The organism is Novosphingobium sp. CF614 (genome assembly GCF_900113255.1).
Lineage (GTDB): Bacteria > Pseudomonadota > Alphaproteobacteria > Sphingomonadales > Sphingomonadaceae > Novosphingobium.
Genome location: NZ_FOOR01000004.1, coordinates 56875 through 112764 on the forward strand (window position 1 = coordinate 56875; position 55890 = coordinate 112764).

At 67.4% G+C, this 55890-nt stretch carries 54 protein-coding genes and 1 pseudogene (2 of these 55 cut by a window edge); 14 read left to right on the forward strand and 41 right to left on the reverse strand.

Annotation, left to right across the window (positions count from 1 at the left end; all coding sequences use genetic code 11):
• On the forward strand, positions 1 to 1010 hold the final stretch of the coding sequence (locus BM052_RS06365; RefSeq protein WP_091144610.1) for an ABC transporter permease. The gene continues 1510 nt to the left of window position 1, outside the view; 1010 of the gene's 2520 nt are visible here — the last part of the coding sequence; its start codon lies beyond the left edge, outside the window; the stop codon is at positions 1008 to 1010.
• Here BM052_RS06365 and BM052_RS06370 read toward each other — a convergent pair.
• Positions 1007 to 1462 carry a DUF805 domain-containing protein gene (locus BM052_RS06370; RefSeq protein ID WP_091144612.1) on the reverse strand — a complete coding sequence of 152 codons (456 nt, stop codon included), beginning with the start codon at positions 1460 to 1462 and terminating at the stop codon, positions 1007 to 1009. The two genes, BM052_RS06365 and BM052_RS06370, sit on opposite strands and share 4 nt — an antisense overlap.
• A 215-nt stretch (positions 1463 to 1677) precedes the next feature.
• On the opposite strand from BM052_RS06370, the gene BM052_RS06375 reads away from it, so the two are divergent.
• From BM052_RS06375 to BM052_RS06385, 3 genes are all read left to right on the forward strand, one after another.
• On the forward strand, positions 1678 to 2427 hold the full coding sequence (locus tag BM052_RS06375; RefSeq protein ID WP_091144613.1) for a DUF72 domain-containing protein: 750 nt from the start codon (positions 1678 to 1680) through the stop codon (positions 2425 to 2427).
• Positions 2428 to 2439: 12 nt separating this feature from the next.
• Entirely contained in the window at positions 2440 to 2841 is a 402-nt protein-coding gene (locus BM052_RS06380) for a DUF4440 domain-containing protein (RefSeq protein ID WP_091144616.1), read from the forward strand.
• Positions 2842 to 2964: 123 nt separating this feature from the next.
• The gene (locus BM052_RS06385; RefSeq protein WP_091144619.1) at positions 2965 to 3366 is read left to right on the forward strand and encodes a hypothetical protein; all 402 of its coding nucleotides are present in this window, start codon (positions 2965 to 2967) and stop codon (positions 3364 to 3366) included.
• Here BM052_RS06385 and BM052_RS06390 read toward each other — a convergent pair.
• From BM052_RS06390 to BM052_RS06430, 9 genes and pseudogenes are all read right to left on the reverse strand, one after another.
• Complete coding sequence (locus BM052_RS06390; protein ID WP_091144622.1) at positions 3360 to 4658, reverse strand: hypothetical protein; 1299 nt, start codon at positions 4656 to 4658, stop codon at positions 3360 to 3362. The genes BM052_RS06385 and BM052_RS06390 overlap by 7 nt on opposite strands.
• The gene (locus BM052_RS06395) at positions 4655 to 5611 is read right to left on the reverse strand and encodes an O-fucosyltransferase family protein (RefSeq protein WP_143084756.1); all 957 of its coding nucleotides are present in this window, start codon (positions 5609 to 5611) and stop codon (positions 4655 to 4657) included. Before BM052_RS06395 ends, BM052_RS06390 begins: the two co-directional genes overlap by 4 nt.
• On the reverse strand, positions 5593 to 6912 hold the full coding sequence (locus tag BM052_RS06400; protein WP_143084757.1) for a hypothetical protein: 1320 nt from the start codon (positions 6910 to 6912) through the stop codon (positions 5593 to 5595). The genes BM052_RS06395 and BM052_RS06400 overlap by 19 nt, the downstream gene beginning before the upstream one ends.
• On the reverse strand, positions 6906 to 7520 hold the full coding sequence (locus BM052_RS06405) for an LbetaH domain-containing protein (RefSeq protein ID WP_091144632.1): 615 nt from the start codon (positions 7518 to 7520) through the stop codon (positions 6906 to 6908). The genes BM052_RS06400 and BM052_RS06405 overlap by 7 nt, the downstream gene beginning before the upstream one ends.
• Positions 7517 to 8131, reverse strand: coding sequence for a DapH/DapD/GlmU-related protein (locus BM052_RS06410; RefSeq protein ID WP_091144634.1), 615 nt, complete (start codon positions 8129 to 8131; stop codon positions 7517 to 7519). Before BM052_RS06410 ends, BM052_RS06405 begins: the two co-directional genes overlap by 4 nt.
• Positions 8124 to 9263 (reverse strand): glycosyltransferase, encoded by a 1140-nt coding sequence (locus BM052_RS06415; protein ID WP_091144637.1) that lies wholly within the window; start codon positions 9261 to 9263, stop codon positions 8124 to 8126. Before BM052_RS06415 ends, BM052_RS06410 begins: the two co-directional genes overlap by 8 nt.
• On the reverse strand, positions 9260 to 10672 hold the full coding sequence (locus BM052_RS06420) for an SGNH/GDSL hydrolase family protein (RefSeq protein ID WP_091144639.1): 1413 nt from the start codon (positions 10670 to 10672) through the stop codon (positions 9260 to 9262). Before BM052_RS06420 ends, BM052_RS06415 begins: the two co-directional genes overlap by 4 nt.
• Before the next feature lie 10 nt (positions 10673 to 10682).
• Positions 10683 to 11021, reverse strand: coding sequence for a hypothetical protein (locus tag BM052_RS06425; protein ID WP_091144642.1), 339 nt, complete (start codon positions 11019 to 11021; stop codon positions 10683 to 10685).
• A gap of 114 nt (positions 11022 to 11135) precedes the next feature.
• Positions 11136 to 11327 (reverse strand): annotated as a pseudogene (locus tag BM052_RS06430) (GDP-mannose 4,6-dehydratase); the annotation flags it as partial.
• Between the two features lie 306 nt (positions 11328 to 11633).
• On the opposite strand from BM052_RS06430, the gene BM052_RS06435 reads away from it, so the two are divergent.
• The 3 genes from BM052_RS06435 (at position 11634) to BM052_RS06445 (ending at position 12981) form a co-directional block, all read left to right on the forward strand.
• The gene (locus BM052_RS06435; RefSeq protein WP_091144668.1) at positions 11634 to 11840 is read left to right on the forward strand and encodes a cold-shock protein; all 207 of its coding nucleotides are present in this window, start codon (positions 11634 to 11636) and stop codon (positions 11838 to 11840) included.
• Positions 11841 to 11924: 84 nt separating this feature from the next.
• Entirely contained in the window at positions 11925 to 12260 is a 336-nt protein-coding gene (locus BM052_RS06440; RefSeq protein WP_091144671.1) for a DUF6481 family protein, read from the forward strand.
• Positions 12261 to 12285: 25 nt separating this feature from the next.
• Positions 12286 to 12981 carry a spermine/spermidine synthase domain-containing protein gene (locus BM052_RS06445; RefSeq protein ID WP_091144674.1) on the forward strand — a complete coding sequence of 232 codons (696 nt, stop codon included), beginning with the start codon at positions 12286 to 12288 and terminating at the stop codon, positions 12979 to 12981.
• A gap of 67 nt (positions 12982 to 13048) precedes the next feature.
• On the opposite strand, the gene BM052_RS06450 is transcribed toward BM052_RS06445, so the two are convergent.
• From BM052_RS06450 to BM052_RS06475, 6 genes are all read right to left on the reverse strand, one after another.
• Positions 13049 to 14248: a glycosyltransferase gene (locus BM052_RS06450; RefSeq protein ID WP_091144676.1), complete on the reverse strand. Its 1200-nt coding sequence runs from the start codon at positions 14246 to 14248 to the stop codon at positions 13049 to 13051.
• A 39-nt stretch (positions 14249 to 14287) separates the two neighbouring features.
• On the reverse strand, positions 14288 to 15331 hold the full coding sequence (gene leuB / locus BM052_RS06455) for a 3-isopropylmalate dehydrogenase (RefSeq protein ID WP_091144678.1): 1044 nt from the start codon (positions 15329 to 15331) through the stop codon (positions 14288 to 14290).
• A gap of 16 nt (positions 15332 to 15347) precedes the next feature.
• Positions 15348 to 15953 (reverse strand): DNA repair protein RecO, encoded by a 606-nt coding sequence (locus tag BM052_RS06460; protein WP_091144680.1) that lies wholly within the window; start codon positions 15951 to 15953, stop codon positions 15348 to 15350.
• Between the two features lie 213 nt (positions 15954 to 16166).
• Entirely contained in the window at positions 16167 to 16421 is a 255-nt protein-coding gene (locus BM052_RS06465) for an accessory factor UbiK family protein (protein ID WP_091144682.1), read from the reverse strand.
• A gap of 80 nt (positions 16422 to 16501) precedes the next feature.
• Complete coding sequence (locus BM052_RS06470; RefSeq protein WP_091144684.1) at positions 16502 to 17056, reverse strand: TspO/MBR family protein; 555 nt, start codon at positions 17054 to 17056, stop codon at positions 16502 to 16504.
• A gap of 84 nt (positions 17057 to 17140) precedes the next feature.
• Positions 17141 to 17923, reverse strand: a complete 783-nt coding sequence (locus BM052_RS06475) for a TlyA family RNA methyltransferase (RefSeq protein WP_091145019.1) — start codon at positions 17921 to 17923, stop codon at positions 17141 to 17143.
• A gap of 28 nt (positions 17924 to 17951) precedes the next feature.
• Between BM052_RS06475 and BM052_RS06480 the strand changes: the two genes are divergently transcribed.
• The gene (locus BM052_RS06480; RefSeq protein ID WP_143084758.1) at positions 17952 to 18524 is read left to right on the forward strand and encodes a hypothetical protein; all 573 of its coding nucleotides are present in this window, start codon (positions 17952 to 17954) and stop codon (positions 18522 to 18524) included.
• Between the two features lie 779 nt (positions 18525 to 19303).
• On the opposite strand, the gene BM052_RS06485 is transcribed toward BM052_RS06480, so the two are convergent.
• The 6 genes from BM052_RS06485 to ykgO form a co-directional block, all read right to left on the reverse strand.
• The gene (locus BM052_RS06485) at positions 19304 to 20065 is read right to left on the reverse strand and encodes a proteasome-type protease (RefSeq protein ID WP_091144688.1); all 762 of its coding nucleotides are present in this window, start codon (positions 20063 to 20065) and stop codon (positions 19304 to 19306) included.
• Positions 20066 to 20143: 78 nt separating this feature from the next.
• Positions 20144 to 21010, reverse strand: coding sequence for a transglutaminase family protein (locus BM052_RS06490; RefSeq protein ID WP_091144689.1), 867 nt, complete (start codon positions 21008 to 21010; stop codon positions 20144 to 20146).
• An 11-nt stretch (positions 21011 to 21021) separates the two neighbouring features.
• Positions 21022 to 21969, reverse strand: coding sequence for an alpha-E domain-containing protein (locus tag BM052_RS06495; RefSeq protein ID WP_091144692.1), 948 nt, complete (start codon positions 21967 to 21969; stop codon positions 21022 to 21024).
• The gene (locus BM052_RS06500) at positions 21969 to 23429 is read right to left on the reverse strand and encodes a circularly permuted type 2 ATP-grasp protein (RefSeq protein ID WP_091144694.1); all 1461 of its coding nucleotides are present in this window, start codon (positions 23427 to 23429) and stop codon (positions 21969 to 21971) included. The genes BM052_RS06495 and BM052_RS06500 overlap by 1 nt, the downstream gene beginning before the upstream one ends.
• Before the next feature lie 129 nt (positions 23430 to 23558).
• A complete protein-coding gene (locus tag BM052_RS06505) occupies positions 23559 to 24194 on the reverse strand; it encodes an HAD-IA family hydrolase (protein ID WP_091144696.1) in 636 nt (211 codons plus the stop codon).
• Positions 24195 to 24268: 74 nt separating this feature from the next.
• Entirely contained in the window at positions 24269 to 24394 is a 126-nt protein-coding gene (ykgO, locus tag BM052_RS06510) for a type B 50S ribosomal protein L36 (RefSeq protein ID WP_004210176.1), read from the reverse strand.
• 195 nt (positions 24395 to 24589) lie between these two features.
• Between ykgO and BM052_RS06515 the strand changes: the two genes are divergently transcribed.
• The 3 genes from BM052_RS06515 (at position 24590) to BM052_RS06525 (ending at position 27230) form a co-directional block, all read left to right on the forward strand.
• The gene (locus tag BM052_RS06515) at positions 24590 to 25354 is read left to right on the forward strand and encodes a DUF4136 domain-containing protein (RefSeq protein ID WP_091144698.1); all 765 of its coding nucleotides are present in this window, start codon (positions 24590 to 24592) and stop codon (positions 25352 to 25354) included.
• A 92-nt stretch (positions 25355 to 25446) separates the two neighbouring features.
• Positions 25447 to 26094: a DUF4136 domain-containing protein gene (locus BM052_RS06520; RefSeq protein ID WP_255405999.1), complete on the forward strand. Its 648-nt coding sequence runs from the start codon at positions 25447 to 25449 to the stop codon at positions 26092 to 26094.
• Positions 26091 to 27230, forward strand: coding sequence for a M14 family metallopeptidase (locus BM052_RS06525; protein WP_091144700.1), 1140 nt, complete (start codon positions 26091 to 26093; stop codon positions 27228 to 27230). Before BM052_RS06520 ends, BM052_RS06525 begins: the two co-directional genes overlap by 4 nt.
• 37 nt (positions 27231 to 27267) lie before the next feature.
• On the opposite strand, the gene BM052_RS06530 is transcribed toward BM052_RS06525, so the two are convergent.
• From BM052_RS06530 to BM052_RS06540, 3 genes are all read right to left on the reverse strand, one after another.
• Positions 27268 to 27717, reverse strand: coding sequence for a cytidine deaminase (locus BM052_RS06530; RefSeq protein WP_091144702.1), 450 nt, complete (start codon positions 27715 to 27717; stop codon positions 27268 to 27270).
• The gene (locus BM052_RS06535) at positions 27714 to 28349 is read right to left on the reverse strand and encodes a glycoside hydrolase family 25 protein (RefSeq protein WP_091145023.1); all 636 of its coding nucleotides are present in this window, start codon (positions 28347 to 28349) and stop codon (positions 27714 to 27716) included. Before BM052_RS06535 ends, BM052_RS06530 begins: the two co-directional genes overlap by 4 nt.
• A 103-nt stretch (positions 28350 to 28452) precedes the next feature.
• A complete protein-coding gene (locus tag BM052_RS06540; RefSeq protein WP_091145026.1) occupies positions 28453 to 28935 on the reverse strand; it encodes a UPF0262 family protein in 483 nt (160 codons plus the stop codon).
• Between the two features lie 190 nt (positions 28936 to 29125).
• On the opposite strand from BM052_RS06540, the gene BM052_RS06545 reads away from it, so the two are divergent.
• Positions 29126 to 30658 carry a replicative DNA helicase gene (locus BM052_RS06545; protein ID WP_091144705.1) on the forward strand — a complete coding sequence of 511 codons (1533 nt, stop codon included), beginning with the start codon at positions 29126 to 29128 and terminating at the stop codon, positions 30656 to 30658.
• A 174-nt stretch (positions 30659 to 30832) separates the two neighbouring features.
• Here the strand turns inward: BM052_RS06545 and BM052_RS06550 are convergent, their stop codons facing one another.
• Positions 30833 to 32008, reverse strand: coding sequence for an aminotransferase (locus BM052_RS06550; RefSeq protein WP_091144706.1), 1176 nt, complete (start codon positions 32006 to 32008; stop codon positions 30833 to 30835).
• A gap of 252 nt (positions 32009 to 32260) precedes the next feature.
• Between BM052_RS06550 and ftsH the strand changes: the two genes are divergently transcribed.
• Both ftsH and BM052_RS06565 read left to right on the forward strand, forming a co-directional pair.
• On the forward strand, positions 32261 to 34192 hold the full coding sequence (ftsH, locus tag BM052_RS06560; protein WP_091144709.1) for an ATP-dependent zinc metalloprotease FtsH: 1932 nt from the start codon (positions 32261 to 32263) through the stop codon (positions 34190 to 34192).
• Between the two features lie 125 nt (positions 34193 to 34317).
• The gene (locus BM052_RS06565) at positions 34318 to 35394 is read left to right on the forward strand and encodes a hypothetical protein (protein WP_091144711.1); all 1077 of its coding nucleotides are present in this window, start codon (positions 34318 to 34320) and stop codon (positions 35392 to 35394) included.
• A 39-nt stretch (positions 35395 to 35433) separates the two neighbouring features.
• On the opposite strand, the gene BM052_RS06570 is transcribed toward BM052_RS06565, so the two are convergent.
• The 15 genes from BM052_RS06570 to tssC (BM052_RS06640) form a co-directional block, all read right to left on the reverse strand.
• Positions 35434 to 36153 (reverse strand): ParA family protein, encoded by a 720-nt coding sequence (locus BM052_RS06570; protein ID WP_091145028.1) that lies wholly within the window; start codon positions 36151 to 36153, stop codon positions 35434 to 35436.
• Positions 36154 to 36360: 207 nt separating this feature from the next.
• Positions 36361 to 36705 carry a DNA-directed RNA polymerase subunit omega gene (rpoZ, locus tag BM052_RS06575; RefSeq protein WP_091144712.1) on the reverse strand — a complete coding sequence of 115 codons (345 nt, stop codon included), beginning with the start codon at positions 36703 to 36705 and terminating at the stop codon, positions 36361 to 36363.
• Between the two features lie 107 nt (positions 36706 to 36812).
• Positions 36813 to 40247, reverse strand: a complete 3435-nt coding sequence (gene tssM / locus BM052_RS06580) for a type VI secretion system membrane subunit TssM (RefSeq protein ID WP_177198358.1) — start codon at positions 40245 to 40247, stop codon at positions 36813 to 36815.
• 16 nt (positions 40248 to 40263) lie between these two features.
• Positions 40264 to 41739, reverse strand: a complete 1476-nt coding sequence (gene icmH / locus BM052_RS06585) for a type IVB secretion system protein IcmH/DotU (RefSeq protein WP_091144715.1) — start codon at positions 41737 to 41739, stop codon at positions 40264 to 40266.
• Positions 41736 to 43079 carry a type VI secretion system baseplate subunit TssK gene (tssK, locus tag BM052_RS06590; RefSeq protein WP_143084759.1) on the reverse strand — a complete coding sequence of 448 codons (1344 nt, stop codon included), beginning with the start codon at positions 43077 to 43079 and terminating at the stop codon, positions 41736 to 41738. Before tssK ends, icmH begins: the two co-directional genes overlap by 4 nt.
• A gap of 88 nt (positions 43080 to 43167) precedes the next feature.
• A complete protein-coding gene (gene tagH / locus BM052_RS06595) occupies positions 43168 to 44586 on the reverse strand; it encodes a type VI secretion system-associated FHA domain protein TagH (protein ID WP_091144718.1) in 1419 nt (472 codons plus the stop codon).
• A gap of 3 nt (positions 44587 to 44589) precedes the next feature.
• On the reverse strand, positions 44590 to 45216 hold the full coding sequence (locus BM052_RS06600; RefSeq protein ID WP_091144720.1) for a DUF6931 family protein: 627 nt from the start codon (positions 45214 to 45216) through the stop codon (positions 44590 to 44592).
• Positions 45216 to 47075 (reverse strand): type VI secretion system Vgr family protein, encoded by a 1860-nt coding sequence (locus BM052_RS06605; RefSeq protein WP_091144722.1) that lies wholly within the window; start codon positions 47073 to 47075, stop codon positions 45216 to 45218. The genes BM052_RS06600 and BM052_RS06605 overlap by 1 nt, the downstream gene beginning before the upstream one ends.
• Positions 47076 to 47151: 76 nt before the next feature.
• A complete protein-coding gene (locus tag BM052_RS06610; RefSeq protein WP_177198359.1) occupies positions 47152 to 47625 on the reverse strand; it encodes an Hcp family type VI secretion system effector in 474 nt (157 codons plus the stop codon).
• A gap of 49 nt (positions 47626 to 47674) precedes the next feature.
• Complete coding sequence (tssH, locus tag BM052_RS06615) at positions 47675 to 50332, reverse strand: type VI secretion system ATPase TssH (protein ID WP_091144724.1); 2658 nt, start codon at positions 50330 to 50332, stop codon at positions 47675 to 47677.
• 178 nt (positions 50333 to 50510) lie between these two features.
• Positions 50511 to 51599, reverse strand: coding sequence for a type VI secretion system baseplate subunit TssG (gene tssG / locus BM052_RS06620; RefSeq protein ID WP_091144726.1), 1089 nt, complete (start codon positions 51597 to 51599; stop codon positions 50511 to 50513).
• Complete coding sequence (gene tssF, locus BM052_RS06625) at positions 51596 to 53410, reverse strand: type VI secretion system baseplate subunit TssF (protein ID WP_091144728.1); 1815 nt, start codon at positions 53408 to 53410, stop codon at positions 51596 to 51598. The genes tssG and tssF overlap by 4 nt, the downstream gene beginning before the upstream one ends.
• Positions 53411 to 53414: 4 nt before the next feature.
• Positions 53415 to 53885, reverse strand: a complete 471-nt coding sequence (tssE, locus tag BM052_RS06630; protein WP_091144729.1) for a type VI secretion system baseplate subunit TssE — start codon at positions 53883 to 53885, stop codon at positions 53415 to 53417.
• Positions 53885 to 55315, reverse strand: coding sequence for a type VI secretion system contractile sheath large subunit (gene tssC, locus BM052_RS06635; protein ID WP_091144731.1), 1431 nt, complete (start codon positions 55313 to 55315; stop codon positions 53885 to 53887). Before tssC (BM052_RS06635) ends, tssE begins: the two co-directional genes overlap by 1 nt.
• Before the next feature lie 18 nt (positions 55316 to 55333).
• Positions 55334 to 55890, reverse strand: partial view of a type VI secretion system contractile sheath large subunit gene (gene tssC, locus BM052_RS06640; protein ID WP_091144732.1) — the end only. The gene runs 940 nt beyond the window's last position; the window shows 557 of its 1497 coding nt (coding positions 941-1497); its start codon lies beyond the right edge, outside the window — the gene reads right to left on this strand; the stop codon is at positions 55334 to 55336.

Here is a 55890-nt window from a genome sequence, read left to right on the forward strand (position 1 = left end):
CCCGCGCGCCCGATTTCTTCGTGCTAGACGTACCGCAGGACGGTTCCGCGAAATTCCGCGATACCGTCGAACGGACGGTGCCGGGCGCGGTGGTCAAGATGGTGCCCAACATGCGCGGCCGCATCCTCGCCTATGGCCCGAAGGGACGCATGACCCGCGTCTCCAGCCTTGGCGACGACTTGCCCGATGGCGCCTGGGCGCTGCGGGGAGAGCGCGGGCTGACGTACTCGACCAGCGTACCCGAAGGCAGCACCGTCACCGCCGGGCGATGGTGGCCCGCGTTCCACAGGGGCGAGCCGCTGGTCTCGCTCGACGAGGACTTCGCCAGGACGATCGGCCTGAACGTGGGCGACTACGTCACGGTCGGCCTGCTCGGCGTCGAGCGCACCGCCCGGGTCGCCGCGCTGCGCCGGATCGAGTGGGACACGATGGGTTTCAACTTCGTGCTGGTGTTCTCTCCCAATGCCATCGCCGATGCCCCGCACAACCTGGCCGCGACGATCGAGGTGCCGCCCGGCACGCCGACCGTGGGGCTGCTGCCCCGGCTGGCCCGCGCCTTCCCCTCCAGTTCGGTGATCGAGACCGGTAGCCTGCTGCGCGATGCCCGTGCGCTGCTGGACCAGATGGCGGCGGCGATCCTGGCGGCAGCCTCGGTGGCGGTGCTGGCCGGGCTCGCGGTGCTGCTGGGCGCCATCGCCGCCGCCCGGGCCAGCCGCACTTACGATAACGTGATCCTGCGCGTGCTGGGCGCGAGCCGGCGGCAATTGCTGGTACTTCAGCTTGCCGAATACGGGCTCCTGGCAGCGGTGCTCGCCCTGGTCGCGCTGGTCACGGGCAGCGCGATGGCCTGGGCCGTGGTCGTCAAGCTGTTCGAATTCGCCTGGCTGCCAGACTGGCCCCGCATCCTCGCGGTGCTGGGCGCGGGCGTGCTGCTGATCCTGGCCTTCGCCCTCGCCGGCTCGCTGCCGCTGCTGCGGGCGAAACCGGCGCGCGCGCTGCGGGAACTCTAGGCGAAGATTTCAGAACCCGACGGATCCTTGGGATCCTCGCCATAGCGGTTCGGGCCGGCAGTACCGGGCAGGAACGTAATCACCAGGAAGGCGATGCTGGCCAGCCAGCCCACAAGGGGAAGCAGGCCCAGCACGATGAAGCCCAGATACCACCAGCCGCTCATGTCCCGGTCATGCAGGCGCCGCACCGTCACCGCGATGGTGGGGACCAGCACGGCAAGCCAGTAAATGCCCAGGATCGCGAAGAAGGAGATCGTCGCAATGCCAAGGCCCGCGCCGAAATTGCCGCCCGCGATCAGCGCGCGATAAGAGAATCCCGTTGAAAACGCCAGCCCGACAAGAACCGTCATCACGATCAAGTTCAGGAGGGCGAAGGACCAATATTCCATCCGCCGGGATCGCCCGGCGAAATCGACATAGCGTTGAAACGGCATGAACATGTACTGAAGCATCACGCGCCCCCAATTACTTGGAACCTGAATCATAGACATTCGGGCCCGGCAGGCAAGGGAAAGGCGGCGGCGATCACGGTTCGATTGCGCTCCCCCTCATTCGCCTTCCGCGCAAATCGGTTTTCCCCAAATCGGTTTTCCAACCCGGCCTGGTTGGGATAGGCTTGCGCCATGCCGTCCCGCGCGCCCCACCCACCCATCCCGCAATCGGCGCCATGACCGCGCCGGGACGCATCCGTGCGGGTATCGGCGGCTGGACTTACGAGCCATGGCGGGGAACCTTCTATCCGCCGAAGCTGGCGAAGGCGCGCGAGCTGGAATATGCGGCCTCCCGCCTTACCGCGATCGAGGTCAACGGCACGTTCTACAGCGCGCAGACCCCCGCGACTTACGCCAGGTGGCGCAAGGCCGCCCCGGACGGTTTCGTCTACGCGCTCAAAGCCGGGCGGTTCTGCACCCAGCGCAAGGATCTGTCGCAAGCGGGAGAGAGCATCGCCAAATTCCTGGGCCAGGGGATCGTCGAACTGGGGGAAAAACTCGGCCCGATCCTATGGCAATTGCCCGCGACCAAGAAGTTCGACGTGGAACAGATCAAGGCGTTCCTGGCGCTGCTGCCGCCGGCGCAGGACGGATTGCCGCTGCGCCACGCGATCGAGCCTCGGCACGAGAGCTTCGACGATCCCGCCTTTTTCGCACTGGCGCGCGCGGCCGGCCTCGCCGTGGTCTTCGCCGATTCGCCCAAGTACCCCTGCTTCGGCGAACAGACCGGACCCTTCACTTACGCCCGCCTCCAGCACGCGCGCGAGGAGGTGGCGACCGGCTATGATGCGCAGGCGCTCGACCGCTGGGCACGGAAGGCCGGCGACTGGGCCCAGGGCGGACGCGAGGTGTTCGTTTTCTTCATCAACGGTGCCAAGCTGCGCGCGCCTGCCGCCGCCGAAGCTTTCCTGAAGCGGTTGGGCTAAGGGCCGGGCACGATGGATTCCGCCGCCGAACTCGCCATCCGCGCCCGCCGCGCCGCCTTCAACCGCGCCATCGCCGAAGGCGACGCGGGAGCGATCGGTGCCATCCTCTCCCGCGATTGCGTCATGGTGACCGGCAGCGACAGCGCCGTCGTTTCCGGCCGCAACGCGCAGATCAAGGCGTGGCGCCGCGAATTCGCCAGCCCCGCGCGCACGATCTACACGCGCACGCCCATCAGCGTCGTCATTTCCAGGGTCGAGCCCGTGGCGCTCGAACACGGCCACTGGCAGGGGATAGAGGCCGGTTCGGGCGCCGGTTCGGGCAAGGCGCTCGCCTTCGGGGACTATAGCGCAAAGTGGCGCGAGGTGCTGGGGGAATGGACGATCGTGGCGGAAATCTATGCGACGCTGCGATAGGGCCGCCCGTGTTTTTCGATCCCGGGCCTTAATCATTTGGGTTAGCTGACGCTATAATTGTCAGGACGGCAACTGGGGGCCGTCCTCCCCCTCCCGGGGGAAAACGCGAAAACAGGTGGAGCGATGCTCAGCAAGATCAACCCTTCCGCGGTCGTCGCTCAATGCTGGTACATGCGCCGCCATGTGCCCGAAGGGCGGCGGTGGCGCGAGGCGGATGGAGCCGTGCATTGCACCTGCCGCTATTGCCAACGCCCGATCCGTTCGCGCGGGGGCGGAAGATGGGATCTTGCCGAAGGATTCGATCTCGATGCGCTGGCCGAATCGGGACGGACCAGCCACTTCTGCGTGATCGACGCGCTGGATGACATGGTGATTGCCCGCTATCCGCTGTCCAACGGCGCGGATGAGCAGACCATCGCCGCGCGCCTGGCGGAAATCTGCGCAATCCACGGCATCGAGGATTCGAACAGCGTGCTGGAGGTCCGCCTTGTCCAGACCCGGGGCGGATTGCGCCGGGTTCATTGACGCGTCCGCGTGCCGGATACGCGTCCGCCGCGCTGGCACTGGCCCGCAAGCCCCGCCAGGACGGCAACAAGCAGCACCACGCTGGCAAGCGCGGCGTAGACCGCGACGGTCTGGATCTGGGCAAGATACCCGCGCACGGCCACGGCGATGCCGAGCGAGACCAGGATTCCGCCGGTGATCCAGCGGGCGATCCGCGCGCCATCGGTCACGACATAGGCGATGGTTGAATAGCTGCGGCAGGCGATGATCGCCGCGAACAGCGCGAAGATCGCGAACGCCACCGGCAGGCTGGCCGGCCCGGGCAGTTTCAGCACGGTTTCGATATAGAAAACCGAAATGCCCCACAGCGCGGTCGAAGCCATCACTCCATAGCCCAGCCCGGCGATGGCCGTCGTCCGCAAGATACGATCTTGGCGCCCCGGGTCGCGATCGTTCCAGCCCAGCCGAACGTAGCTCGAAAGCGGCATCAGCAGGAGCATGACGGGGACGGCGAAGCTCTGGAACAGGCGCACGAGGGTGGCATACCAGCCCGCGAGGGATGCGGGGGCGCCGGCCTGCATCCAGACCACCGACAGGCCCAGCGAAGCCGCCAGGAGGCCGTCGGCAATGCCGATCCGGAAGCCGCCGCGCGCGATCCAGCCCGCCCTCCGGGCCGCCCCCCCCAGCAGATAAGGCCTTGCCGACACGAGGTGTACCCCCGCGACGAGACTGGCCAGCAGCAGGTGCCCCTGGATGGCGAGGGCGGCCAGCACCGGATTCTCGCGAATGGGCCTGACCAGGAACGCCAGCCCGATCAGGATGACCTGGAAGACGATCTGGAACAGCGCGGTCACATAGTGTTCGTTGTAGGCCGCCCGCGCATTGTCGAACGTATTCGCGAACGCGGCCGTGGATACCAGCGATGCGATGAGGAACAGTGTCCCCGGGTCCGGCTGGACCGCCGCATAGGCGCCGATCCCGGCCAGCGTGAGCAGGTATACGCAGCCGTTCACCGCGAACATGCTGACCACGCCGGCAGCCTCGCCTTCCCGGTCCCGCGCGGCGTGCGCCTCGCCGACAAGGCGCCGGCCCATGGTGTTGAAACCGCCGAACAGGAACGTCGAGGTGGAACCGAGCGCCAGCGCGCCCAGCAGGAAGCCGTAGCCGCGGACACCGAGATCGAAGCGCAGGAGCGGCAGAATCAGGAATATGCCGACGGCGCCAGGAATGCGCGTGGCGAAATTGACGGCCAGCGACAGCAGCAGCTTCGTGCGTTGCGACTTCGGCGCCGGCGGGCCCCATGCCGCGTTCATCCCAGCAAGCCGCCGGTGATGACGGACGTATCGGTGCCCACTTTCACGAACGGCACATCGTCCGAGCAATAGCGCTCGCCCTCGGCCTCCGTGGCCAGCCAGATCGAGGGCATGTCGCCAAGAAACGCCGCCCAGCGCGAGAACGTGGATTGGGAACCCACCAGCAGCCTGGCGCCGGCCAGCGCGGCAAGGTCCGACAAGTCGTCGCCCTCCCGCCGCATGCGCACCCCGTCGATGGCAAGGAGCGGCGAGAGTTCGCGTGCGGCGCCGTCGGAAAAGACGTGAACCGGCAGGCCCGGAAAGATCGCGCGCAACCGGCGCAGCACGCCTTCGTACCATGCGAGCGGAATGCGCAGGTTGTTCACATTGCCGTGCCGCGGATCTTCCGGATCGGCCTGCGCGAAGTCTCCCAGCCGCACGTGCACCGCGATGTAATCGCCGTTTCCCCAGCCCCGCTGCAGCGGCAGCCTGGGCTTGGCGATCTCCAGCAGGCGCCGACGCATGTCCTCGCGCGCGGGAAAGAGCGGTTCGAAGATATGCTTGCGGCAGGAAACGACGGTCAGCCGCCCGTTGCTGCGCGCGGTGGCCGGCCCTGGAACGGCAATGTCGCGCCAGGACCCGCCGAGGCCGGAGGCCAGCGCCAGGCCCTTGCGCGGACCCGACACATCGGACGGCGCGGCGCGGAAGAGCCCGAGGTAAAACCGCTTCGAGTGCTCCCCGCGCAGCAAGGGGCCAAGCTTGAGCGATGGCCAGGCCGGCTCGATCAGTCGCGCCCCGATGCGCCGCGCCAGCATCATCGCGTGGCAATAGGTGATGAGGCAATTGCCGATGCCGGCCCCGGCGACGCGGAAGTAGCCCAAGTCGAATTCCGCTTCGAAATGGGGATACACGTATCCGCCGGCGATCGCACCGCCCGCCGCTTTCGGCACCGGGTTCAGGCGCATTTCACGCATGAGGGCCGGCGGCGCGGCGGCAACGCGGTGAACCGCCCCGGCACGACGCGCAGCGCGGCGATGATGACGGCCAGCAGCGCCATCGAGATGATCCCGAAGACCGGATCGAAGCGCCACATCGCGAAACCGACGAAGACACCGACGTATCCCACCACTTGCGAGCGTCTCCCCAGCGCCCGGAACAGCGCTTCGTAGACCAGCAGCAGCACTGCCAGGCCGACCCACCAATAGGCGCCGAAATTGATGTAGGGTTCGCCCAGCAGGGTCGAGTTGAGCGCCAGGTGCCGGTCCTGGTTGATCGCATAGCCCAGGTCGGTTCCGAAATTGTCCGGCCTGCCCGCCCAGACGATCTTGGGCAGGTAGAAGGTGACCGGGCGAATGAACATCTCGCCCGGGCGGTATTCCAGCCCGCGCTCTCCGGCATGCCGCACGATATGATTGAGAGCCACCAGGTTGATCGATTCGAACACCCCGTTGAGCGTCAGGACCAGCGGCTTGTCTTCACTGGCGTGCGCGAAGGCCGTCGCCGCCGCACCAGCGATGGCGCTTGCGCTGCGATCCGTCGTCGAGACCAGGCCGCGGAACATCGGCCACATGTTGCTGACCGTGGGGATCATGGTGAACACCAGCGTCGCCAGCGCCAGCAGCATCGGGACATTGCGGCGATAGAGCAGGAGGACCGCTATCAGCAGGTAGACGAAGGTGATCCGGTTGAACGTGGTCGCCAGGTCGAAAAAGGCCATGACCACGCCCAGGCCGATCGCCCGGAGCCGCGAGATCCGCCCTTTCGCCACGCAATAGACGAGGACGCCGAAAATCGCTGTCCGCGCGAAGTTGCTGACGTGCTTGATGAGCAGGAACGCCGGGTTCGATGCCAAGGCCGCATCGGCCGCGAGATACCAATGCCCCCCCGATGCGATGCCCGAACCGAGAAAGCCGTAAGCGCTGCTGGAAAGCCAGATCGTAACGATGAAGGGCAGAAACCGCCGGTCGGTGCGATCGATCGCGGGAGCCCCCGGCCGGGTGACGAGATGGAGCAGCGCCGTGAGGTGGATGGCGCCGATCACGACCGCCGTCGCGGCAATGTCCTGGAAAGGGTAATAGGCGTGCGTGTTCAGGAAATCGGGCGGCATGCTGCCGTGGAGCAGGATGAACAGCATCGGCGCGCAGATGTAATAGGCATGGCCGATCAGAACGCCGTCCATGAAGCGCATGCGGGCGAAGCGGATGCGGGCCATCGAGAGGACGACCATCGCCGTTCCCAGCAGGTAGGCGATCCAGATGGCCGTGGCGCTCAGCATCGCGCGCAACCGGATCGGCCGAACGCGCGCCGCTTGACCGCCTCGGCGGGATTGCCGCGATAGATGGTCCACGCGTCCAGATCGTCGAAAGTGACTGCCCGCGCGCCCAGCACGGCGCCGGTGCCGATGCGGACCCCCGGCCCGACGAAGGCATCGGCGGCCACCCAGGCATGCTCCCCGATCTCGATCGGACGCAGGACGAGCTGGAAATCGGGATCGTTGGCCCGGTGCGTGCTGGCGCAGATGTGGGCGCCCTGGCTGACGACCGCTCGTGATCGGATCGAGACGGCCCCCTGGTTGTAAAGGCGCACGCGCGGGCCGACCGTGACGTGATCGCCGAGCGTCAGGTTGGCGGGATGCCAGACGATCGCCGATCCATAGAAGCGCGCGCCGCGTCCTATGCGCGCGCCGAACAGCCGGAGCAGGAAACATCTCCAGCGGTGGAGCGGCGGCGGCGTCCAGGCGGCGGCCAGGGCCCAGACGCACCGGAACAGCATGCGCTCCAGCCGGTTGTACAGGGAGAAGCTGGGCCCGCCCTGGACGAGTCCGGTGTCGCGGGCATCAAGCGGCTGGGCATGAATGGCCCGGATTTCCGACGGTCTGCTCATGCGGTGCGAAAGTCCCGCATTTCGCCGCCGATGACTTCGGCATGATGGCGCCGCATCGTGTCTTCGCCAAAGCGCCACCTGATGCGCCTGGCCGGCAAGCCCGCCATCACCGCGTAGGGCGGCACGTCCCTGGTCACCACCGCGCCCGCGCCGATGACCGCGCCGGTCCCGATGCTGACGCCTTCCATCACGGTGACGCGCTGGCCGAGCCACACGTCGGCGCCCAGGATCGTCGCCGGGCGGGGCCGTTCCGCAAAGGCCAGCCGGGTGGGAAGGCCGGCGATATCGTAGAGGTGGTCCGCCCCCACGATCTTGCAGCCGGCGGCCAGCATGCACAGATCGCCGATCACGATCGGGCCGTGACATTCGAAATCCGCGCCAAGATAGGCGAAGCGGCCGATCCGGCTGCCGGGCGCGAGGCGGATGTTGCGCCCCCAGTGAAGGCCCTCCCCCAGTTCCGCCAGCCGATGGCGCCGGCGCAGCAAGCGGACGAGGCATGCGCGCACCGCTCTCTTGCAGCGGCCCTCGATCCCGGCGCGGCACCGCGCGATGACCGCGTCGGCGGCGCGTTCGGGCGCGGGCAGGTCGGCCGGAACGGCGCGGCTAGGCATTTCCGGTTACTTCCAGCACCGCGTCCTCGATGATGCGGGCCTGCACGTCCGGAGACCATTTCGCGCGGATCGTCCTTCGCGCGGCGGCGCGCACGACGGGGCGGGCCGGGGCCGAGCGGAGCCAGCGCTCCATCGCCGCCGCCAGACCGGCGGTGTCGCCGTGCGGGAAGAAGGCCCCGGTCAGGCCTTCCTCGATCGCCTCCACCTCCGGCATCTGCCGATCGAAGTGGTCGTGGGTGATCGCCGGCGTCCCGTACATCAGGCTGTGCATGGCGGTGAGGCCGATCTTGCCGGGCGAGACCGTGAGATCGGCATGGTAGATGAATTGCCCCGTGATGTCCTCGTCGTAGCAGGCACCGAAGAAATGCACCGCGACGCCCAGGCACCTTGCCCGTGCTTCCAGCCCCTCGCGCGCGGGACCATCGCCGACGAGCAGGACATTGACCGGCAGGCCGCGCCGCGCCAGCAGTGCCGCGGCATCGACCAGCAGGTCGAAGCGGCACTGCCGCGTCAGCCGCGCGGTGCAGATCACCAGCGGCCGGCCGGGATCGGCGAACAAGCCCTGCGGCCGCAGGCTTGCCAGCGTGCCCGATTCGATGCCGGCGATCACCCGGTCCGCCCGCTCCAGGTCGAGACTGTTGTAGACCACCCGGATCCTTTCCGGGGGGAATCCAGCCTCGGCACCCAACCGCCTGCCGCGCTCGGAATAAGTGAGGAAACCATGCGCGAGGCGGAAATAGAGCCCGCGCACGCGCGCCTTCACGGCGCTTTCGCGCCTGAGCCAGCCGTGCCCCCAGAACAGCACCGGAATCCTCATCCAGCGGGCCAGCGCGGCGGCGATCCAGGTCGAGGCGAAATGGGGATCGGCAAGGAAGATCACCGCATCGTAGCCGCCGTTGCGGACCGCCGCGATGGCGGCCGGCTGCCACGTTATCCTGCCGTGGCAGGTGAACGGCGCGCGGACGAAGTGCCTCACCGATCCGGGATCGGCATGGACGATCCCCGCGAACGGCTCGCCGCTGCCGTGGAAGTGGTATTGCACCCGGTCGCCGCGATCCATCGCCCGCATCACCGCCTCCCGGTAATGCGGCCAGAGATGATAGATCACGGCGACTTTGAGCGGATGCGTCACCGCAGCATGTCCTCCAGCGCGGCCGACGCGGCGCGGGCATAGCGTTCGCCGATATAGGCCGCGCCATATTCGGTCGGATGGGTCCAGTCCGCCGCGAACAGATACCGCGCGTTGCCTTCGCTCTGGTGCACCGTGGCCTCCGCAGCCGCCGTCACCGCGCCGGTCCAGGTCACCGCCGTGCTGCCGCTGGTGAAGCTGCCCAGCCGCGTGGAGCCGTCCGAAAACACGATCGTATAGAGCGAGGAGGAAGTCGTCCGGCTCCAGGCGGAGGCCAGCGTGCCGCCCGCCGCGCCGGAAAGCGGGGCAGTGAACAGCAACTGCGCGCCCGCGCCCGAAGCCCAGGCACCCCGGGGATCGGAAACGATCGGCACGAAACGGCAGAGCGGGTCGGCGAACGCCGTGACCGCCGCCTGCACCGCCTGTTCGGCCGAAGTGATCGACGGTGTGCCGGTCAGCGGGCCGGCCGGGATCGGCACGCAGCCGAAGACCACGATCGGCACCTCGGGGAATTGCCGCCGCGCCTCGATGAGGCCGGCCAGCGCGTTTGCCTGCGCCACCGCGGCGTCGCGGTTGCGGTCGTTGACCGAGGCCGTCAGGAAGATCACTTCGGGCGGATAATAGCTCATGGCCAGGTCGCCCGCCGCGATCCGCTGGTCGAAGCGGTGGGCGCTCTGGTTCGCGTGGTTCCATCCGGTCCCGCCGGAGCCGCTGGCGTGGAGGGCCAGTCCCATGCGGTCCGCCATCTGCGCGCTCACGCCGTCCCCCCGCTGCGCCGGTCCCGCGCCCTGCACATAGCTGTCGCCCAGGAACACCGCATGGACGATCTCGCTGGTGTCGACCGGCCACATGAACGCGCCATTCTCCACATAGCCGCCTATGAAGCCCGATGCCTGGCTGGCCTCGATCATCACATGGCGGATGGCCCGCGCGCCGAAATCGAGCGTAACGTACTGGCTGGTGCTGCCGGTCGTGACACCCAGCGTGGTGCCGGCCGGCGAGACATGCCTGCCATCCACGATGAAGCGATAAGGCACCACCGATGGAAACAGCCGCGCGGTGAAATAGCGGCTGTCGGCCACCGCTTCCCACCGGGCATATGTGTTTATTTCCGAGGCATAAGTACGCCCCCCATCGACCCACGCGGCGCGCAGCGCGGAAGCGCCGGCGTTGAAGCCGTGAACCCCGCCGACCACGTGCCAGATGCCGAGGGCGGCGCTGTTGCACAAGTATCCGTTGGCGGCATGGGGATTGGCCGGACCGTTGTCGGTGATGGCGGGCGCGGGGGCATAGGCCCCGGCCGTGCGCGGATTGGACAGCGCCGCCTTTGCCGCGGCGCGGCGCAGACGGGCCAGGCGATGGAGGTTGCCGACGGCACGCCGGCTGGCGGCGGGAAGAGTCACGGACAGCATCGGCGCCTCCTCAGGCCAGGGCGAAGAAAGTGGCGGGGACGTTCGTTCCGCTGCCAACCACCTCGATCGCGGCGAAAGGCAGAATGGAAAGGCCCGCCTCGACCGGGAACACGATCATGCTGGCATCGGCGAAACGCAGCGCCACGTCGCCGGCGCCCTGCGCCACGATGGCGATGGCACGGGGCGCCGCGATCGGCGTGTCCGGCGTGATCGGGGCGACGCCCGCGAAGGAAGGCTCGCTGATCGGCAGCGGCGACTGGCCGGAAACGCCCACCGCTCCCTCGGGATCGGCGAAGGCGATGGCGGTCTGCGGCACGTAGGCCGCAGGGGCACTGATCGGAATGCTCATGCGAAGTCTCCGGAAGCTGCGGGCGATCGGCCCGGACGAATCGGGGAGACTCGATTCTATGCGGCGCAGGCACCTGTAGGAAAGAACAAAATAAGAACATCGTCAATGAACGAAATCGCACAGCTGCGCTTCGAAGCGCGTGTCGTGCTCATGGGGGTCCTGATAGATGTCTTCGATGCGGCCGGTGTTGAAAGAGGATGAACGGCGCTTGATGCCGTGAACTTCATATCCCTTTTCAAGAAGCATTTCGGAAAGGTATGCCCCATCCTGCCCGGTAATTCCGGTAATCAACGCGATTTTCGACATGAAGCGATCCGCCACCGAACTGAGCCCCGGGTGGAACATTATTCCACCGGTATTCTTCGAGGATGAAAGCTGCTCTCGCCGATCACAAGATGGTTAATAGAATTTCATTCTTATGCACGGCGATGATCGAACATGGTCTCCGGGCATGGCCTTACGGCGATATTGTGCTAAAGGCGCACGCGCTGATGTCGCTATCGACGGATATCGGGCCGCCTCGGCTCCTCCCTTTGTCCCTAAATCGCTTCACGAAGCCGGGATGCGCCGCGTTGGCGCATGCCCGCTGAACCTAAGGACAAGGAACCGTCCATGATTACCGGAAAAGTAAAATTCTTCAATGCCGACAAGGGCTATGGCTTCATCGCGCCGGAAGGCGGCGGGGACGATGCCTTCGTGCACATCTCCGCGGTGGAACGCGCGGGCCTGCGCACGCTCGACAAGGACCAGCGCGTTTCCTACGAGCTGGAAACCGATCGTCGCGGCAAGACCTCCGCGGTCAATCTCCAGACCGCCTGAAACGGCTGAAGGGGGCCGGCACGCCTTCGCGGGGGTGCCGGCCCTCGGCATTTTGATGATCTCAAGGAAGTCGAGTACCGATTGATGGCAGGATACAAGGAACCGGGCTTTCAGGACCGGGTCGCGGCCGCCGAGCAGGCCCGGGCCAAGGCGCTCGCGCGCCTGAAGGCCAAGCCCCCGGTCGATCCGGCCGTGCTGGCCGAGCGCGCCGCCAAGGCGCGCGCGCGCGAAGCGGCGCAGGCGGAAAAGCGCGCGGCGGCCAAGGCCGAACGCGAAGCCAGGCAGGCCGCCGAGCTGGCGAAAGCCGAAGAACGCGCGCGGGAAACGGAGCTGCCCCCGCCGCCGCCGGAACTCACCGAGGCCGAGCGCAAGGCCGCTCGCGATGCGCGCTATGCCGCGCGCAAGGCACGCCGGAAGTAGTTCGGCCGATCCATAAGGCACCATCATGAGCGGGCACGAAGTGATAGGCACCGCCATGGTGCCCGACGGGGTGGAGCTGCGCCTGCTGCGCAGCGGCGACGACTATGCCATCGTCCTGGAACGCAACGAGCTGATGAGCACGGACATCAACGCTTCGGAGGAAGCGCTCGCGACGATGACCTGCGAACGGCTCGGCCCCTGCCAGGCGCCGCAGCTGCTGATCGGCGGCTACGGCATGGGCTTCACCTTGCGCGCGGCGCTGGCGGCGCTCGGCGAGGATGCGAGCGTGGTGGTGGCCGAGCTGGTGCCCGAAATCATCGAATGGGCGCGGGGCCCGATGCGGGAACTGACCGCCGATTGCCTCGACGACGCCCGCGTGCTGCTGGTGAACGACGATGTCGCGATGCTGATCGACGCGGCAACGGACGGCTACGACGCGATCCTGCTCGATGTCGACAACGGGCCCGACGGGCTCACGCGCGAACTGAACGATCACCTCTATTCCCGGCACGGGCTGCAGGCGGCCATGACCGCGCTGCGACCCGGCGGAATCCTCGCGATCTGGTCCGCGGAGCCCGATCCGGCCTTCGCCGTGCGGCTGCGCGACGCCGGCTTCGAAGTGACGGAAGTGCGGGTGAACGCCCAGACCGACTCCCCGGCCGACTGCCCGGCCGACTGCGCCGACGAGCGCCACGTCATCTGGTTCGCCCGGAAGGACTGAGCGGGCATTCTCCGCCTCGCAGCGACGAAGAGCGGGAAACAAGCGCTCCGGTCAAGGCCATCCGGTATCAGTACTTGCCCCAGACGAACTTGGACGAAAGCGCGAAGTTCCACACCGATCCCAGGATGATGCCGGTCACCACCGCCACCACGTCGTGCAGGCCGATGGTCTTGAGCACCGCCGCCGCGCCGACATTGGTCAGCAGGCCCAGCGAACAGGTCACGCCGAACTGCGCCCAGCCGCGCATCAGCGGGCCGAAGCCGCGCAGGCGCTTGTCGGAATACGTCAGTTCGTTGTTGAGCACGAAGTTGAACGTCATGGCGACGACCGCCGCCAGCGTGTTGGCGACGTTGAAAGTCGCGCTTTCCGACCAGTTGCCGTAGACGAAGCGCTCGGAGAAGACCAAGTGCAGCATGATCCACAGCGCGCCCAGCTGCACCAGCACGCCCAGCGCGCCCACGGTGCCGAACAAGGCGAAGCGCGTGGGGATGATCCGCCCCAGCCACTTGTCGTAGAGGCCTACAAGGAATTCGAACACGACGGTCTGATCCAGCTTGCTTTCGCCCTCTGCCCGAGCAGCGAAGTTGAGGGGGAATTCCTTGACCTTGAGCGGCCGGTCGACCGTGGCCAGGATATCGAGCAGGATCTTGAAGCCCACGCCCGAAAGCCGGTGCGCGTCGGCGCGCAGGGTTTCGGTGCGCAGCATGAAGAAGCCGCTCATCGGATCGGTCAGTTCCACGCCGGTGACCTTGTTGGCGATTCTGTTGGCGAGGCCCGAGACCTTGACCCGGTCCGGCCGCCCCCAGGCCTCGGTGCTCGCCCCTTCGGCGAAGCGCGAGGCATAGGCAAGGTCGTATTCGCCCGAGGACACCGCCTGCAGCATGCCGGGCAGCAGCGCCGGGTCGTGTTGATGATCGGCGTCCATCACCGCGACGATCGGCGCGGCGGTGGCGCACATGCCCTCGATCGCGGCGCTGGCGAGGCCGCGGCGGCCGATGCGCTGGATGCAGCGCACGCGCGGGTCCACCTGCGACAGGCGGCGCGCTTCTTCCGAGGTGCCGTCCGGGCTGTTGTCGTCGACGAAGATCACTTCCCAGGAAATGCCTTCGAGCGCCTTGCCCAGGCGTTCGATCATCGTCGCGACATTCTTGCGCTCGTTGTACGTCGGCAGCACGACCGCGAGCTCGAGCGGCGCCATGCGCGCGCCCGGGCGAACCTGGGCAGCCGTACCGACAGCTTGGGCAAGATCGGAACTGGTAATGTTCATGCGTCCCGCATTTAGGTGGTAAAGCTCAAGAAACCATTATTAGAGCCGTTCGACCACCGCGTCACCGATTTCCCGCGTGCCGGCGCCGCCGCCCAGGTCGGCGCCCTTGACGCCCGCCGCCAGCGCGCCGGCGACCGCCTGTTCGATGCGCACGGCCTGCTCTTCAAGCCCGAGCGAATGGCGCAGCAGCATCGCGGCGGACAGGATCGTCGCCATCGGGTTGGCCAGCCCCTTGCCGGCGATATCGGGCGCGGAGCCGTGGATCGGCTCGTAAAGGCCGAAAGTGCCCTCGGCAAGGCTGGCCGAGGCGAGCAGGCCGATCGAACCGACGCACATGCTCGCCTGGTCGGAAAGGATGTCGCCGAACAAGTTGCCGGTAACGATCACGTCGAAGGCGCCGGGGTTCTTGACCAGCTGCATCGCCGCGTTGTCGACATACATGTGGCTCAGCTCGACTTCGGGATATTCGCCGGACACCTCGATCATCACGTCGCGCCAGAGCTGCGAGGTTTCCAGCACGTTGGCCTTGTCGACCGAGCACAGCCTGCGCGCGCGGCCCATCGCGGCGGTGAAAGCGGTATGGGCGATGCGGCGCACTTCGTCCTCGGCATAGGACATCATGTCCCACCCCTGGCGGCGGCCGTCCTCCAGCGTGCGCATGCCCTTCTCGCCGAAATAGACGTCGCCGTTGAGCTCGCGCACGATCAGCAGGTCGATCCGGGCGGCCACTTCGGGGCGCAGCGTGGTCAGGTCCTCAAGGCCCGGAAAGACGCGCGCCGGGCGCAAGTTGGCGAACAGGCCGAGTTCCTTGCGCAGGCCCAGGATCGCCTGCTCGGGCCGCAAGTGGCGTTCGAGGTGATCGCAGGAAAAATCGCCCACCGCGCCGAACAGGATCGCATCGGCCGAACGGGCGGTTTCCAGCGTCGCCTCCGGCAGCGGGTGGCCGTGCTTGCGCCAGGCCATGCCGCCCACGTCGCCTTCGAGCAGCTCCAGGCCCGGCAGGTCCAGCTTCCGCAGCACCCGCACCGCCTGCTCGGTAACCTCGGGACCGATCCCGTCCCCTGCAAAAACCGCGATGCGCATGTCTTTATCCCAATGCCTACCCGTCAATCCGCGCCAGCCGCTCGCGCAGCAGGGCGCGCGCCGCCATAACGTCTTTGCGGCGATCGGCAAGCGGGTAGCGGGCCAATTCGCGCCCGATGCGATCGAATGCGTGGAGAATGGCCGGCCAGTCGGACTGCCCCGGCCGCGCCACCGGCACGCCGTAGCCCAGCTCGCGCAGCAGCAGCACTTCGTAGGACAGCAGCGACAGCGCCCAGCCCCGGGCCGAGGGCGCCATGCAGATCGCCCCCAGGACCCCGGAAAGGGCCTCGTGCAGCGCGGGATAGGCATGGCGTTCGGGAAGCGCCGCGGCGGTGAGCGCCGTCACCCAGGCGATGGCGGCGGCGGGCAGCGGTTCGCTCAGCCAGGGGCCGCGGCTGTGCAGCAGCTCGACGCGGGCAAAGGGAAGCCGGCTGTCCGACTTCGATCGCACTTCGGCCTCCACCGCGTTCCCCGGAATCAGCACCGGCCGCAGCTGCCGCCCCCTGCCCCCGGCGACATAGGCCGCGACCAGGCCGTGCTCGGCGGTGAGCAGCCGGACGATCACGGCGGTCTCGCCGTGCGGATGGGCGGCGCAGACAAGGGCGGGGGCGCGGAACTGCATCGGGCCGGTGTGGAAGGGCGAAGCGGCAACGGCAAGCCCGCTAAAGCGAAGAACCCGAAATCCGAATCAATCCCCGCTCACCCTGAGCCCGTCGAAGGGTCTCGGCGCCGAGACCCTTCGACGGGCTCAGGGTGAGCGGGTTTGGAGCAGATTTCGGGCGCGATGCTCTGGCGCGATGCTACGGCGAGTGGATGAACGGCGCCAGCGGCCGGTTCAGCCCGCCTGGTTCAACTTCGCTTCGATGGCATCGAGCCGCGCCTTGAGCGCATCGGCTTCCGCGCGGGCGGTGGCGGCCATTTCCTTGACCGCATCGAATTCCTCGCGGCTGACGAAGTCCATGTCTCCCATGAACTCCTTGAACCGCTCGCGCGCATTGTCGCGGGCTTCGCGGCCCATGCCGGCGAGCGTGCCGGCGGCGCTGTTCATCATCTTCACGAAATCGGCGACGAAGGGGTTTTCGCTTTGCATGGCGCCTAGATGGAACGAGCGGGACGAAGGTGCAAGAGGGGAGGCGCAAGAGGGCAGGCGCAAGAGGGATCGGCGGCGTATCAGATCGTATAGCGCACGACCGCGCCGTTGCCCTCGGCCCCGTCCATCGCCGGATTGGCCTGGAGCAGGGCGAAATTGAGGTACGTCGCGAACAGCAGCCACAGCACGTAGGGCACCAGCAGCAGCGCCGCGACCTGCCGCACGTTCCAGAACAGCACCGTGGTGGCCAGCGCGGCGACATCGAGCAGCGCGATCACGATCAGCCCGCCGGTCAGCAGGTGGGCACCGAAGAACACCGGCGACCAGGCCAGGTTGAGCGCGAACTGCACCGCGAAGGCGATCACCGCCGGCCCGCGTCCGCGCGCGCCCCGGGCCGAAAGGACGATCGCCAGCGCCAGCCCCATCAGCACGTAGAGCACCGTCCACACGACCGCGAAACTTTGCGCCGGGGGATAGGCGGCGGGCTTCACCAGCGCGGCGAACCACGGATTCTCCGGCCCGCTCTGCACCGTCGTTCCCGACAGGAAGCCCAGCAGCACGGCGGCGGGAACGCAGACGAGAGCCCAACGCATGAAACTCGCACGCAACTGGCCTGGAGAGGCTAGCAGGTTCATTCCGCGCAATTACTCCCGAATCGGCACAAGGCCACGAACGCGGCGCGTTTTGTGAAGCGGTGGGGCGAAAGGTGCAATCGTCAGCTAACCGCCGCGGCGTGCCGAAACGAGAAACTCCACATTGCCTTCCGGCCCGGTGATCGGACTTTCGACGATTCCCTGGATCGCCCAGCCCTGCCCTTCCAGCCAGGCGCGCACTTCCCCGCAGACGCGTGCGTGGAGCGCGGGATCGCGCACCACCCCGCCCTTGCCGACCTCGCCGCGCCCCACTTCGAACTGCGGCTTGATGAGCGCGACCAGGCGGCAGGCCGGGGCAGCGAGGCGCAAGGGCGTTTCCAGCACTTTGGCAAGGCCGATGAAGCTGGCGTCGCACACCACCCAGCCGCACGGCGCGTCGATCATCGCCGGAGTCAGCACGCGGGCGCTGGTCTGCTCGAGCACGGTGACGCGCGGGTCCTGCCGCAGCTTCCAGGCGAGCTGGTTGGTGCCCGAATCGACCGCGAAGACGCGCGCCGCGCCCTTGCTCAGCAGGACGTCGGTGAAGCCGCCGGTGGAACTGCCGATGTCCATGGCGACGGCGCCCGCCGGATCGAGCCCGAAATGTTCGATCGCGTGGGCAAGCTTGATCCCCCCGCGCGAGACCCAGGGATGATCGCGCCCGCGCACTTCCAGCGGGGCATCGGCCTTGAGGCTCTGCCCGGGCTTGGCCAGCTTGGTCTCGCCCGAGAACACCAGTCCGGCCAGCACCAGCGCCTGCGCGCGGGTGCGGCTCTCGGCCAGGCCGCGATCGACCAGTAGCTGGTCGACGCGCGCCTTGGCCGGGGCACGGCTCTTTTCGACAGGACGAGTGGCGGACGGGTCGGTCATCGGGGCTAGCGCACTTGAGGTGGGGCGCGTGTCATTCCATACCACGCGGATGAAGGCAAATCCGCGCACTTGCGCCCCGATCCCCAAAACGATGCTGCTGACGGCCTTGCTGACGGCCTGCGTGCCGCAGCCGCCCGCCGTTCCCCCTGCGCCCCGGCCCGCGCCGCCGCCGATCCAGCGGCCCGCGCCGCGCCCCGCGCCCCCCACGCCCATGCCGTCGGCCGCTCCCAACTGGCACGACGCTCCGGCCACGCCGGGCGGCTGGCAATGGACCGCCGGCGCCGCCGGCTCCACCGCTAGCTTCGCCGGCGGCCAGTTCGTGATGCGCTGCCAGCGCGCCCAGGGCACCGTCTCGCTGCTGCGTGCGGCCACGGGGGCGACCGCTCCGGCGATAGTCACGATCATGACCACCCAAGGCGCTTACGCGATCAACGGCAATCCGGTCGCCGGCGGCATCGAGGCGGTCCTGCCGGCACGCGATTCGCGGCTCGACGCCATGGCGTTCAGCCGCGGCCGCTTCGCGGTGCTGGTAGCCGGACTGGCGCCGCTCTACGTCCCGAGCTGGACGGAAGTTTCGCGAATCATCGAGGATTGCCGGTGAAAAACAGGCCGGCGCCTTCCTGAAGGCGGGAAGGCGAAATCCGGATCAAGAGCTGCTCACCCTGGGCCTGTCGAGGAGTGCGGGGGGGATGGAGCAGCTTTGGAACGAGGCCCCCCCAGGGTCCTTTCGGCGGTGTCCTTTCGGAGAGGTCCTTTCGCCGCCGCCGAGGCGTTGTTCGGGCCATGCCGCGGCCGCAGCGGGCCGTCCCCGGAACGGTGCCTGCAAGTCGCCGCACCGTTGGGGAAAACTGGCCGGAAGTCCCGATAATGACCGCAAAAAAAATGATTGCAAGACTTGTTGTGCGCTGCGGAATCGGACACATCTTGCATCAAGACGACGGGCCCCGGGAAACGCGCCAGGGAGTTACCGAAGTCCCAGTCGCATCAAGCGGCGTTCTTGGCTCAACAGCGCGAAAGGAGGTGATCCGATGTCTCATGGTTCAGCAGAGAGGTCGGCAATTTCCGTCGCGAGGCATTATCGCTGAGTATCGATTGAAGCGATAAAGGCTTTCGCTGGCGGCACTTCCCGGCCGCTGACCATGCGAAGGGCCGTACCGAGCTTCGGTGCGGCCCTTCTCATTTGGACGGCCAGCCCGGCGTGCATTCCATCGGCCTCGCCAGGTCGAATACATATCGAAACCATTTCAAGTAGTTAGGGCGTCCTGCCCAAAACCTGCTCCGTTCACCTTCACCGACGTCGCGGATTGCGTTGTGGATTGCCGGCCTTCGGCGTAGCGATGACGAAGGGGCTTGGCGAGCCTCGCCCCGGGAGACTTGCCGTTACTCCGCCGCGTCCCGCAGCGGCGACGCCATCTGGTAGTCGGGCAACGCGTCCAGCGCGTGCTTGAGCGCTTCGCCCCAGCCGGTGGAAACGGACTGGAAGTAGGCATCGCCCGCATCGATCCGGCGTTCGTGGCACGGCGTGAAGCAATCGCGCGCGATCACCAGCAGGTCCAGCGGCAGGCCCACCGAAAGGTTGGCCTTGATGGTCGAATCGAACGAGACCGTCATCAGCTTGACCGCCGCTTCGAAAGTCATGGTCCGGTCGTATCCCCGGATCAGGATCGGCCGGCCGTACTTGGTCTCACCGATCTGGAAGAACGGCGTGTCGAAGCTCGCCTCGATGAAATTGCCTTCCGGATAGATCAGGAACAGGCGCGGCTCCATGCCCTCGATCTGGCCGGCCACGATCATCGAGGCGCTGAACGTCCCCGCCGCGCTCTGGCCGTTGTCGGCGGCGCGCGCGGCGATGGTATCCTGCAGCAGGTTGCCCACGATCGTCGCGACCTGGAACATGGTATCGGCTTCCAGCAGCGAGTTGTGCCGCTCGGAAGGCGCCTTGTTGCGCTCTTCCAGCTGGCTGATGACGGCCTGGGTGGTGGCGAGGTTGCCCGCCGTCATCACCGCCACGATCCGCTTGCCGGGAATTTCCCAATGATACATCTTGCGGAAGGTGGAGATGTTGTCGACGCCGGAATTGGTGCGCGTGTCGCTCATCAGAACGAGCCCGCGATCCAGCATCATGCCCACGCAATACGTCATTTTAAAATTTCGCCCCTGCAAACCCTTGATGCCGCGCGGCCCCAGCTGCTGCGCGGACCCGGTGCGGAAGACGGCCCTTCAGCCGCCCTGAACCTGTTGTTGCCCGCCGCCGCCGGCAGACTGCTGTTGCTGCATGCCTACCAGCTTCTCGCCCACCGACAAGTGGACGTCGAGGCGAGTTTCCCCAGCTCCCACGGCTATACCTGTAACCGGAGCCGCCTCGCCATAGTCACAACCGGTGGCTACGCGGATATACCGCTCGTCGGGACAGATCGCGTTGGAAATGTCGAAACCGACCCAGCCCAGCCCCGCCACGTGGGCCTCGGCCCAGCCGTGCCCGGCCTCCTCCTCCACCTTGTCGTCCATCTTCAGGTAGCCGCCGACATAGCGCATCGGGATATCGAGCAGGCGGCCGGCGCTGATGAAGATATGCGCATGGTCCTGGCACACGCCTTTTCCGGCGGTCAGCGCCTGTTCGGCGGTGGTGCCGACATCGGTGGTGCCGGGGACGTATTCGACTTGTTCCGAAATCGTGCGCGACAGCGCGTGGAGATAGTCCAGCGTGTTCGAACGGTCGGCATCGATCGAAGCGACCAGCTGGCGCACGCGGTTGCCGGCGCGGGTGAGCGGCGTGGGGCGCAGGAAGCACCACAGCGGCATGTGGCCGAAATGGATTCCCGTCACGCCGCTGTTGTCGACGGTGCGCACGGTGCCGCTGCAGGTAATGACGACTTCCGGCGCGCCCGGTTCGATCGACACCAGATCGATGTGGTTGTGGTGCTGATCGTCGTAGGCGGCTTCCCGCTTCGCCCCGGCAAGGTCCATGCGCCATTCGAGCACGTCCTGGCCATGGGTGGACTTGGGCTTCAGCCGCAGCCGTTGCAGCCCGTGGGAGACCTTTTCCGCGAAGGCGTAGCGCGTGGTGTGGGTGACGGTCAGGAGCACTGGGACCTGTCCTATTCGATGAAGCGATAATCGGCGGCGATGGCGCTGCCGATCTCTATGGTCTTGCCGATGAAGTGCTGCAGGAATTCATGCAGTCCGCCGTCGAAGATTTCCTCGACCGAAGTCTGGTGCAGCCTGGCCCCGGCATCGCGCAGCAGTTCGTGCGCGGAGACTTCGTGGCCGTATTCCTTGGCAAGGCCCGCCATGTTGCTGCGAATCTTTTCGTAGCAGAAGATCAGGCTGCGCGGAAACTGGCCGTCGAGGATCAGGAAACGCGCGATCCCGCGCGGGTCCATCGAGCCGGCATTGAGCCAGGAATAGGCGCGATAGCCCGCCACCGAACGCAGCAGCGTGTCCCACTGCACGTTGTCCAGGCTCGATCCCACCCAGGCCGCCGAGGGCAGGAGCACGTAATACTTCACGTCGAGGATGCGCGCGGTGTTGTCGGCGCGCTCGATGAACGTGCCGATGCGCGCGAAGTTGAACACTTCGTTGCGCAGCATCGAGCCTTCCATCGCGCCGCGCACCAGCGTCGCCTGGCGGCGGATGGCGGCCAGCACCTCGCCCAGGCTGGTCTCGCGGACCGGGCGGGAGAGCAGATCGCGCAGCGTCATCCAGCCTTCGTTGGTCGCTTCCCATACCGAGTTGGTGATGCTGGTGCGCACGACGCGGGCATTGGTGCGCGCGTTCTCCACCATCTGGAGCACCGAGCCGGGATTGTCCTTGTCGCGCAGCAGGAAGTTGAACACTTGCGGCCCGCCGAAATCGGAATGGGTCCGGCAATAGGCCTCCACCTGGCCGGTGGTGGTCAGGACCGACTTCCATTCCTCGTCGGCCGAGTGCTTGTCTCCCCGGGTGAGCGCGAGGTGGAAGCCCACGTCGATCAGACGCGCCGTGTTCTCCGCCCGTTCGAGGTAGCGCGTCATCCAGTAGACGCCGTTGGCTGCTCTTCCCAGCATTACTCGTCCAGTACCCAGGAGTCCTTGGTGCCGCCGCCCTGCGACGAATTGACCACCAGCGACCCCTTCTTCAGCGCCACGCGCGTGAGGCCGCCCGGCGTGATATCGATGCCGTCGGGCGAAACCAGCACGAACGGCCGCAGGTCCACGTGGCGCGGCGCGAGGCCTTCCTTGGTGAAGATCGGCACGGTGGAAAGCGAAAGCGTGGGCTGCGCGATGTAGTTGTCCGGCTTGGCGCGCAGCTTGGCTTCGAAATCGGCCAGTTCCTTCTTCGAGGAGGTCGGCCCGATCAGCATGCCGTAGCCGCCCGAGCCATGGACTTCCTTGACGACCAGATCGGCCAGGTTATCGAGCACATAGGCCAGCGCATCGGCTTCCGAACAGCGCCAGGTCGGCACGTTGCTCAGGATCGGCTTCTCGCCGGTGTAGAACTCGACGATCTCGGGCATGTAGCTGTAGATCGCCTTGTCGTCGGCGATGCCGGTGCCCGGCGCGTTGGCGATGGTGATGCCGCCGGCGCGGTAGACGTCCATGATGCCGGCCACGCCCAGGACCGAATTCGGATTGAAGCTGAGCGGATCGAGGTAATCGTCGTCGACCCGGCGATAGATCACGTCGACCGCCTTGTAGCCGGTGGTGGTGCGCATGGCGACGCGCCCGTCGACCACGCGCAAGTCGCTGCCTTCCACCAGTTCCGCGCCCATCTGGTCGGCCAGGAAGGCATGCTCGAAATAGGCCGAGTTGTAGATCCCCGGGGTCAGCACCGCCACCACCGGGCGCCTGCCACCCCCATTGCCGCCCCCCTTGCCACCATCGTAGGCCGGCGGCGCGCAGGCCCGCAGCGAGCGGGCCAGGCGGCGCGGATAGTCGGAAACCGGCCGCACCGGGATCTTGGTGAACAGCTCGGGAAACATCGCCATCATCGTTTCGCGATTCTCGAGCATGTACGAGACGCCGGACGGCGTGCGGGCATTGTCCTCCAGCACCATGAATTCGTCCGGGCCGGTGCGCACCAGGTCGATGCCGACGATATGCGTGTAGACCCCGCCCGGCGGGGTGAAGCCGATCATCTGCGTCAGGAACGCCTCGTTATGGCGCAGGGCATCGATCGGCAGGCGGCCTGAGCGGATGATCTCCTGCCGGTGGTAGAGATCCTGCAGGAAGGCATTGAGCGCCCTCACCCGCTGTTCGATCCCGCGCGTCAGCTTGCGCCATTCGCGGGCGGTGATGATGCGGGGGATCATGTCGAACGGGATCAGCCGTTCTTCGGCCGCATCGTCCCCATAGACGTTGAAAGTGATGCCGATGCGGCGAAAGAACCGTTCCGCCTCCGCGTCCTGCCGCCGGAGCCAGGTCTTGTCCTGGGAATCGTACCACTCGCAGAAATCGGCATAAGCGGGACGGACCGAACCGTCCTGATTGAGCATCTCGTCGAAATTCGTAACGCTCGCAGCCGACATTGTGACTCCCGTTTGTCCATGTGATGCAACATGGAAAGGGACTTGCCAAGCGTTTACGCTGCACTTGCGAAATATATTGCCGGTGCCCGAGAAGCGCGGAAACCGGAGCGGTTCGGTCAGGATTTGCGGTCAGAGCAGATCCCGCGCCTCCAGGTCGGCGCGCAGGCCGGCGGCATCCTGGAAATGATGCACCTGCCAGCCCAGATCGCGCGCCGCGGCGATGTTCGCGGCGTTGTCGTCGATGAACAGCATGGCGCCCGGCTCATGCCCGAACCGCCGCGCGGCAAGCTGGAAGATGCGCGCATCGGGCTTGGCGAGCTTCTCGTCGCCCGAGACCACCACGTCGCCGAACAGGTCGAACAGCGGCTCGCCCGCCCGGTACTCGCGCCAGAAAGCGCTGGCGAAGTTGGTGATGGCGAACAGCGGCACCTGCCGCGCGGCCAGCTCGCGCACGATCGCGTGGCTGCCCGGGACGTTGCCGGGGATCGTCTCCAGGAACCGCGTGGCATAAGCGTCGATCAGGTCGTCATGGCCGGGAAACTCGGCCTTGCGGGCGGCGATCAGCTCGCCGAGATCGCACCCCGCGTCGTGCCGGGCATGCCACTCCTCGGTCACGACGGTGCCGCAGAACCAGTCCAGCCGCGCCGGATCGTCGATCAGCTTGGCGAACAGCCGGCGCATGTCCCACTGGACGAGCACGCGGCCGACGTCGAACACGACGGCCCGGACCGAAGCAACCTGGACCGGAAGATCAACGGCAGACATGACAAGACCCCCGCGAATGGCGGGGGCCTTCGAGTGTCATCGCAATGGCCCGTCCGCCGGATGGGCGAAACGAATCAGCCCTGGCGCGCCTTGAAGCGGCGATTGGTCTTGTTGATGACGTAAGTGCGGCCGCGACGACGGATCACGCGGTTATCCCGGTGGCGGCCCTTGAGCGACTTCAGGCTGTTGCGAATCTTCATGGCTTGTCTCGTCTGTCTGGGCGGTTACCGACCGCCGGAAATTCGAAGTGGCGCCGTTAGTGGGAGCAGTCCCCAAAGTCAAGCGCGGCGGGTGCCGCGCATGCGGCCCCGCCCCGTTCATCTGCCGGCAATCCTGCGCGCGCATAACGGAAATTGGGCGCGACCCCACCGAATTCGGAAAAAATGACAACGACGATGAAACAACGCAAGGGGAAACAACGCAAGGGCGTGGTCTTCGCCGCGGGCATGATCGCCATGCTGCTCGCTTCCCCCTCCGCCCAGGCTCGTCCGGGAGGCTGGGGGGACGGAGGGTATCCGGGCGGGGGCTATCCAGGCTGGGGTTCTCCGGGCTGGGATGGGCCGATGGGCGCGCCGATGTCGCGCGGTGGTTCGCGCGACCCGCGCGAGGGCCGCGTCGCGGTCAGCCGTTTCGTCGTTGCCGAACCGGCCGCCGATGCGCTCGGCCACGGCCCCGTCACCGTCGAATCCGAATCCGGCGAAGGCCCCTGGGTCGAAACCGGCCAGCGCGCCGCATACGAAGCCGCCGTCATCGACGCGCTCGTCGGCGCCGGCTACGATACGCTGCACCCCGGCGGCGCGCAGGCCCAAGTCGCGAAGCTGCGGGTCACCCGCCAGGTGCTCGTCCCCGCCGAGGAAAAGAAGAGCCCGGTCAGCGGCAGCGCGGCCATGTCCGTGGGCACGCATGGCTCCGCCTATGGCCTCGCCGTCAATGTCGACATGACCAAGCCCCGCGCGGCGCTCGTTTCCACGCGGCTCGACGCCCGCATCCTCGACCAGGCGAGCGGCAAGGTCCTGTGGGAAGGCTATGCGACGATCGCCACCCGCGAAGGCGACGACGACTGGGGCGAGGGCCGCATCGCAAGCAAACTGGCCGCCGCGCTCTTCGACAACTTCCCCAAGGCGGACGCGATCGTGCCGGCGGGCGCCCCGATCGGTTGACACGCGCTTGCTTCCTGCCGCGGCAGGGGGCAAACCCGTGGTGGAAAAACACGCCGGGGAATTCCCGGCTTCCCTGCCGCCGAGAGGATGCGATGATCCAGTCCCCGTATGCCTGCCTGCGCGCCCGCCTGCGCGCCTGCTCGCCCCGCAAGGCGATCGGCGTGCTGGCGCTGGCCGCCAGCGCGGCGCTCGCCGGCTGCGTCGCCCCCGTGGGACCGGTCGAGGTGACGCGTTTCCACGCGGCGGAAACCGCCTCGCTGGGGCATGGAACGATCCGCGTCGAACCGGCGCCGGGCCAGGCCGACGACATGGAATTCCGCAGCTACGCCGCCGCCGTCGGACGCGAGCTGGCGCGCCTGGGCTATGCCCAGCCCCTGCCCGGCGAGAGCGGCAGCCAGCAAGTCGCGGTGCTCAGCCTGGAGCGGCAGCGCTTCCAGCCGCAGCGCCGTTCCGGCCCCGTCTCGGTGGGCCTCGGCGGCGCCACCGGCAGCTATGGCTCGGGGGTCGGGCTGGGCATCGGCATCGACCTTTCCGGCCCGCCGCCCGAACAGGTCGCCACCAGGCTCGCCGTCACGATCCGCGACCGGGCCAGCGGCAGGCCGCTTTGGGAAGGCCGCGCCATGTTCGCGGTGCGCGCCGATTCGCCGATGGCGCAGACCGCGCTCGGCGCGGCGAAAATGGCCGAGGCGCTGTTCAAGGGGTTTCCGGGCGAGTCCGGTGAAACTATCCTGGTGAAATGACAGATATCGAAATCAGCGCCGCGTTCGATTCCGGCAATATCGAAATCCTCTCCATCGATGGCCCGCAGGCTCGCCTCGCGATCAGGAAGGACCACGATTCCGAGTTCTTCCAGTGGTTCCATTTCCGGGTCAGCGGCGCCAAGGGCCGCGATCTGGCGCTGACCATCACCGGCCTCGGCGGCTCGGCCTATCCGATGGGCTGGCGGGGCTACCACGCCTGCGTCTCGGAAGACCGGCAATTCTGGGCCCGGACCGGGAGCGACTGGGACGAGCATCGCGACGGCGGCGCGCTCACCATCCGCTACCGCCCAGCCCGCGACATCGCCTGGTTCGCCTATTTCGCGCCCTATTCGATGGAGCGCCACCACGACCTGATCGCGGGCATGGCCGGCGCCGACGGCGTGGAGTACCGGTGCCTGGGCCGGAGCCTGGACGGCCAGCCGATCGACTGCCTCGAGCTGGGCTCCGGCCCCGTGCAGGTCTGGCTCTACGCCCGGCAGCATCCCGGCGAGACGATGGCCGAATGGTGGACGCAGGGCGCGCTGGAACTGCTAACCGATCCGGCAAGCGCGACCGGGCGGGAACTGCGCCGCCGCTGCCGGTTCCATGTGGTGCCCAACGCCAATCCCGACGGATCGCGGCGCGGCCACTTGCGGACCAATGCCGCGGGCGTGAACCTCAACCGCGAATGGCACGGTCCCAGCCTCGATAAATCCCCCGAAGTCCTGGCGATCCGCGATGCCATGGATGCCAGCGGAGTCGACTTCGCCATCGACGTCCATGGCGACGAGGCGATCCCGGCGGTGTTCCTCGCCGGTTTCGAAGGCATTCCCGCGCTCACCGACCGGCAACTGGCGGGCTACAACCGCTATGCCGCGATTCTCGAACGCCGGACGCCCGATTTCCAGACCAAGGTCGGCTATCCGATCGCGAGGCCGGGCACCGCCAACCTCTCGATGTCGACCAACCAGCTCGCCGAGCGCTTCGGCTGCGTGGCGATGACGCTGGAAATGCCGTTCAAGGACCACGATCCCGCCGCCGACCCCCGCCAGGGCTGGAGCCCGGAACGCTCCATGCAACTGGGGCGCGACTGCATGGGGACGCTGCTCGAATGGCTGGCGGAGGCCGGCGCCTGAACGGCGTCTCCTGACCGGGTCATGTCCTGCCCCCCGGTTATGCGGGGCCCAGGTTCGCCGGCCCGAACGCATGCGGCAGCAATTCGGAGAGGCGCAGCTCCAGCACGCCTTGCCCGCCATCGCACCAGATCACCGGATCGGTGCCGCCCAGTTGCGCCAGTTCGTTGAGGACCTGCCGGCACCGCCCGCAGGGGGTGACGGTCGGCCCCTCGCCCGGCGCGCCGGGAGCGCCGCCGGCCACCGCCACGGCTTCCAGCATGCCATGCCCGCCGCCCGAAAGGATCTTGGCCACCGCCACCGTTTCGGCGCAGAGCGCCAGGCCGTAGCTGGCGTTCTCGACATTGGCGCCGGTCACCACCGAGCCGTCGGCCAGCAGCAGCGCGGCGCCGACGTGGAACCGCGAGTAGGGCGCATAGGCCCCGCCCGCCGCCTCGCGCGCCGCCGCGACCAGCATGTCGCGTTGCGCCTGGGTGAAATCCGCGCTCATGGCTGCACCACTACCCAGCGCAGGCCGTCCTGTGCAATCTCGTTGGCAAGGTCGGTATTGGCGGTCCACAGCGTCCAGGGCCGGCCGGCATAGCCGGGCATGAACCGGTCGCGCACCAGCCAGAGGTTGCGGTCGAGCTTGCGGGCGATCGCATAGCGTGCCTCGAAGCGGTCGATGACCTTCAGGATGGCCGGCTTGCCGGTATGCGTCTCGATCTGGTTGAGGAAAGTCATCAGCTCGCTTTCGACCCTGGCATCGGAAACCTTCACCGGACAGCCATCGGCCAGCATGTCGAGTTCGATCGCCGGCGGCAGCAGCGCCGGATCGCGCGGCACCGTGGTAACGAAGTTCGCCGCCTGCTTGTCGGCGGGCTGGCACGGGTCATAGCGATGGACCGCGCCCACCTGCATGCCCGCCGCCCGCGCCGCGTCGAAGTTGGCGACGAAGCGCGGATCGCGCGCGAAAGCGCTGGCGCTGGCATCGACATAGGCGAAATCGGCCCCGATCGCCTTCAGCGATTCCCAGTTCACCTCGCCGTCGTCCGTGCCGATCTCCACCCCCTGGACCGGATAGGTCGAGCGATCCGGCGTCCAGTGATGAAGCTGCCACCACGCCCATGCCCCCGCGATCATCGCCGCAAGCAGCAACGCGCCCAGGATACGCAGCCTGGCGACACCGCGCGGCCTTGCGGACCTGGCGCCCCTCCGCGCTCCCCGAGCTGCCAAACGCCCCTCCTCAGCCCCGGATATGGAGCACGCAGATCAGCGTGAACAACCGCCGCGCCGTGGCGAAATCGGTTTCGACCTTGCCTTCCAGCCGTTCCAGCAGCAGCTCCGCCGCTTCGTTGTGAACGCCGCGGCGGGCCATGTCGATGGTCTCGATCTCCTGCGCGGTGGCCTTGCGGATCGCCTGGTAATAGCTTTCGCAGATCGCGAAGTATTCGCGGATCGGCCGGCGGAACCGGGCCAGTCCCAGCAGGAGCGTCTCCAGCGGTTCGCCCGTCTCGCTGGCGATCTCCAGCGACAGCCGCCCGTCGCGCACGGCAAGCCGCAAGTGGTACGGCCCCTGATGCCCCGCCTGGAAGGCCCGCAGCGGCTTGAACACGTTGTCCTCGATCAGATCGAAGATGGCGATGCGCCGTTCCTGTTCGATATCGGCGTTGCGCCACAGGATGGTCGCTTCGTCGAGCTCGATGTGGGTGATGCGCGGGTCCGCCATGATGCGCATCGCCTTTACGCGCTCGGATCGTGCCCGGGCAAGCCCGGCCGTGCCGGAAACTCGTGGCCGGCGCCTTTCGGGTCCGCGTTTCGGGCGCCGGCCATCCCCTCGCCCTTCCACAAGCTGTGGATTAAATTCGCGGCAAGTGACGCTTGCGGCCACGACGCGAGACGAGCATGGTGCCGCGCTTATGGCCCAGGAAGACCTTCTCATTCGCGCCGCCAGCGGTCCCGCCGGCAACGCTGACAGCGGTGCGCGTGCGCTGCCCGCCAACGTCGAGGCGGAAGCGGCGTTTCTCGGCGCGGTACTGATCGACAACCGGGTGATCGAGGAATTGCAGACCCAGCTGGGGCCCCTGCACTTCTTCGAGCCGGTTCATGCCCGCATCTACGAACGCATCCTGCAACTGCTCGATCGCAAGGCGGTGGTGACGCCGGTCACCCTGCGCCCCTACTTCGAGGCCGACGAGGCGTTGAAGGCGCTGGGCGGCGTCGCCTACCTGGCGCGGCTCACCGCCGACGGCCAGGGCCTGCTCGCCCCGCGCGAACTGGCCGAGCAGATCTACGACCTCGCCTTGCTGCGCGAGCTGATCTCGGTCGGCCGGGCCCTGGTGGAAAGCGCCATGGACACCTCCGAATCGGTCGAACCGATGCAGCAGGTCGAACGGGCGGAAGCGGCGCTCTACAAGGTCGCCGAGGGCGCGGCCGCCGCCAACGAGGCGCAGAGCTTCGGCACAGCCACCCGCACCGCGATCCAGGCGATTGAAAAGGCGTTCAATTCCGGCGGCCACATTTCCGGCAAGACCACCGGCCTCACCTCGATCAACGAGAAGATCGGCGGCCTGCACGATTCCGACCTCATCATCCTGGCCGGCCGGCCCGGCATGGGCAAGACCTCGCTTGTCACCAACATCGCCTTCAATGCCGCCGACCGCCTGCAGCGCGATCTGGCGGACGGCATCGCGCCGGAAAAATCGGTGGGGGCGGCAACCGCGTTCTTCAGCCTGGAAATGAGCGCCGACCAGCTCGCCACGCGCATCCTGGCCGAACAGTCGGGCATCAGTTCCGAAGCGCTGCGCATGGGCAAGATCAGCCGCGAGGATTTCCAGCAGCTCTCCTTCGCCAGCCAGCGCCTGGCCGAGCTGCCGCTTTACATCGACGATACGCCCGGCCTCTCGATCGCCGCCCTGCGCACCCGGGCGCGGCGGCTGAAGCGGCGCCATGACATCGGCCTGGTGGTGATCGACTATCTCCAGCTGCTGCAGGGTTCCGGCCGCGCACAGGACAACCGGGTTAACGAGATTTCAGAAATTTCCCGTGGCCTCAAGACCTTGGCGAAGGAACTTTCGGTTCCGGTGATCGCGCTTTCGCAGCTCAGCCGCGCGGTGGAGCAGCGCGAGGACAAGCGCCCGATGCTCTCGGACCTGCGCGAATCGGGCTCGATCGAGCAGGACGCCGACATGGTCTGGTTCGTCTACCGCGAAGATTACTACGCGATGGCCACCGAGCCCAAGGCACCCACCGAGTCCGATCCGCCCGACGTGCATGCCAAATGGCAGGACTGGCGCGAAAAGATGGAGCGGATCACCGGCCTGTCCGAACTCATCATCGCCAAGCAGCGTCACGGCGCCACCGGGAAAGTGCGGCTGCGCTTCGAGGCGCGGATCACCAAGTTCTCCGACCTCGCGCCCGACGACTTGCGCGCCGCCTACGAAAGCGACTGAACAAGGCGGCACCATCGGCTTCGTCCGCACCGTCGCGCTGGAGGTCGCCCGCGGCTGATAGGAAATCCCTCGGGGCGAGACTCATGCGTCTTCTTGCGTCCTCAATCGCGAGGTGGCGAAGGGAAGGGCAACGAGCGTTCCGTTCATCGCGGACCGGCCATGGGCCCAGCCCGCTCAGGCCAATGCCCGCCGCCACTTCGCCAGTCGCTCCACCGCTTCGTCCAGCACGGCGTCGGGCTTGGTGAAGCACAGGCGCACGATGTGTTCGGGCCGGCCTTCGCCTTCGTAGAGCGCCGAGACCGGGATCGTCGCGACGCCGGCCTCGGCCACGGCACGCTCGCTGAATTCCCGGTCCGTCAGCGCGATGCCCGAGGCGGCCAGGTCGATGCACAGGAACCACGTCGCGGCATTGGGAAGCACCGCGAAACCGGCACTTTCGAGCCCCGCCTTGAGCCGCGCGCGCGATGCCGCCCAGCCGGCGTGCTGCGCCTCGAGCATCGCTGCGGGCATCGCCAGCCCCTCGGCCACGGCCCATTGCAGCGGCGGAGCGCTGGCATAGGTGAGGAACTGATGCGCCCGCGAGACCGCCGTCGCCAGCTCTCCGCGCGCGATCATCCAGCCGATCTTCCAGCCGGTGATCCCGAAGATCTTGCCCGCCGAGCCGATCTTGATCGTTCGCCCGGCCATCCCCTCCAGGCTCATCAGCGAACGCTGGATCATGCCGTCGAAGCGCACCGCCTCCCAGACTTCGTCGCAGATGACGATAAGGTCATGGGCGATACAGACGCCCGCGATCGCGGCCAGTTCCTCCGCGCTCGCCGCCGTTCCCGCCGGATTGAGCGGATCGTTGAACATCACCGCCCTGGTGCGCGGGGTGATCGCCGCTTCGAGCGCCGCCGCATCGTAGCGGAAACGCGGCGGCTGGAGCATGACCGAGACCGGTACGCCTCCCGCCCGGCGCACCATCGGCGCATAGGCGTCATAAGCGGGCTGGAACAGGATCACCTCGTCGCCGGGCCGCACCAGGGCCAGCACCGCGCAGGCGATTGCCTCGGTTGCTCCGGATGTTACAGTCACCTGCTCAGGTGAAAACTCAAGCTGCTGCCGCCGCGCATAGTAGCCGCCGATCGCTTCGCGCAGCTCCGCCAGCCCCGCCCCGGGCGGGTACTGGTTCGACCTTTCGCGCAAGGCGCGCGCGGCCGCATCGATCACCGGCGCGGGGCCCGGCGCGTCGGGGAACCCCTGCCCCAGGTTGATCGCGCCGTTTTCCCGCGCCAGCGCCGACATGCGATCGAACACGGTACGCTCCATCGCCGCGTAGACCGGATGGATGCGTCCTGCCGTGTTCATGGGTGCTGCTCCGATGGCATTTCTGGAACCGGCCCGATAGCGCGCGCTTGCGCGAATTGCACGTTTCGCGAAGGATCAGCGCGTTACGGGACGAGCGGGGGCTTGGGGCGGAGGAAGCAGGGGACGAACGGCAGGGCATTCAGCATTTCAAACTTCGCCCGCCGCAACTTGAGATGCCGCAACTTGAGATGCCGTAACTTGAGATTCAGCCGCGCGGGCCTACATTGGTGATCGAAAGGACGACTCCTGAAAATGAACGACGACCAGCCCAGCGGCAATCCATGGGTCAAGAGCCTCCTCGTCTGGGGCGGCATCTTCCTCGCGCTTCTCATGGTGGTGTCCATGTTCGGCGCGCGCGGAGAGAGCGGCCCGGCCATCCCCTATTCCGATTTCCGCTCGAAAGTCGTGGAAGGCCGCGTCGATTCGGTCGAGATCAGCGAAGAGCGGATCGACGGCAAGCTCAAGAACGGCGACAGCTTCACCAGCGTGCCGGTGCCGGGCGATACCACGCTTCCCCAGCTTCTGCAGGACAACGGCGTGAAGTATTCCGGCAAGGAGCCCGAACAGGGCAGCCTGCTGGTCTATATCCTGGCCCAGACCCTGCCTTTCCTGCTGATCGTGGGCATCGCCTTCTTCGCGCTGCGCCAGGTGCAGAAGGGCGGCGGATCGGGGGCGATGGGCTTCGGCAAGTCCAAGGCCAAGCTGCTGACCGAGCGATCGGGCCGCGTCACTTTCGCGGATGTCGCCGGCATCGACGAAGCGCGCGAGGAGCTGGAGGAAATCGTCGAATTCCTGCGCGATCCGGGCCGCTTCTCCAAGCTCGGCGGCCAGATTCCCAAGGGCGCGCTGCTGGTCGGCTCGCCCGGCACCGGCAAGACCCTGCTCGCCCGCGCCATCGCGGGCGAGGCGGGCGTGCCGTTCTTCACCATTTCCGGTTCCGACTTCGTCGAGATGTTCGTGGGCGTGGGTGCCAGCCGCGTGCGCGACATGTTCGAGCAGGCCAAGAAGAACGCGCCCTGCATCGTCTTCATCGATGAGATCGACGCGGTCGGCCGCCATCGCGGGCACGGCCTGGGCAATTCGAACGACGAGCGCGAGCAGACGCTGAACCAGCTGCTGGTCGAGATGGACGGGTTCGAGGCCAACGAAGGCATCATCATCATCGCGGCCACCAACCGCCCCGACGTGCTCGACCCGGCGCTGCTGCGTCCCGGCCGCTTCGACCGCCAGGTGGTGGTGCCGGTGCCCGACATCGACGGCCGCGAGAAGATCCTGGCCGTGCACATGAAGAAGGTGCCGCTCGCCCCGGACGTCAACCCGCGCGTGATCGCGCGCGGCACCCCGGGCTTCTCGGGCGCCGACCTTGCCAACCTCGTCAACGAGGCGGCGCTGCTCGCGGCGCGCCGCAACAAGCGCCTCGTCGCCATGCAGGAGTTCGAGGACGCCAAGGACAAGGTGATGATGGGCGCCGAGCGCCGCTCGATGGTCATGACCGACGACGAGAAGAAGATGACCGCCTATCATGAGGCCGGCCATGCGATCGTCTCGCTCAACGAGGACGCCTCGGACCCGATCCACAAGGCCACGATCATCCCGCGCGGCCGCGCGCTGGGCATGGTCATGCGCCTGCCCGAGCGCGACAGCTATTCCTACCACCGCGACAAGATGCTGGCGAACCTCTCGGTGGCGATGGGCGGCCGCGTCGCCGAGGAGCTCATCTTCGGGCACGACAAGGTATCGAGCGGCGCCTCGTCCGACATCCAGTACGCCACCAGCCTGGCGCGCAGCATGGTCACCAAGTGGGGCATGTCGGACAAGCTGGGCCCGCTTCAGTACGAGGAGCATCACGAAGGCTACCTCGGCATGGGCGGCTCGCAGCGGCTGATGGCCTCGGACGAGACCAACAAGCTGATCGACAGCGAGATCCGCCTGCTGGTGGACACCGCCCACGCCCGCGCGACGCAGCTTCTCCACGATCGCAACGACCACCTGCACCTGCTGGCGCAGGCCTTGCTCGAGTACGAGACGCTCTCCGGCGAAGAGATCAGGCAACTGCTCGAAACCGGCGCGATCGACCGGCCGAGCGAACCGCGCGGCCCCAAGACACCGCGGCCGATCTCGGGCTCCTCGATTCCCAAGACCGGCAAGCACCTGTCCGGCGGCACCGCCCCGCAAAGGGCGTAATGAAAACCACGGTTCTCCCCTGGGAGAATGCAGGAGGGGCGCAGGGCGTAACGGCCTTGCGCCCCTTTCGTCACCTCGGGGCGAAGAATGCAAGGGAACAGGAGTTCAGATCAGTGAGATTTGGTATGATTTCGCTGGCAGCGATGGCCTGGCTGGCGGCGGGCCATGCGGCGGGGGCGGCGGAAAATCCGGACGAAGCCGCCGCCAAGGCCGCCCTCATCATTCTCAGCATCGACCGGCTTGCCCAGGATTGCGCGGCCAGCGGCGCCCTGTCGCCCGCGAACGGCAGCAGGCTGAAACAGTGGGAACAAGCCAATGGCGTACCCGGCTTCCGCCCATTGCTGAAAACGCTCCAGCAGAACCCGGAACTGGGCGGACAGATCGAGCAGGGCGTTGCCATCATCATTCAGGCCGCCCATGCATCGGGCCAGGGTTCCTGCGCCGCCGCGCTGACGCTCGCCAACTCCAACGACGGGAAACTGGGACTCGATGCCCTCGCCGCGGCTTCTGCTGCCTCGCCGGCACCGCCGACCTCCCCCGCGCGCGCCGCGATGCCAACCGCGCCATCCCGATCGACGCCGCCACCCGCCTCCATCCGCGCGCTGGCATCCCGCATCGACAGCTTCGGCTTCGACACGCGCTCCAAGATGGGGATAGGCGGCTTCATCGCGCTCGAAGTCTACCCTGTCGTGCTGATGAAAGATGGCCGGGCGCTCACGGACATCGAGTTGCTGTCGCAAGGCGCGGTGGGAAGCGAGGACTGGACCCGCTGGCGCCGCGCGAGCGGCAGGATCGAGATCCTGAAAGAGGGCGCGTGGAAGGCACTGCCTTTTTCCAGGACGTATTCCACCCTCCCCGCGGGCTTTCGACTGGACGGTCGTTTCCAGCGCCTTTCCGGCGTCGGCAATGTCGCGGTGGGCGGCAGCCAGTCGGTGTCCGCAGTCCAGGAATATCAGTTTTCCCGGGACGGCACTGTCACGAACGCCGACAGCGCCGGATCGACGGGATCGGCGGACGCCACTTCCGTCGCGACCTTCAGCCGCGCGGCTGGCCGGACGGGGAGGTATCGCATCGACGGCCTCGTACTGACCATCGACTGGAACGACGGAGCGAGCGAGAGCCACATCATCGTCACCGACCCCACCGATCCCAAATCCGTGATCTGGCTCGACGGGCGCAGTTATACCCGCAAGCGCGGTTGAGGGACGACGAGCTTCACCGAACGACCATCGGCGAGCGATTCAATCCGCGAGCTTTCGTTCGATCGCGTTCCACAGCTTTGCGAAAGCCTGCGCCGCCGGGCTGTGCGGGGCCAGCGCGCCGACCGGCTGCCGGTGGACCGCGCATTGCTCGACCACGCTGGCATAGGGGATCGCCGGCCAGTTCGGGTTGGTCTCCTGCGCCTGGCGGTGCAGCGTGCGGCGCATGTCGAGCATCGAGAGCACCGGCAGGATCGGCGGGTGGCGCTTGGTATTGCCGGCGATCTCGCGCACCACCAAGTCGAAGGCGCGCGCCGACAGCGGCGATGGTGGCAGCGGCACGATCACCAGATCGGCGGCACGCACCACTTGCGCGGAAAGCTCGTTCATCACCGGCGGGCAATCGAGCACGATGCGTTCGTAGTCGGCGGCCAGTTCCGCCGCCAGTTTCGCCAGCCGCCGGCGCTTGCCGATCCGCATCAACTGGGCATCGAGCGCGCGGATGCTCTCATCGGCGGGCAGCACGTCGATGCGCTCCCACGCGGTATGCTGGATCACGCCCCGGGGCGAACGCTCACGCGAGAAGACTTCCTCCGCCAGCCGCGAGCCCTTGGGTTCGAGCCCATAGAGAAAGCCCGATCCGCCCGCCGCGTCCAGATCCCACAGCAGCGTGCGGCGGCGCGAAAGCTCTGCCGAACACCAGGCGAGATTGGCGGCGAACGTGGTTTTCCCCACCCCGCCCTTGACGCTGTAGACGGCAATGGTCGCGCCGGCGACGGCCTGCTCGCCGGCGCGACCATGGCTTGCGGACGCCGCGCGCTCAACCGGGCGCTCGGGCGCGGCGCTCGCGGACGCGCCAGCCTGGTCAGGCTGCCCCCCGGAAGCGCCGGCGATACGCGGCAATGCTGGTCTTTTTCCCGCCACTGCCGGGATCGTTGCCTGTCACGCGAAGACAGTCAACGAAAAGGTTCAGCCTTCGTAGTCGCCGCCGAGCGAGGTGTTGCGGGTCGGCGCCGAAGCGGTGATGCGCAGGGCTTCGGCCGACTGGCTGAGCGAGCCGATCTCGTCCATCTCGTCATCGTCCTCGGGCAGGACGCGCTGCATCGAGGCGATGAGCGTTTCCTTGAGGTCGGCCGGCCTGACCGTCTGCTCGGCAATCTCGCGCAGGGCCACCACCGGGTTCTTGTCCCGATCGCGATCGACGGTCAGCTCGGCGCCGCCGGAGATCTCGCGCGCGCGCTGCGCGGCAAGCAGGACGAGATCGAAGCGGTTGGGAATCTTGTCGACGCAATCTTCGACAGTAACGCGCGCCATGGGCACTCCCGTGAGAATCTAAAGGTCCGGAAAGGGCGGCAGATAGGTGTCCCCCCCTCGAAAGTCAAGAAATCCCGCGAGAACCTGAACCGTGAGGCAAAGGACGGTCAGCCCGACGCGGCCGAGCCGATTTCCGGGCAGCCCACTTTCACGAACGGATCGACGACGAAAGGATTGCCGCCCGCGAAAGTGCGGATGCGGAAATCGAAGCGCGCGCCGCCTTGGGTCAGGCTGCCTTCGCCGATCGCCGACGATGCGCCGCTCTTGATCGCGGCGACTTTCATCATACGAAAAACGGCCCAGGGGCCGTTCCATGTCCGCTGCGAAGGGGCCGCGCCCCCTGTCGCAAACGTGACCGAGGCCCCTCCCGATCCAGGCCAGTCGAATGTCGAGGGGATCGGCGACTTGCCGTCATAGCGCAGCGATTGCCCATCGACCTGCACCGTGACCGCATCCGCGCCGGACAGCGCGACCGGCTCGATCTGGTAGGACATGTGCGGGTTGGCGGGGTCGCTGGCGAAGAACGTGTGCGTCACCGTGTCCGCCGCCTGCACCGCGCGCACCGTGCTCGCGGTCAGGCCGATCTCGCCGGCGTTCTCCTTGAGCGTCCAGGTCGGCGGCGTCTTGTCGAGATAGCCGGCAAGATCGGTATTGACGAAGCTGGCGAACTGGCCCTGCGGCGAAAAGAACCGCGCGAAGTCGGCCAGCGGCAAGTCCGCGCTGGACCCGGGCATGACCGGATAGGATTTCGCCAGCACGCCCGCGCAGGATTCGCCGAAGCTGGCGTTCACCGCCCCTTCCATCTGCGAGAGCCGCGCGCCGCCCAGCGCCACGCTGGCGTCGCTGGCCACCTGCTTGACCCAGACGCCCGCCGGCGCGGGCATGGTGTTGCCGTTCTGGTCGAGCTGCAGGATCGCCGCCTTGACGTCCAGGCTCTGCTGCGATCCGGTCTCGCCGCCGCCGCCGGGCAGCACCGCGATCACGTTGAGCTTGTCCGCCAGCTGGGTCATCGACTGGAGCAGCGCGTCGAGCGGCGAGCCCTCGCCCTTGCCCACGAACAGGCGCAGCGGCAGGAAGGCATCGACCACCGCCTGCCGCCCGCCGTCGGTGCCGGCGGGCGCGACGCCTGCCGCGCCTGCGATGTCGATCGCCTGGGCAAGCCGCCCCGATGGCTTGGGCACGCCCGCGCCCGGGGTCAGGCCGGGGGTCAGGTCGGTCGCCTTGGCAATGGCCGCGAGCAGCGGCTTGATCGGCGACAGCGGCCCGCCGCCATCGCGCAGGCGCTGCACGTTCTCGCCCAGGGAACCGGCCGGCCGGACCTTTATCGAAGACATGAACGACTGCCAGCGGTCGAGGAACTCGGCGAAATAAAGCCGTTCCAGGTCGGACTTGAGCCCGGCCATTTCGGCGGGCGAAAGCTGGGCGTTGCCGCTGTCCCCCACCACCCATTTCTCCTCCTCCAGCAGCGAGGCGCCCTTGGCGACGATCGGCAGGAAGATCGTGTCGTAGCCGCCGCGCGTGAACAGCGCGGGGACGCCGGCGCCGGGCGCGAACGCCCCCGAGCCGTCGAAGAACGTCTCCGGACGCGGTCCCGCATGGGCCCGCGCGGTCCAGGTCTCCTCGCCGGTTTCCATGGCCTTGCTCTTGAGCCGGCCGTAGACGCGCACCGCCGCCGGCTGCGCGCGCAGGATCGTGCGGGCGGCCTCCACGCGTCCGGCATCGATCGTCTGGGGGGCGAAGTTCCCTTCGAACAAGGCCTTGGTATGGCGCGCGAGTTCGCCCGCCTGGCTTTCGGCATCGCCGCCGCCGCGCTCGATCCAGGCCGGCTGCACCCAGGCGATCACGTGCTCGCCCAGCGCCGGCCCCTGCCCGCCCAGGATCAGGTAGGACTTAAGATCGTCGTAGAGGGCGGGCGCGTTGCCGCTGTCCGATGCCATGCGCTGTTCGGCCAGGCCAACCAGGATCGGCGCCAGCCGGCGCTTGAGGTCGCGCCCGTAGATGCCCCCCAGCTCGGAAGCGAGGCGGCCGCCCTGCCCCAGGCCCAGGCCGAAGTCGCTGGCCTCCGCCATCGCGGTGGTCGCATCGCCGAGGATGCCGAGCGCCGCCACGTCCTCGTCCACGCCGCCGCCGCCGTTGGCGCGGACATTGGCATAGGCCTCGGCAGTGGCGAAGACCCTGTCGATCAGCGCCAGGTTGCGGAAGTAGCCCCAGGTCCAGATGCCGCAGCACATCGCCAGCAGTGCCAGCGAGGCGGCGACCGCGATCGTGTAGTTGCGGCTCGCGCGCTTTTCCGCGAGCGGATTGCGCCCGGCCATGCCCTGCTCGGGGATCAGCAGGTCGGAGAAGAAGCGCTTGAGGAAATAGCTGCGCCCGGCGCCCACCGCCTGCGCCGAGTGAGTCGCCGGCGCGCCGACGCTGAGCAGGATGCGGTCGACCGGATTGCCGGTCTGGATCGAGGAAGCGAGATAGACGCCGCGCACCCGCGCCGGATCGTCGAACCGGCTCTTCTGCCCCAAGGCCTCCAGCAGCCTGGCGATCGGGGCCTGCAACGAAGCGAGCTGCGCCGGGAACGAGGCGATCTGCGCCCGCAGGTGCATCTGCGGCTCGTTCTGCATGCGTTCGACCACGCGCGAGGCGACCGAAGTGACCAGCGCCTCGAAGCCGGCGAGCACCGACTGGCTGTCCGGCTGGTCGCCTTTCGCGGTGGCGCCGAACACCTGGTCGGATTCGCTGTCGGTGCTCGAACGGAAGTATTCGCGAAAGCCGGCCAGCAGATCCGCCTTGGTCACGAGCACGTAGACCGGCAGGTCCTGCCCCAGTTCGTTGCCGATTTCGGCCAGCCGCGCGCGGATGTGGCGGGCATGCTCGGCCATCCTGGCGGGATCGACGAAATCGGGCGCCGGAATGGCGACGATGACGCCGTTCAGCGGCTGGAGCGGGCGATGCTTTTGCAGCAGTTCCAGAAACGACTTCCAGCCCGCCGCGTCGGCGCCGGCATCGTCGTCCTGGGTGACGTAGCGCCCGGCGGTGTCGATCAGCACCGCCTCGTCGGTGAACCACCAGTCGCAGTTCGGCGTCTTGGGCTGGCCGCGCAGCGCGCGGTATTCGCCCGCCACCGCCGTCGGGAAATCGAGCCCGCAATTGAGCAGCGCGGTGGTCTTGCCGGCGCCCGAAGGGCCGATGATCGCGTACCATGGCAGCTGATAGGCGTAAGCCCCGCGCGCGCCGACCTTGGCGGACTTGAGCATGTCCAGCGCATCGGTGAGCTTGGCCGCGATCTCGTCGCGGTCGGCGGCGCCCGGCTCGGGCTTGAGCGCCTCCATCATCGCGGCGTTCCTGTTCCTGTCGCGCCGGATCGCGAGCAGCCACAGCACGCCGACCACGATCAGCGGCAGCAGCGCGAAGAAAGTATAAACCGGCCACCAGCCGAGCGGCCGCCATCCCGCGATCGAGACCAGCGGGCCGACGAAGAACACCAGCAGGCCAAGCGCCAGCGCGCCCAGGACCCGCCAGAACCAGCGATTGCGAAACAGCGCCTTCATCCGTTTTCGCTCCCCCTCAACGCCAGTTGATGTCGTTCGCGACGCGCAGTTCGACGCGGCGGTTGCGCCGGCGGCCGTCGTCGCTCGCATTGTCGCCGATCGGCTGGGTGGCGCCGAAGCCGGCGGTGGCCAGGCGCGAGGAATCGGCCAGTCCCGCCGCCCCGATCGCATCGGAAACCGACTTCGCGCGCGCTTCGGACAGTTCCTGGTTGGACGGGAACTGCAGCGAATGGATCGCCTGGCTGTCGGTATGGCCCTCCACCTTGATCGGCCCCTTGGTAAGGTTGGCGGCCTCGGCCAGGTGGGAGAACGTGTCGCTCCACGAACTGGACGCATCGGCCTGAGCGGAGGCGAACAGCCCCTCGTTGTGCAGGCGGATGACGATCTCGTTGCCCTCGCGGGTCAGCTCCAGGCGGCCGGCGGCGACGTCGGGCCGCAGGATGTCCTGGAACTTCTCGTAGAGCGGGGTCTCGGCCTGCGGCGGCGGGGGTGGCGGCGGCGGGGGCACCGCGGCGGTGCCGACGGCGCGGTCCACCGCTTCGATCGCGGCCGTGCCGCGGCTCGAAAGGTGCATCAGCAGCGCCGCGAAGACCAGCAGGGCGATGATGCCGATCCCGGCCAGCACCGCCCAGAGCGGTATCTGCGAGCCGAACCGTCCGGTTTCGACCTTCTGGCCGTGCCACTGCGGCGAAATTTCGCCGGTCGGCGCGGCGCGCTGGCGCTGGACCAGCGCGACAAGCCCGGCGCGGCGCTGGGCAAGGATGTTCTGCCCGCGCGGATCGAGCGCGGCGCGTCCCTCGAAACCCAGCGAGAGGCACAAGTAGAGCAGCTCGATCAGGCGCGGCTCGCTGCCGGGATCGCGCTCCATCTGTTCGGCGAACTGGAACATGCGATCCCCGCCGCGCGCGTCCTTGTGGTAGACCACCAGCAGGCTCTGCGTGGACCACTGGCTCTGCCCGCCCCAGGGGGTGGACATCACCGCATCGTCGATGAAGGCGCACAGGATGTAGTGCGCGAGCTGGACCGACTTGGGCTCCAGCCCCAATGCGCGGCCGCGCTTGGTGAAGGCGTCGAGTTCGGTCACGGTGGTCCGGCGCAGCGATTCCAGATCGGGGCCGACCGCCATGGTCTTGATGTGATTGGCCAGCAGGATCAGGCGGCCGGCGGCGGCGACCACGGGTTCGGGGCCGTAGAGATTGGGTTCGCCGGGAGCGAAATCGATGCGCGCGCCCGGCTGCGGGCCCGGGGACGATGAAGCAGGCGGCGCGGGGGGCGGCGCACCCCACTGCGCGGCGCCTCCCTGCGGCGCTCCCCATGGCGCTGCGCCGCCTTGCTGCGGGGGGAGCGGCGACGGTGGGGGCGACTGGGGCGGCGACTGGGGCGGCGACTGGGGGATCGGCGTGCCCGGCACCGGCCGCGCGGGCGGCTGCTGGGGCATTCCCCCGCCGCCGGGGCGGAAGACGGTTGCGTCGTCGCCGTCGTCGTCGCTCATGGCTGCTGCCCCCGGATCGCCCACATTTCGAGTTCAAGCCCCGGTATCTCGCCCGCCACGTGCAGCGCCACCGCGCCCGAAGTGCGCACGGCCTGCCACTGTTCGTGGCGCGAATTGATGTTGAAATAGACCGTGTTGGCGCGGAACGGGATCTGCCGGGGCTCGGCCGCCATCGGATAGAGATCCGCGCCGGGCAAGTGGCGGTTCACCAGGTCGCGGATATGCTCGACCGAGCCGATCTTGGTCAGGCGCGGCATGTTGGCGCGCAATTGCTCGCTATCGACCCCCGCGCGCACCGCGAGCACGAACGAGGCGGTGGTGAACAGCGAGCGGTCCTCGATCTGGCCGACCTGGATGCCATAGCCGCGCGCGACCAGCGGGATCGCCACCGCCGTCTGCTCGAACACCTTGCTGAGCGAACGGCGCAAGTCGCTCATCACCGCATCGAAGCAGACGCGCTGCTGGCGGTGCGCGTAGAGCGGCATGAACGTGGGCCGGTTCGACGTGACGGTGAAAGTCGAAAGCTCCCCCGCAAGCGCGCACAGCATGCCGTAGAAGTCCGCGGGATGAATCGCGGGCAGCGCGGTCAGATGCTTGAGCAGCGCCTCGGCGCGGTTGGCCACCATCAGCATCAGGAAGTCGGTGATATCGGCCACCGCCTTGGCCCCCGGCGTGCCCAGGCGCCCGGCGATCGCCTCGGCGCGCTGGTGGACCATGCCTTCCAGCTCGGTGATGAACCCGGACAGCACCGGGCTTGCCGTCACCGAGACGCAGCAGGGGATGAAACCGGGATCGAGCACCACCGAATCGTCCGTGCGCCGCTCCACCACGCGGGCGATCGGCAGTGTGGTATAGCCTTCCAGCCCCTCCGCCTCGGTGCGCAGCGAAAGCTGCAACCGCCCGACGTTCATGGCCACGCGCGAGCTGGCGCCATAGACGGTATCGGCCGCCTCGAACTCCTCGCCGCAAAAGCGCGTCTCGGCCTGGGCGCCGCGATCCAGCGCGACATCGGCAATGCCGGCCCGGCTTTCGGGGATGCACAAGTGGACGATCTGGTCGCGCACGTCGCGCATCACTTCCAGCGGCTTGGGCGCGGCGGCCTGCTCGGGAATGCGGAACGGGGTGCCGTCCTCGAATATGCCGGTGCAGCTGTTGATGACGATCTTGCCGGTCTTGAGCGGGCCGTCGCCGATCTCCAGCCGGGCGATCCCATAGCCGTGCGCGACAAGCGGGGCCACGCGCGATTCCAGCTGCGCGCCCACGAAGCGCTCGAACTGCTGGAAATGTTGCGGCCGCAGGAACATCCCCTCGGACCAGACCGGCTTGTTCTCCCAAGTCAAATGCCCGTTCCCCTTCCCCAGCCCTGGCGCGATCGCGAGCCACTGAATTCATCCGGTGGCTCGGAAATCACGAAAAACAAACCAAAATCTAGCGCGCGGACTTCATGAACTGTTCGTAGCCTTCACGAAAGGCCGCGCTCATGATCCCGTTGGCGTTCGATGTCGCATCCCGGCGCAGATTTTCGTAGACCGTAACATACAAGGACCAGCGGTCTATTCCACGCTTTCCGAGAAAACCCTTCTTCTCGCCTTGCGCCTTCTCGACCAGCTTTTCCATCTCTTGCGGCGAAAGGCGCGAAAAGGCGGTGGTAAGTGCGTTCTGCACGCCCGCGAGCATCGCCATCTGGTGCTTCTTGATATCCTCGAACGAGGTGCGCACCGCCTCCTCGCCGTCCATGAAGCCGGGCAGCGGCTGGCCGATCACGACTTTGGCGGCATCGAAGGCGGCAAGGTGCTTGAGCGGATTGTTGCGACCGACGCTCAGCTGCGTGCGTTCGACCCGGAACTCGTCCTTGAAGGTCGCGCGGTCCTGCAGGATGTCGCACAGGCCAAGCACGACCTGGCGATACAGCACGCCCAGGCGGTACATCGCGTCACTCGGCAGCTTCAGGTCGTCCGGGCTGAAACCGGCGCCTTCGTAGAAAGCCGCCCAGTCGGCCCCGCCCGCCGAAGGCGCGGGAGCCGGCGTTGCCGATGGCGCCGCCGCGTCGGGAGCGGCGAACCCGGATGGCGCGCTGGCGGCGAAAGGATCGAAGGCCGGCGCGCCGAAAGGAGGTTCGCCGTCAAAGGCCGATGGTGCCGGCGCGGCTGGAAACGGTTCGAACTCCGGGATCGGCAGGCCGTCGCCCACGCCGTTGCCGGGATTGGCCCAGTCCTCCGGGATGCCGATGCTGCCGGCAAACGGATTGGGATCGGCCATGATCGGACGCGGGGCATAGGCCTGGCCGAACGGTTCGCCGAAACCGAAATCGCCGATCGGCGGGGGCGGCGCGCCGAAATCGGGCGATAGCGGCGGCGGACTGAAGCCTCCGCCGCCTCCGGAAAGGAAATCATGCGTCTCGTTCCCGCCGAGATCGCCCAGGAACGGATCGACCGGGCCCGCGCCCCAGATGTCGTCGCCCGCCGTGCCTCCCCCCATCGGCAGCGGCGGCGGAGGCGGGGCGGCCAGCGAAACGCCGGCGGCGTCCGCCGGTGTCGAGACGGTGATGACGAAGTCGTTGATGACCAGCCGGTCCCCCGGCCGGATCGAGACCGGCTGGCCGGGCACGATCCGCGCGGCGGGATCGTTGAGGGCGACGCCGTTCTTGCTGATATCGGTGACGAACAGGTCAAGGCCGATGGCCGAGATCGTGCAATGCTCGCGCGAGACGAAGCCCTGCTCGTCGGGAAGGACGAGGTCGCAGCTCTTTTCGCTGCGGCCGACCTTGATCTGGCCGGCATCGATCTGGCGGCGGTCGAAGAAACTGCCCGGCGGATCGTTCAGGCGCGAAACGAGGATGGTCCACATAAGTTACTGCCCGGCGGGCTTGAGCACCGCCAGCCTGCCTCGCAGCTCCGCCTGTGCCTGGCTCCCATTCCCGCCACTCATCAATGCCAGGCCTATTTCGAGCCAGTCGCCCAGCGCGATACGCCCCGCCAGCGCCGGATCCTGCGAAAGCAGCAGCAGCGCGATGCGGGCCGCCACGCCCGGCAGATGCGGCGCCGGCGGCACCGCCTGCTGCCCGCGCGGCGCGATCGAGGGGCCGGACCAGTAGGCGGCGGTGGCCACCCAGGCCGGCGCGAAATCCGGATCGCAGGCATTGGCAAGCTCGCCCGCCCGCTCGGCATCAGCGCTGGCGCCGCCCTGCACCCAGCGCTCGGCCCAGGAGACGGCGGCAAGGTCCTGCTTGCGCCGCTCCAGATCCGGCAGCACCCGCGCCGCCATGCAGGCCCACCAGACCGCCTGGCGATGCGGCAGCATCAGCGCCAGCGCATAGACGGCGTCGCGGCGGTTGCCGGAATCGACGAGCGCGCCGACCAGCCGCTCAGGATGTGCGATCTTGCCCAGCAGCGCGCGGCCCTCGGCCGTGAGGTCGGCCTTGGCTTCAAGCTCGGCGCGCTGGAAGCGAAGCGGAATCGAGGCGGACTGCGCGGCCATCAGTTTATCATCACTATGCCGCCCTTGAGGGTCAACATGGCATCGGCGGTGACATCCGTTTTGGGCGCCTTGAGCGCGGCGGTGGCGCCGCCCGACATGTCCAGCTTGACGTCCGCCTTGATGGTGATCTGCGGCGCGGTGATCTCGATCCCCTGCATGGTGAGCTTGATCGTCGAGGGGCCGACCTTGATCTCGACCTCCTTCTTCGATTCGAGCAGGTTCTTGTCGGTCACGGTGACGGTCCGGGTCTTGGTGACGTCCACCGTCTCCAGCCCCTTCACCGTGCGCTTGCGGTCCTGCTGCACTTCCAGCGTCTGGTTGTTCTTGACCGTGCCCCAATCGTCGTTGTCGATCTCGCGCCGAAAGTCGCGGCCGGTGTAGAGGTAGATTTCCTCTTCGCCCTTCTTGTCCTCGAAATGGAATTCCTGGACGATCGCGCCGTTCTTCTCGGTCACCGATCGCCAGCCGCTCTGGGTGACCTTGCTGGCGGGGTCGAAGGGATAGGCCTGCGCGGGCGTGTAGACGGTGCCGGTGATGAACGGCAGATCGGGGTTGCCATAGAGGAAATCGATGATGACGCGCGTGCCGACGCGCGGAAAGAACTGCGCGCCGTGGGTCGCGTGCGCCCATTGCTGCTGCACCGGCAGCCAGACCACCTTGTCGAACTTGTCATAGTCCCGCGCGTTCGAGATCGCGACCGGCACCCGCCATTCCTTGTCGACCTTGATCTCGCCGGTCGAAGCGCCATCGAGCGAGACCACCCCCAGCATCGGCCCCGGCGCCTGCCGCGCGGGAACGTCGACCGGGGGGCGATAGGACTTGGCCGCGTCGATCGCGGTGAAGTGGTTGCTGTAGGTGGCGGTTCCCGGGTCCTGGAACATCCACGGATCGTGGGCCGAGTGGGAGACCGACGTGAGCACCACGCGCCGGGGCGCCAGCGGCTCGCCGCCCTTGATCTCGGCGCGTCCGCCCGCCATGAAGCTGGGCTCGGTCGAAGTGCCCTCGACGCGGTCGGTGCTCTGCGATCCATGCTCGTCGGTCGCCTTCTGGCGCGCGGCGACATCGCCTTCGGCCAGCGCCTCGAAACCGATCGTCTCGTATTCGTGGCTATAGACCGCGCCCCAGCTCTCCGGCGAGGAACTCGCCTTCAGGAACGGCGTGTCGAGCTTATTGACGTTGAACGAGACGTGCTTGTGCTTGCGCGGCGCGGCGGCGACCTGGCGTTCGAGGCTCTCGACCTCTCCGGGCTTGCCGCCGACCATGAACTGGACCGGCCCGGCCGCGATATCCACATAGTCGGCCGGCTTGTTGGTCACGATCATCTTGTGCCGGTAGGCGCCGGCACTGCGATCGTAGACGAAGAAATACATGATGCCGTCCTGCGCCAGCAGGCGGCCGAGAAAGCCGATCTCGCTTTCGTCATAGCGCACGGCGTAGCCGCGCTTGGGCGGCGGGGGGCTGACCGACATCGTCTTGACCAGGCCGGTGACGTCGCCCGTCATGCCCTCGAAGATCTCGACGCTGGTCTTGTCCTGGATGAAATGGGTGGCGCTGGCGTAGGACAGCGCATGATAGGCCGGGCGGACCTGCACGAACACGCGGGTCAATTCGTCGCCCACGACCTTGCGGGCGGCATAGATGCGGCCGGCGAAGACGCGCTCCTGGCCTTGGCCGGGATAGATGTCGAATTCGGCCAGCTTGCCGATCCAGCCGGTCAGGTCGGGATCGGAATTGGTGACAAGCTCAAGGCGATAGTCGAAAGGCTGGGAAATCTCTTCCCGGCCTTCGAAGCCCAGCAGGGCGTAATCCTCGATCGGTGCGTCCGCAAGGACCCGAAGGTTGAGAAGGTGCTTCTCCATTCCTGCCTGCCCAGCCGAAACGAGACCCGCGGGGTGACCAGCCCGGCCAGGGGCCGGCCATCCACGCCGGTTCCCGTCAACCGACCTTGTTCGCGGCCAGGTCGTAGATCAGGTGCGTCGGGCTGCCGCCGAGCTTGCTGTCGCGGCCCGTGAACGACCAGTCGAACTTGGTGAAATTCAGCGAGAGCGATTCGCTCGGCAGGTCGGCGCCGCCGCTCGACATGCTGTAGCCCGAGATGATGACGTCCTCCAGCTCCAGCGTGGCGAAGGCCACCGATTCACCCTTGCTCGCGGCGACGAACGAAATCGTTCCCTTGCCGACCGGCTCACCCTTGAGAAGCGCCTTGAAGATGCCTTCCGACGACTTGTCCAGGGTCTTGGTCGTGGTGATTTCCGAAACGCTCGGCTCGCTGGTGGTGCGGTCACCACCTCGAGGGCTGCCAACGCCCAGGCCGGCGCCCCAGCTGAAGCTCAGGAGTTCGATCTGGTCCTTGAAGTTATTGTCAGTCGAACTGCCCTTGATGCTGTCGATCTTGAGAAAAATAGCCACTGCATGCCTCCTTCCACTTAAATCCGAACGTTTGCGCTCGGTCGTTCGATCAAGTGATCGCGAACGCGTAATCCGCGCCGTCGCCAGCAGTAACCTCTACGCGACCAACGGTTTTTCCGTCGGCGCGCATTTCCAGCAATTGGCCTGCAAGGTCTGCGAGCAATCCACGCTTTAGTATGTTTTCTATGTTTCGCGCCCCGCTCTCCACTTCAGTACAGCGCGCGGTGAGCCGGTCAAGTAGCGCGTCATCCCAAACGAACTCAGCACCATAGTTGGTTTCGATCCGCTTGCGGATGCGGTCGAGATTGATGACCACGATCTCCTTGAGGATCTCCTGCTCGAGCGGGAAGAACGGCACTGTCGCCACCCGGCCCAGGAACGCCGGCTTGAAATATTCGAGCAGCGCCGGGCGCAGTTCCTGCGCCAGCTCTTCCGGCGCCGGCATCTCGTCCTTGCCCCGGGCCCGGCACAGCGATTCGATGGTGTCGGTGCCCGCGTTCGAAGTCATGATGATGAGGGTGTTCTTGAAGTCGATGTCACGGCCCTGGCCGTCCTTCATCATGCCCTTGTCGAAGACCTGGTAGAACACGTCCTGGACACCGGGGTGGGCCTTTTCCATCTCGTCGAGCAGGATCACCGAATAGGGCTTGCGCCGCACCGCCTCGGTCAGCACGCCGCCCTCGCCGTAACCGACATAGCCCGGCGCGGCGCCGACCAGGGTGGAGACTTTGTGCTCCTCCTTGAACTCGCTCATGTTGATCGTCGTGATGTTCTGCTCGCCGCCATAGAGCAGTTCGGCCAGCGCCAGCGCCGTCTCGGTCTTGCCCACGCCCGATGTGCCGCAGAACAGGAAGATGCCCAGCGGCTTGCGCGGGTCGGCCAGGCCGGCGCGCGCGGTCTTGACGGTATGGGCGATCATGTCGAGCGCGTAGGGCTGGCCCTTGATGCGCTGGGCAAGCTGTTCGGCGACGGTCAGGACGGAGCGGATCTCGTCGCTGACCATGCGGCCGACGGGGATACCGGTCCATCCCGCGAGCACTTCGGCGACGACGTTGTGATCGACGACGTCGTAGATCATCGGCGTTTCGCCTTGAATCTCGGCGACTTTCGCCTGTGCCTCGCGAAGCGCGGCGATGGCCGCCTCGCATTCCGGCGTACCCTCTACCGCGTCGGCCACGGCATTGCGCGCCTCGACGACGGCCTTCACCGCCGCCAGTTCGACCTGCCAGACTTCCGACAGCCGCGCCTTCTCCGCCTCGAGCTCTTCGCGCTCGATCGCCTTGGCCTCGATCTTCGCCCTGACGTCGGCGCCGGCCTTGGCCTCGCGTTCGAGCATCCGCACTTCGGAATCGAGCAGGCCGATCTGGCGTTCCAGGTCCTCGACCGGCGCGGGTGTCGCCGCCTGGCTGATGCCCACGCGCGCGCAGGCGGTATCCAGCAGCGAGATCGCCTTGTCGGGCAATTGGCGGCCGGTGATGTAGCGGTGCGAAAGGCCCGATGCGGCTTCCAGCGCCTCGCCCAGGATGCGCACGCCGTGGTGCTTCTCCAGCACCGGCACCAGGCCGCGCAGCATGGCGACCGCCAGGTTCTCGCTCGGCTCCTCCACCTTGACCACCTGGAAGCGGCGGGTGAGCGCCGGGTCCTTTTCGAAGTACTTCTTGTACTCGGCCCAGGTCGTCGCCGCGATCGTGCGCATCTCGCCGCGCGCGAGCGCGGGCTTGAGCAGGTTGGCCGCGTCGTTCTGCCCTTCGGCGCCGCCCGCGCCGATCAGCGTGTGCGCCTCGTCGATGAAGACGATGATCGGCGTCGGGCTCTTCTTGACTTCCTCGATCACCGATTTCAGCCGGTTCTCGAACTCGCCCTTGATGCCCGCGCCGGCCTGCAACAGGCCAAGGTCGAGCGAGAGCAGGCGGATGTTCTTCAAGGCTTCCGGCACGTCACCCTGGACGATGCGCAGCGCGAAACCTTCCACCACCGCGGTCTTGCCGACGCCCGCTTCCCCGGTGAGGATCGGGTTGTTCTGGCGGCGACGGGTGAGGATGTCCACGATCTGGCGGATTTCCGGATCGCGGCCGAAGATCGGATCGATCTTGCCCTCGCGCGCCTGCTGGGTCAGGTCGATGCAGTACTTGGCCAGCGCTTCGCCGCCGCCGGCAGTACCTGGTTGCGGCGCGCCGCCGCCCGCCGTGCTCCCCGGCCCGGCCGGCGCCGAAGCGGCCTGGGCCGTCCCGGCTTCCTCCGAGCTTTCGGTGATCTTGGCGAAGGCGGATCTCAGCGTCTCGGCCGGGATCCTGGCGAACTGCGAACTGGCGTCGCGCGCGATGCCGTTCAGGTCGTTGCTGGTCAGCAGCGCCAGCAGCAGGTGGCCCGAACGCACCAGGCTGGAGCCATATTCGAGCGAGGCGACCAGCCAGGCCTCGCGGATGAGCTTGACCAGGTTCGGGGCTATCGCCGGCGATCGTCCGTTGCCGGTCTTGAAGCCATCGATCTGGCGGTTGATGTCCTGCGTCATCCGCCCCAGGTCGGCATCGAAGTGGCTGGCGATCACGGCCAGGTCCGAAGTCTGCCGGTCCAGCAGCCGGTTCAGCCAGTGCTCGATCTCGATATCGTAATTGGTGCGCGAAAGGGCCAAGCCGGCGGCGGCTTCAAGCGCCATGCGGCAGGTGTCGTCAAGTTTCCCGATCAGGCTCTTGAGATTCAGTTCCACGCCCTCCCCCTTTTCTCGGCTTTTTTCCGGCTTTTCGCGGCTGGCGCGTGCGGCACCATGGCCGCCGTTTTGCCTACGTCAATTAAAACTGACTGTTAGATGGGCTTTATGACACAATAATTCCGCGGGCATTATTCCGGGCACTATCAAGGCAGCCTAGTAAGCGACCAAGGCTTACTCAACTGGTTTTTTGCATCATCGCAGTGGGATCGATGGGGATCAGGCAATCGTTGGCAATGCCCCCTGGGCGAACCGGCGTTCCCATCCAGGTCGTCCAGCCCAGCATCGCCGGTGAGCCGGCATCGCCAAGCCGCAGCGCGGGTATGTCCGCCGTCGCGATCAGCAGCCGCATGGACGGCCGCTGCTCCAGGCCGGCGGCCAGCGCGCAAAGCTGCGCCACGATGCGCCGCGATTCGCGCCTGCAGCAGAAGTCCTGCAATTCACGATAAGTCAGCGGACCGATTTCGACCACGTAGTGATGCTGCGCGTCGAGCACGGCGGCACCGATCATCGCCGCTTCGCCCACGCCCAGGTCGTCCTCGTCGCCGGGCTGCCCCAACTGGGCGAACTGCGCCTGCGCTCCGCCGATGCGGGTCTGCTCGGAGGGCGGCACCGCCATCCAGGTCGGGGTCGCCTCGACGATGCGCAGCGGCAGCCCGGTCAGCACTTGCAGCACCGTCTCGACGCTCGCGGCGCTGCGGCGCACATCGGCGAGATGCGCGACCAGCGTGACCAGCGAGCGGTCCCTGATATCCAACCGGTCGCGCGCGCCCTCCTGACCGATCCCGGCCAGCGCCACCAGCACATCCTGGACCGGGTCCTGCTTCCCCCGGCCGGCGCGTTCGGCCATCAGCGGCCAGGAATACTTCTCGGCAATGCGCCAGAAGAACGAGAGCGCGCGGTGGTCGAAGATCGCCAGGAAGTGCCCAAGGGCGAAATCGCGCGCGCGCCGGCGCTGGAGCTGAAGCTCGCTGTAGGGCGGGGGCAGCGCCGGCGTCGCCCCGGCCAGGCCCATGACATTGGAGACGACGCGCACCTGCCGGTCGTCGCCGCGCCCCGCGCCCCCGGCGTCGGCCCCGGCGACGTCGTTCGCGGGCAGGCCCATGCGGTCGGACGCGGAAAAGCGGATCGGCTCGACCGCGGGCAGGTCGTCGCGGCCGACTTCGGCCGTGTTGCCGCCACCGCGCGCCCAGCCCTGGACCGTGCGGGCGGCCTGGACGAAAGTGGAGCGCCTGATCCTCTCGAGCAGTTCGGCGGCGGCAATCATATGAGCGGCCGATCGCCGATGCGTGGCCGCCAAGTCTTCCACACGCCGGTCTCGCGCTGCAAGCGCGCGGTCACCCGCACGAAGCTGTTGAGCGCGCAGGCGCCGGCAAGGAACCGCTCGATCACCGCGCACAGCAGGAACGAACCGGAGCCGGACAGGCGCTCGTCATCGATCTCCAGGGTAACGTCGATCCCGGAGCACATCGCGGTATGCCCCTTGAACCGCAATCGCGCGACGCCCGGCGAGGAACTGACCGAGATCAGCCGCTCGCGCAAGTATTCGCTGTCTGGCGTGTTGCCGGTATCGTAGATCGCCAGGATCTCGCGCAGCGCCTCGCCCGACAGTTCGTTGCCGACCAGCGTGAGGTAATTGAGCGAAAGCTGGCCGATCAGCTTCCAGTGCGCCGATTCCCCGCGCGCCGGGCGGCGGGTCGGCGTCGGCTTGGACAAGGCGCTGACGCCGGCGAGACCGTTGATCGTGCCCGAGACGGCCAGGTGCGGCCGGCCGCCGCCGAACGGCAACCGCGCCGGCAGGTCGCGGTTGGTCGCCAGGATGCTGGTGTTGACCACCGTGGTGTCCTCGGCAAGCAATTGCGCCTGGAGATCGGCGATGGTCAGGAACACGTCGTCGCCCCCGCCCGGGCTGAAGCTGGAACGGCGCGCGATGGCATGGAAGAACGCGCCAAGCTCGGTCGAACCGCGCTCGAAGGAATAGAGCGAGGGGGTTTCGATGCGCTCGCCGCTCGCCTTCTGCAAGGTGACGCCGGTGACCGAGTGGACCTCTATCGCGTCCTCCTGCCGGGCGCTGGGGACGATCCGGTATTCGACCGAGGTATGATCGAGATAGATCGGCTCCGCCTCCACCGGGAAAAGGTTGATCGCGGGCGCGGCATGCAGTTCGAAATCGTCGGCGCGCACCACGCGCTCGAGTTCGGAGGAGACGCGGTCGAAGAAGAAGAACAGGTCGAACCTGTTGCCGGCGGCGTTGATGAGACGCCGGTCGAGCCCCGAGACCTCGAAGAACAAGTGCTTGTGCGGATAGGCGAAATGCTCCTGCAACAGGCCGTAGGACTTGCGCGCGGTCCTGGTCTGGGGAAGCAGCAGCTCGTCCTCCGACAGGCCGAGCAGGCGCACGCTGTCCGGCCCCAGCAGCACCGCGTTGGGATCGGTGGTGCCGCTGGCCACCGCCACCCCCAGCAGGTTCGCCCCCAGCTGTTCTAGCAGGATCTGCGCGCGGCGCCCGTCGCTCTTGATGAACAGGCGCAGCTTTTCGATCTCGAGCGCGGCAAGATCGACCTCCGGCCTGGTGGTCTCGAAAGTCAGCCTCAGCATGCCGCGCGCGCCGCCCATGCCCACCGGGGGCGCTTCGAAGGGCGGGCCGATCATCGAGGCTTCGGCAAGTCGCAGCGGCAGCAGGCGCGTATCGCCGCACAGGCGATAACGGCAGGCTACCCCGTCGATCTCCTCGGTGGAGATCATCGTCCCCCCGGGCACGGTCACGGGCTCGGCCATGTCCGCCTCCGGCTCCAGCCGCACCACCATCAGCGAGGGCAAGGGCTGGATCAGGTGCGGGTAAAGCGTCAGCAGCAGCGCGTCCGAAAGCTCGGAATACTCCTCGTCCAGCTTGTGCCGCAGCCGGCCGTTCAGGAACGCGACCGATTCGATCAGGCGGCTGACATGCGGATCCTCGATCGCATCGCGGCTGATCTTGAGGCGCGCGGCATAGCGCGGGTAAGCCTCCGCGAAGGCACCGGCATTGCGCTTGAGATAGTCCAGCTCGCGCTGATAGTAGGCAATCAGGTCATCGATCATCGCATCAGCCGGACAAGTTCACTTCGATGGTGCGGTCGCCAGGACGCACGCTGGCTTCATAGACGACCGTTTCCTCGCTCCGCACGACATTGAGCACCGCCGAGATGCGCAGGCGCATCCCGCGCGACGTGGGCCCCTCGTCCAGCTCGATCTCGATGTCGGAAAGCCGGGGTTCGTGCTCGCGGATGACCTGGGCGATCACGCGGCGGGTCCGATCCCGCACCACCGGCACCGACATGTCCTCGGTCGAAAGATCGGGGATGCCGTAGCCCAGAATGGTGCGGTCGAGCCCCTCGTACCGGTCGACCAGCGGCAGGTAGGGCCGCTTGGTGTTGAGCAGGCTTTCAAGATCCCGGCGCAGCGCGATCTTGTAGCGCGTCACCGCCTCGTCCTCGGTTTCCTGCGGGTCGGCGGCCGCTTGCGGATCGTCGTCGATCAGCCGATCGATCAGCGACTGGGTGATGATCCGGGCCATCAGGCGGCGGCCTCGTTGCCGATCACGGTGGTCAGGCGGAACTCCGACGTGATCTGGTCGAGCTGGTAGTGCGGGCGCAAGTGGATCTCGCAGCCGTAGCTGCCCGGCTTGCCCGGCACTTCGTGCACGCTCACCTGCCCTTCGCGCAGCGGGTATTTCACCCGCATCTCGGGCGAGGCGTCATCGTTGCCGGTGACGTAGCCGTGCAGCCACTGCTGCAGCAGTCGCTCGCATTCGCGCGCATCGTTGTACTTGCCCACCCAGTCGCGCGCGATGACTTTCACGTAGTGGGCGAAGCGGGCGACGCAGAAGATGTAGTTGAGCATCGCCCCCATCTTCGCGTTCATCCGCGCCGCCTCGCCATCATAGTCGGGCGGGCGATGCAGGCTCGGCAGGTTCATGAAGGCCGCCGATCCCGTCAGGTGAAGCTGGCGCAGGACCAGGATGCCCTGTTCGTTGAGCGCCATTTCCTGGTCCTCGGAGACGGCGTTCTCGACCGCGAAGCGCGCGACCACGCCGCTGCGGTCGCCGGGCAGGAAATGGCGGACCGGCCCTTCGACGATGCCGGCTTCGCCCGGCGGCAGGGTCCCCCGGATCGCCGCCGGCCAGCGGTGCCGGGCCATGGCGCGGGCGGTCACGTAGGCGACCCCGAAGCCGCCGTGAATCCACACCATGTCACGCCCGTCGCGAACCTTCTCGTCATAGACGAAGCCCAGGCGTGGATGGTCGCGGCCGCGATGCGACCGGCGCACCAGCAGGCGCGGCAGCACCGCGCCGACGAAGCGGCTGTCGGGACGCATGCGGATGCGGTTCCAGCGGGCGAACGAGGGATCGGCGAAAGTCGCGCCGAGATCCTGGCGCAAATCGAGCTCGTCAAGCCCGTCCAGCGAGAGCATCGACGGGCTGACCCCGACCACGAACGGACAGAACGCGGCCGCGGCCACTTCCATCAGGCCTTCGAGCACTTCGACATCGTCCACCTTGCCGCCGCGCCCGAGGCGATGGGAGATATCGTGGTCGACAACCATCACGCCATAGGGCTTGCCGCCCGGCATTCCGAATTCCTGGCTGTAGACCAGATCGAACAGCGTGCTCTGGTCGAAAGCGAGCGCGCGCTCGAGATCGCGGGCGATCTCGGTCCAGCGCACGTCGAGGATGCGCAGGCGGACCGCGGGATCCTCGATGCTGTCCAGCAGCCACCAGGTCCCGCGCCACAGCGCCTCGAGCTTTTGCAGCGCGGGGTGATGCAGGATCACGTCGAGCTGCTTTCCCAGATCGCGGTCGATCCGGGCGATCAGGCCAGCGGCCGTCGCCCGAAGGCGTTCGAGGTCGGCGCTTTCGCGAACGACCGCATCCGGCTCCGCGATATCGGGGTCCGCCAGTGGCGTCGTCGCCCCCTGCCCTTCGGCGAGTGTCGGCGACGACGCCATGGCGACCGGGCGCCCCCGTCAGGACGCCGTCGGGATGCGGGCAACCAGGCGCATCGACGTGGTCAATTCCTCGAACTGGAGCCAGGGCCGCAAGTGCGCGACGGCGCTGTAGGAACCCGGCGCCCCCGGCACTTCCTTCACCTCTACCCGCGCCTCGCGCAGCGGATACTTGGCGCGCGCTTCCTGGCCGGCGCCCTCGGTCGCGTCGACGTAGTTCATGATCCAGCGGTTCAGCCAGGTCTCGCAGTCGCTGGCCTCCATGAACGAGCCGATCTTGTCGCGCGCCATGACCTTCAGGTAATGGGCGAAGCGGCTGGTCGCCATGATGTAGGGCAGGCGGGCCGAGATCGCGGCGTTCGCGGTCGCCTCCGGGCGATCGTACTTCTTGGGGTTCTGCGTGGTCTGCGCCCCGAAGAACACCGAGTAATCGGTATCCTTGTAATGGCACAGCGGCAGGAAGCCGAGGTCCGACAGTTCCTTCTCGCGGCGGTCGGTGATGCCGATCTCGGTCGGGCACTGGGTGTCGAGGTCGCCGTCATCCGACTGGAAGACGTGGGTCGGCAGGTTCGAAACCT

What these genes read in the sequence shown, in the direction of transcription:
- ykgO (WP_004210176.1), bottom strand. Translation starts at nt 24,394, where the DNA reads ATGAAGATTCGCAACAGCCTGAAGTCGCTCAAGGGCCGCCACCGGGAT.
- BM052_RS06460 (WP_091144680.1), bottom strand. Translation starts at nt 15,953, where the DNA reads ATGCAGTTCCGCGCCCCCGCCCTTGTCTGCGCCGCCCATCCGCACGGC.
- BM052_RS06545 (WP_091144705.1), top strand. Translation starts at nt 29,126, where the DNA reads ATGGCCCAGGAAGACCTTCTCATTCGCGCCGCCAGCGGTCCCGCCGGC.
- BM052_RS06380 (WP_091144616.1), top strand. Translation starts at nt 2,440, where the DNA reads ATGGATTCCGCCGCCGAACTCGCCATCCGCGCCCGCCGCGCCGCCTTC.
- BM052_RS06505 (WP_091144696.1), bottom strand. Translation starts at nt 24,194, where the DNA reads ATGTCTGCCGTTGATCTTCCGGTCCAGGTTGCTTCGGTCCGGGCCGTC.
- leuB (WP_091144678.1), bottom strand. Translation starts at nt 15,331, where the DNA reads ATGCGCATCGCGGTTTTTGCAGGGGACGGGATCGGTCCCGAGGTTACC.
- BM052_RS06385 (WP_091144619.1), top strand. Translation starts at nt 2,965, where the DNA reads ATGCTCAGCAAGATCAACCCTTCCGCGGTCGTCGCTCAATGCTGGTAC.
- tssC (WP_091144731.1), bottom strand. Translation starts at nt 55,315, where the DNA reads ATGGCGTCGTCGCCGACACTCGCCGAAGGGCAGGGGGCGACGACGCCA.
- BM052_RS06370 (WP_091144612.1), bottom strand. Translation starts at nt 1,462, where the DNA reads ATGCTTCAGTACATGTTCATGCCGTTTCAACGCTATGTCGATTTCGCC.
- BM052_RS06470 (WP_091144684.1), bottom strand. Translation starts at nt 17,056, where the DNA reads ATGAACCTGCTAGCCTCTCCAGGCCAGTTGCGTGCGAGTTTCATGCGT.
- BM052_RS06410 (WP_091144634.1), bottom strand. Translation starts at nt 8,131, where the DNA reads ATGCCTAGCCGCGCCGTTCCGGCCGACCTGCCCGCGCCCGAACGCGCC.
- BM052_RS06485 (WP_091144688.1), bottom strand. Translation starts at nt 20,065, where the DNA reads ATGACGTATTGCGTGGGCATGATGCTGGATCGCGGGCTCGTTCTGATG.
- rpoZ (WP_091144712.1), bottom strand. Translation starts at nt 36,705, where the DNA reads ATGGCGCGCGTTACTGTCGAAGATTGCGTCGACAAGATTCCCAACCGC.
- BM052_RS06375 (WP_091144613.1), top strand. Translation starts at nt 1,678, where the DNA reads ATGACCGCGCCGGGACGCATCCGTGCGGGTATCGGCGGCTGGACTTAC.
- tssF (WP_091144728.1), bottom strand. Translation starts at nt 53,410, where the DNA reads ATGATCGATGACCTGATTGCCTACTATCAGCGCGAGCTGGACTATCTC.
- tssE (WP_091144729.1), bottom strand. Translation starts at nt 53,885, where the DNA reads ATGGCCCGGATCATCACCCAGTCGCTGATCGATCGGCTGATCGACGAC.
- tagH (WP_091144718.1), bottom strand. Translation starts at nt 44,586, where the DNA reads ATGTGGACCATCCTCGTTTCGCGCCTGAACGATCCGCCGGGCAGTTTC.
- BM052_RS06440 (WP_091144671.1), top strand. Translation starts at nt 11,925, where the DNA reads ATGGCAGGATACAAGGAACCGGGCTTTCAGGACCGGGTCGCGGCCGCC.
- tssM (WP_177198358.1), bottom strand. Translation starts at nt 40,247, where the DNA reads ATGAAGGCGCTGTTTCGCAATCGCTGGTTCTGGCGGGTCCTGGGCGCG.
- BM052_RS06515 (WP_091144698.1), top strand. Translation starts at nt 24,590, where the DNA reads ATGAAACAACGCAAGGGGAAACAACGCAAGGGCGTGGTCTTCGCCGCG.
- BM052_RS06465 (WP_091144682.1), bottom strand. Translation starts at nt 16,421, where the DNA reads ATGCAAAGCGAAAACCCCTTCGTCGCCGATTTCGTGAAGATGATGAAC.
- BM052_RS06390 (WP_091144622.1), bottom strand. Translation starts at nt 4,658, where the DNA reads ATGAACGCGGCATGGGGCCCGCCGGCGCCGAAGTCGCAACGCACGAAG.
- BM052_RS06400 (WP_143084757.1), bottom strand. Translation starts at nt 6,912, where the DNA reads ATGCTGAGCGCCACGGCCATCTGGATCGCCTACCTGCTGGGAACGGCG.
- BM052_RS06445 (WP_091144674.1), top strand. Translation starts at nt 12,286, where the DNA reads ATGAGCGGGCACGAAGTGATAGGCACCGCCATGGTGCCCGACGGGGTG.
- BM052_RS06425 (WP_091144642.1), bottom strand. Translation starts at nt 11,021, where the DNA reads ATGAGCATTCCGATCAGTGCCCCTGCGGCCTACGTGCCGCAGACCGCC.
- BM052_RS06600 (WP_091144720.1), bottom strand. Translation starts at nt 45,216, where the DNA reads ATGGCCGCGCAGTCCGCCTCGATTCCGCTTCGCTTCCAGCGCGCCGAG.
- BM052_RS06525 (WP_091144700.1), top strand. Translation starts at nt 26,091, where the DNA reads ATGACAGATATCGAAATCAGCGCCGCGTTCGATTCCGGCAATATCGAA.
- BM052_RS06435 (WP_091144668.1), top strand. Translation starts at nt 11,634, where the DNA reads ATGATTACCGGAAAAGTAAAATTCTTCAATGCCGACAAGGGCTATGGC.
- BM052_RS06420 (WP_091144639.1), bottom strand. Translation starts at nt 10,672, where the DNA reads ATGCTGTCCGTGACTCTTCCCGCCGCCAGCCGGCGTGCCGTCGGCAAC.
- ftsH (WP_091144709.1), top strand. Translation starts at nt 32,261, where the DNA reads ATGAACGACGACCAGCCCAGCGGCAATCCATGGGTCAAGAGCCTCCTC.
- BM052_RS06495 (WP_091144692.1), bottom strand. Translation starts at nt 21,969, where the DNA reads ATGCTGGGAAGAGCAGCCAACGGCGTCTACTGGATGACGCGCTACCTC.
- icmH (WP_091144715.1), bottom strand. Translation starts at nt 41,739, where the DNA reads ATGAGCGACGACGACGGCGACGACGCAACCGTCTTCCGCCCCGGCGGC.
- BM052_RS06395 (WP_143084756.1), bottom strand. Translation starts at nt 5,611, where the DNA reads ATGCGTGAAATGCGCCTGAACCCGGTGCCGAAAGCGGCGGGCGGTGCG.
- BM052_RS06475 (WP_091145019.1), bottom strand. Translation starts at nt 17,923, where the DNA reads ATGACCGACCCGTCCGCCACTCGTCCTGTCGAAAAGAGCCGTGCCCCG.
- BM052_RS06405 (WP_091144632.1), bottom strand. Translation starts at nt 7,520, where the DNA reads ATGAGCAGACCGTCGGAAATCCGGGCCATTCATGCCCAGCCGCTTGAT.
- BM052_RS06550 (WP_091144706.1), bottom strand. Translation starts at nt 32,008, where the DNA reads ATGAACACGGCAGGACGCATCCATCCGGTCTACGCGGCGATGGAGCGT.
- tssG (WP_091144726.1), bottom strand. Translation starts at nt 51,599, where the DNA reads ATGATTGCCGCCGCCGAACTGCTCGAGAGGATCAGGCGCTCCACTTTC.
- BM052_RS06565 (WP_091144711.1), top strand. Translation starts at nt 34,318, where the DNA reads ATGATTTCGCTGGCAGCGATGGCCTGGCTGGCGGCGGGCCATGCGGCG.
- BM052_RS06540 (WP_091145026.1), bottom strand. Translation starts at nt 28,935, where the DNA reads ATGGCGGACCCGCGCATCACCCACATCGAGCTCGACGAAGCGACCATC.
- BM052_RS06520 (WP_255405999.1), top strand. Translation starts at nt 25,447, where the DNA reads ATGATCCAGTCCCCGTATGCCTGCCTGCGCGCCCGCCTGCGCGCCTGC.
- BM052_RS06605 (WP_091144722.1), bottom strand. Translation starts at nt 47,075, where the DNA reads ATGGAGAAGCACCTTCTCAACCTTCGGGTCCTTGCGGACGCACCGATC.
- BM052_RS06500 (WP_091144694.1), bottom strand. Translation starts at nt 23,429, where the DNA reads ATGTCGGCTGCGAGCGTTACGAATTTCGACGAGATGCTCAATCAGGAC.
- BM052_RS06530 (WP_091144702.1), bottom strand. Translation starts at nt 27,717, where the DNA reads ATGAGCGCGGATTTCACCCAGGCGCAACGCGACATGCTGGTCGCGGCG.
- BM052_RS06450 (WP_091144676.1), bottom strand. Translation starts at nt 14,248, where the DNA reads ATGAACATTACCAGTTCCGATCTTGCCCAAGCTGTCGGTACGGCTGCC.
- BM052_RS06535 (WP_091145023.1), bottom strand. Translation starts at nt 28,349, where the DNA reads ATGATCGCGGGGGCATGGGCGTGGTGGCAGCTTCATCACTGGACGCCG.